The organism is Brevundimonas vesicularis (assembly GCF_014204545.1).
GTDB classification, from domain to species: domain Bacteria; phylum Pseudomonadota; class Alphaproteobacteria; order Caulobacterales; family Caulobacteraceae; genus Brevundimonas; species Brevundimonas vesicularis_B.
On the sequence record NZ_JACHLJ010000001.1, the window covers coordinates 390,671 to 446,483 of the forward strand.

Below are 55,813 nucleotides of genomic sequence, written 5' to 3' on the forward strand. Positions count from 1 at the left end.
CACGCCGCCGGACGGCTAGACGTCATCGCCTTGGGCGACGATCACGAGGTGGACACGCGCTGTCCTGAAGGCGGCGCCCGCGTGACGATCGGCGACACGACAAGCCACTTCCCGACCTTCATCGAGGCGACCGGGCAAGCGGCCCTGAGCGGCATCCAGTTTCCGTTCCTGTCCCTACTGGAGCAGGGGATCGTTCGAGATGAGGTCGCCAACGATGCGCCCGACGTGATCCGGGGGATTGCGGTCGATGACCTGTTCCGGCCGGTCGATGCGCCTCTGCCGATGGATCGTCTGTTCTGTCTCAGCCTGCCGTTCCTCATGGGGCGGCATCCCTTCGCGCAAGGGATCACCAGTTCGCACGAAATGGGCGGGATCGTCGGTCGGCGACTGGCGTTGATCCTGAATACCGCAAAGCCTGCGGTCGACCAAGCCGACACGGCGGCCTGACGCGAGGACGAATGAAGCTGTTTGCGATCTACATCGGCGGGGAGCACCCCGGCGCCAATATCGAGGTGCACGATATGCGCTTCCTTGTCGCCTCCACGATCGAAGCAACGAAAGACGCCTTGCTTGCGCAGTGGTGGGGACGCGAAGGGACCTTGCACATCGATTGCTGGTCGGAGATTTCGCAGGCAGACGGCTATGAGGTCAGTCTGTCGCCGACGCCCTATCAGGGCAAGGAAAAACTCTACTACGTCAACCTGGGCGGCTACGACGGCGTGGCGTTCGCCGAGCAGCACCGCAATGTCTTCGTCGTCGCCGACAGCCTGCCGGCGGCCAAGGCGCGGGCTATCAAACTGGCCAAGGGTTGGACGGACGCGCACCGAGACGAGATGTATGAGGCCGAACAGGCGTTTGCGTTGGACGACGTTGCGGGCGCCGAACGCCTGTACATCCACCTTAAGCCCAGCCTGATGAGCGGCGATCCTAACTTCACCTGCCGCTATATGCCGATCCGCTGATCAGGCCGTGGGGCGGTTCAGCATTGCCGCGCCGTAAAGCTTCGGCTCGAAGCCCTTGGTCCAGAAGACCTTGCCGAGCCCTTGGGCGCAGCGATCGTAGGTGTGGGCGCGGTCGGGACGGCGCAGCAGGACGGCTATTAGGGAAGCGGCGCCCCACACGCTGGTCTGGACTAAGCCGACCAGCATCCATTTGACGACGCCGGGCCAGTCGCGGCGGTCGGCTGCCATCTGCGTCGGGCTCTGGCCATAGGCGAAGGCGCGGGTCAGGGCGTAGTTCAGCGTGGCGCGGTGGGGCGGTGCGAACTCGTCCACCCAGGCGTCGGCGGCCCAGCCGAAGCGGCCGCCGTGCGCCGACAGGGCGGTGAACAGCCGGTCGTCCTCGCCGCCCGTCTCGTTCATGGCGACATCGAAAGGCGCGTCGCCGGGCAGGGCGGTCGCGCGCACCATCAGACTGTTGCCGCAGCCGTGGATGACGTCGGTCAGACCAGTCTCGCGCGGGCCCTCGCGGCCGAAGAACCGCTCCAGATAGGTGGTGGTCCAGCCGGTGTTTTCCGGCACCCGCCCGCGAATGGGGCCAAAGACGACATCGGCGCCGGTCTGGGCTTGGGCGCTCAGCAGGGCGGCAAGCCAGCCGGGAGAGGCGGCTTCGTCGTCGTCCAGAAAGGCGATTAGGGGCGCGTCGGTGGCGGACAGGCCGATGTTGCGCGCCGTCGCCACGCCGGGGATGGGGGCGTGGGCGTAGGTCAGGAGGACGGGCGCCTCGGCGCGCAGCCGTTCGATCAGGGCGGCGGCGGAACCTTGAGGGTCATTGTCGGCGACGACGATGGCGGCGACACGATCCAGCGATCCGGTCTGGCCGAAAACGGATCGCAGGGCGCGCTCCAGGCTGTCGGGGCGGCGCAGGGTCGGGATGATGACGGCGACATCGCGCATGGTCAGACGGCGTCCGCATAGACGGCGGCGCGGTAGAGCCTGAGCGCGAAGGCGCGCGCCTTGACCGGCAGGGCCGTCGTCAGGGCGGCCTGTTTCATCAGACGGCGCATCAGGGGCAGGGCGGGCAGGCGTTTCAGGGCGCGCGCGGCCTTATAGCTGGGATAGGTCTGGACGATGGCGGGATGCAGGGCGACGACGCGGGCGAAGTTGCCGGCGCCCTGATCGAACTTGCGCGCCAGATCCTCTACTGTATCCAGGCCCATATGGGTGGCCGGATTGTCGATGTGGACGACCGGAAAGCGGCGCGAGACACGCATGGCCCACTCCACGTCCTCCCAGCCCCAGCCGCTGAAACCGGGATCAAAGGATTCCGCGGCGAACACATCGCGGCGCACCAGCAGATTGGAGGTGTAGACGTATTTCGCAGGCGTCAGGGCGCGCTGGGACGCCGGGAGGCATTCCGAGGCGCCGGACAGCGCGCGGTGGACGGCGAACGGTGCGTCGGTCGGGGCCTGATCGAGCGAGAAGCCGCCAAAGGCCACGGCGGGCGCATCCTGGGCGATGAGGCGGACCCAGGTTTGTAGGAAAACGGGGGTGTCGGGCCGCATGTCGCTGTCGAGGAACAGATAGGTCTCGCCCCGGGCGGCGGTGGTCAGGCGGTTTCGTCCCCTGGCGCGACCCTCGTTGGCGACCAGGCTGATCAGGCGCACGGGCAGGCGCAATGTGTCGAGGGTCGCCTGAAGCCGCGCCGTCAGATCGGCGTCGGCGGTGCCGTCGTCCAGCAGAATCAGCTCGATGGCGCCTGCGAGCGCCGGGGCCTCAGTGTCCAGCTGGCGCACCAAACCTTGCGGATCGTCACGCAAAAAGGGGATCAGGACCGAAATCGTCGGCATCGCCTGAGACCAGGCGGCGTTGTCGTGGATCTGGGCGCTCATGCCGTCACGCTCCGGCGCGTGCGGATCAGGCGCAGCAGCACGTCACGCACGCCTGCGGCGTTCAGCGTCAGGGCGACGACGGCATAGACGAGGCCGCCCACGCTCGCGTCCATCATCAGCTCCAAGAAACCGCCAAGCGGCGGCAGCAACCAGACGACCCCGGCCATGACGGCGGACGCGATCCCGCAACGGATCAACGCGTCCCACGGCATCGGCAGGGCGATGGCGCGGCGGCTGAGCAGGATGCAGGCGATCAGGCCGATGGCGAAGCTGGCGGCGGTTGAGACCGCGGCGCCCGTCACGCCCATGCGGGGGATCAGCACCAGGTTCAGCGCAACGTTGCAAAGCGCCGGGATCGCCATCGTCACCAGCAGCAGTCCTGTCTTCTTGCCCAGCGTGAAGCCGAAGCCGAAATAATAGGCGATCATGCCCGACAGGAAGGACGAGGCCGCGATCCACGGCGTGACCAGGGCGGCGGCGGCGCGCAGATCCTGGCCGATCATCAGCTCTGCCAGCGGTCGCGCGACGAGTGACAGGCCGACGGCGGCGGGCAGGCCGATCAGGATCAGGGTCGAACCCTGTTCGATGGCGGTTTGACGCAGCGCCTCGCGCCCGCCGCGCTCCAACGCCATGACCATGGCCGGCGCCCCGGCCGCCCCGAGCCAGATGAAGATGACGTCCAGCGTCCGGTTCGCCAGGCTGTAGCTGGCGTGATAGGCGCCGACTGCCGCCGCATCCATGAAGGCGGCCAGCAGAAACCGATCCGTCGAGGCCAGCACCAGCGCCAGCGTCAGCGACGCCGCGATCGGATAGCCGTAGAGGGCATAGGCCTTCAGCCGCGTGCGATCCACGGTTCCGCCACCGGCCTGTCGCAACTCGCCCGGCAGGATGAAGGGCAGGGCGAAAAGGGGCGCGATGGCCAGGCCCAGCAGAGGCGATGCGGAGCCGGCGCCGGCCAGGGCGAACCCGGCCCCGACCAGGAACCCCAATACGGCGACCCCGATATCCACGGCGGCGGATTTCGATACCTCGCCCGCCGCGCGATACCGCTCCTGCGCCAGCTTGGCGAGGTTGCGCACCGGCGCGCCGGCCAGGCCGAAGGCGACGGCGATCTTGAACACAGGCGTCAGCGGCGCGAGCCACACGCTCAGGGCCGCGATCGGGGTGAAGACGGCGATGATCGTGAACGACGTGCGGTATAGGCTGGCGAAATGGGTCGCCATGCCCTCGGGCGTGCGCTCGGCCGCCCAGAAGCGCGCCATCGACGCCTCCAGCCAGGTGAAGGTCACGGTGTGGGCTAGCGTCGTCACCGAAAACGCCAGGGCGTAATGGCCGAAGTCGTCGGCGCTCAGCAGGCGCGTGAAGACGAAGATGGTCAGGAACCCAACCACTCCCTGGACGATCTGAGCCGGCAGATAGCCCCAGACCCCGCGCCAGAACATGCGCTTCTCGCTCAACGCACGGCCGCCCGGTCGCCCAGCAGGACGGGGATGGTGACGGCGATGACCCACAGGTCCAGCCAGAAGGACTGGCGCTCGATATATTCGATGTCCAGTTGAACGCGCTCGCGCACCTGCGCCTCGGTGTCCACCGGCCCGCGCGAGCCCTTGATGGCGGCCCAGCCGGTCATGCCCGGCTTAATACGGTGGCGATGGGCGTATTCGGCGACCAGCAGGGCGGACTCGGTCTCGCCGGTCTTCATGCCGATGGCGTGAGGGCGGGGGCCGACCAGGGACATCTCGCCGGACAGGACGTTGAAGATCTGGGGCAGTTCATCCAGGCTGGTGGCGCGAATGAAACGGCCCACGCGGGTTACGCGGTCGTCGTCGGCGCAGACCTGGCGGCTTGCGGTCGCATCGGCGGCGGCGTGGCGCATGGAGCGGAACTTCCACACGACAATGGTCTCGTGATTGAAGCCATGACGGCGCTGGCGGAAGAAGACGGGGCCGGGACTGTCCAGCTTCACCGCCAGAGCGACCAGGGCCATGATGGGCGCAGCGACGACCAGGGCTGCGGCGCCGATCACCAGATCCTGGATCCGCTTGTTGAAGGCGCGGCGGTCCGGGTTGGCAGGACCATCCAGAGGCGCGAGCGGCGCATTGGCCAGCCTGTTCAGCAGTCCATCGCGACCCAGTTCTGAATCAACCAGGACCGTCAGCGGATTGGGCAGCGCATTCAAGGTCTGCGTCAGGTCGCGCACGCGCTGGCCCGCATCTGGATCGATGGCCAGCACGATCCGGTCGACATAGGGCGTCAGGCGGTGGGTCAGCAGGGCCTTGGCGGTCCCCAGCACCGGCACGCCGGCGACGCTGTCGGGCGATCGGGCCAGCCGGTCGTCGAACACGCCCAGCACATTCATGTCACGCCGCTCAAGCGCCTGTTCGATCAGACGTCGCGCGTGTCGGGTCGCGCCGACGATGACGATGTTGGGCGACAGCACGCCCAGCCGACGCCACCGCGCAATGACGACCAGCCACAATCCGTGCAACAGCGCCAGGGCGGCCGTCGTCGTCAGCGCCCAGGGCGCAATGACGTCCAGCGCCGGGCGGTCTAGCAGCCAACCCAGCACGAGCGCCACGCTGGCCGAGACGACGCCCACGCCTGCAACGCCCGCCATGTGCAGAGGCCAAGGCGTGTCGCGCCCGAATCGATAAAGCTGAAGCGCGCGCATCAAAACGAGCACCAAAACGGCGCCGATGACCACAGGCGCGGCGTCGCCGACGGTGATCAAAGCCAAGCCCGTTGGCTGGATCGCCAGGACCGCGCTGAATGCTAGCCCACAGACCATCAGCACGTCGATCAGCCGGAAATAATGCGCCGACAGACGTACGGACGATCGCTCGCGCGCATTCAGCCAGATTTCCGGGCGGAACGGCCCGCGCGACGACCGGCTTTTCAGTGGCGTGTCGGCGGCGAGACTGGCGGGGCGGTCGAGCAACAGGCGATCCAGGAGCGATCGGGGGGCGAATGATGGCCGCGATACTGCCGCTTTGGCCTCTATGTCGCGTTAACGTGGACGCTTTCTCTCGAACCGGATTGCGCGACGCATCAGCCTCCGCTATCGACGCCCTCGCAGGAGACGTGGCCGAGTGGCTGAAGGCAACGGTTTGCTAAATCGTCGTACCCCGTAAGGGGTACCGAGGGTTCGAATCCCTCCGTCTCCGCCATTCCTCTCAGAATATGGGCCGATGGCAGCTACCCGCCGCGCAAAGGGTCAGTTGGCTTCGCGCGTCATGTCGCCGTTGAAAACGACCGCAATGGACGGCTAGCTGAACAGGCGCCACCAGGGCTTCCAGGGGGTCAGGTGGTGTTCGTGGTGGCGGCCGAAGTGGAAGCAGGTCAGCAACGACAGGATCGGGCCGAAGGGGCTGGTGCGGGCGTTGTGGTGGTCGGGGAAGGCGTCGTCGGTATGCCTGTGAGGCAGCCAGGTGCCGAATGTGAAAAGCTGTAGCGCCGAGAGCAGGGCGGGCGCGGCCCAGAAGACCAGAAGATTGGGCATGCGGGCGCCAAGGATCAGCACTGCGACGGCCACGAGCACCGTCAGAACGGCCAACTCGCGCCAGCCGAAATAGGTGCGGAAAAAGCCGTAGAACCAGGGCAGGAAGGCGCGCGGGGCGTCGGCGTGAAAGTCGGGGTCGTCCGCCGTGCCGGGCGCGGCATGATGAGCGTGGTGCGCCGTCTTCAACGGCGCAAAACGAAAACCGGCGTAGAGGCCCAGCGCCAGGCTGCCGATCGCCGTGTTCAGCCGAGGGCGTCCCGGAGCCAGAGAGCCGTGCATGGCGTCGTGGGCGACGATGAACAGGCCGACGGACAGCCAGGTCTGGACAGCGACGATTAGCGGAACGGTCAGGATGCTCCACATCGTCCAGCGATGAAAATAGACGCCGTAGATATGCAGGCTCAGCCAGGCCGTCGCGATCAGGCCAGCCAGCGTCAGACCGATCAGGGCCTGGTTCGGGACGACCCGTGACATTGGCGTGACGGCGGACATGGCGCGACACTTAGCGCATCGCGGCCCGGTAAGCATCCTGTTCGCTTGCCGCATGCGTCCGCGCGTGCCACCTGTCTGCAATGCAGGTCGACGCCTCTGACACTTCCGCGCCGGACCTTTTGCTGGTCGGCGGCGGCCTGGCCAATGGCCTGCTGGCGCTGCGGCTGTCACAGGTCCGTCCTGATCTGGACGTGCGGATCGTCGAGGCTGCGCAGACCCTGGGCGGGGTCCACACCTGGTCCTTCTTCGACAGCGACCTGACGCAAGCGCAGCGCGATTGGATCGCGCCCTTGATGGTGCATCGCTGGCCAGGATACAGCGTCCGTTTTCCTCAGTTCGAACGGGCGCTGTCGACCCCCTATTGCAGCGTCACGGCCGAACGGTTCGCGGCGGTGATCGAGGCGGCCTTGCCCGGAAAGATCATGCTGGGTGCGCCGGTCGCTTCGGTGTCGCCGACCGAAGCGGTACTGGCTGATGGACGGCGTCTGGGCGCCAAGGCGGTGATCGATGGGCGTGGGCCGACCGCGACGCCGGATCTGGCGCTGGGTTTCCAGAAGTTCGTCGGGCTGGAGGTGCGGCTGGCGGCGCCGCATGGCCTGACCACGCCCATCGTCATGGATGCCTGCGTCGATCAGGCCGGGGGCTATCGGTTTCTTTACACCCTGCCGTTCGATGATCGCACGCTGCTGATCGAGGACACGCGCTACACAGACGGCGATGCGCTGGATCGCGAGGCGTTCCGGCAGGGCGTGCTGGATTACGCCCGCGCGCAAGGCTGGGAGATCGAGACGGTATTGCGTGAGGAAGACGGCGTCCTGCCCGTCGCGCTCGACGGCGACATCGGCGCGCATTTGTCGCGGATGGGGCCGACGGCGCTCAGCGGCCTGCGAGCCGGGCTGTTTCACCCGACCACCGGCTATTCCCTGCCGGACGCCGTGCGCCTGGCCGACCGATTGGCGCGGGATTTCGAGCCGACGACGGTCGCCGAGGACATCCGCCGCCATGCGCATGACGTATGGGCCGGACGAGGTTTTTATCGGTTGCTGAACCGGATGCTATTCCGTGCGGCGCGGCCCGATGAGCGATACAAGGTGCTGGAGCGGTTCTATCGTCTGCCCCAGCCTTTGGTCGAACGCTTCTACGCTGCGGGATCCACACTCGCCGACAAGGCGCGGATTCTGAGCGGAAAACCCCCGGTGCCGATCGGCGCCGCACTGACCTGTCTGGTCGAAAAAGGACGTGCGTGATGCGGGCTGCTGTAATCGGATCGGGCTTCGGAGGCTTGTCGCTGGCCATACGGCTGCAGTCGGCGGGCATTCAGACCACGGTGTTCGAGGCCCGCGATCTGGAGGGCGGCCGGGCTTACGTCTTCAAGGACAAGGGCTATACCTTCGACGCCGGTCCCACCGTCATCACCGACCCGTCAGCGCTGGAGGAACTGTTTGAGGCCAGCGGGCGTAAGCTGTCGGACTATGTCGAACTGCTGCCGGTCGCGCCCTTCTATCGGCTGTGCTGGGAAGACGGCGACGTCTTCGACTACGTCAACGATCAGGACGAGCTGGACCGCCAGATCGTGGCGCGCAATCCGGCCGACAAGGAAGGTTATCGCAAGTTTCTGGCCTATTCGCAGGACCTGTTGAAGGAAGGCTATCTGAAGCTGGGCGCCGTGCCGTTCCTGGACTTCGCCAGCATGGTCAAGGCGGCGCCGGAGCTGATGCGGCTTCAGGCCTGGCGGTCGGTCTATGACAAGGTCGCCAGCTATATTCAGGACGAGCACCTGCGCCAGGCGTTCAGCTTCCACTCCCTGCTGGTCGGCGGCAATCCGTTCGCGACCTCGTCAATTTATGCCTTGATCCATGCGTTGGAGCGGCGCTGGGGCGTCTGGTTCCCCCGTGGCGGCACCGGCGCCCTGATCCAGGCCATGGTGCGTCTGCTCAAGGATCTTGGCGGGGAAGTCCGGCTGAACAGTCCGGTCGAGCGCATCACCATGGCGAACGGTCGCGCGACCGGCGTGGTCGTAAACGGCGAGACGCTGGCCTTCGACATGGTCGCCTCCAACGCCGACGTGGTTCACACCTATCAGCGCCTGTTGGGTCAGGAACCGCGCGGTCAGAAGGAGGGCGCCAAGCTGGCGTCGCGGCGTCACTCCATGTCGCTGTTCGTTATCTATTTCGGCCTTAAGCGGGTTCACCCGGAGGTGCGCCACCACACGGTGCTGTTCGGGCCGCGCTATCGCGAACTGATCGCCGAAATCTTCAAGGGGCCGGACCTGCCCGACGACTTCTCGCTGTATCTACATGCGCCCACGCGGACCGATCCATCACTGGCGCCGGAAGGCTGCGACGCCTTCTATGTTCTGGCGCCCGTGCCGCACCTCGCCTCGGCGGACATCGACTGGGAGGTCGAGGGACCGCGCTATCGCGACCGGATTTTGGCCTATCTGGAAGAACGCTACATCCCCGGCCTGACGGCGGACCTGGATACCTGCCGGATCTTCACGCCGGTCGATTTCCGCGACCAACTGAATGCCCACCAGGGTTCGGCCTTCTCGCTTGAGCCGATCCTGACCCAGAGCGCCTGGTTCCGGGTGCATAACCGCGACGATCAGATCCCCAACCTCTATTTCGTGGGCGCCGGCACCCATCCCGGCGCGGGCGTGCCGGGCGTGGTCGGATCGGCCAAGGCCACCGCCGTCCTGATGATCGAGGACGCGAGGCAGCCGGCATGACTGATGCCGTCCTGGATCACAGCCGCCAGTCGATGGAGCAGGGGTCCAAGAGCTTCGCCGCCGCCGCGCGCCTGTTCCCGGCGGCGATCAGGGACGACGCCTGGATGCTGTATTCCTGGTGCCGGCACTGCGACGACGAGATCGACGGCCAGGTGCTGGGCCACGGCGCGGTCGGCATCGATCCGGTGCTGGCCGGCGAGAAGCTGGACGAGCTGCGCCTGCGCACCGCCGCGGCCCTGGCCGGTGAGCCGCAGACGGACCCCGTCTTCACCGCCTTCCAGCGCGTCGCCATGCGCCACGGCATTCCGGCCGACGAGGCGATGGACCTGTTGCAGGGGTTCGAGATGGACGTGGTCGGCCGGCGTTACGACACGCTGGAGGACACGCTGGACTATGCCTATCACGTCGCCGGCGTCGTCGGGGTGATGATGGCGCGGATCATGGGGGTGGACGATGCGCCGACCTTGCGACGCGCTCAGGACCTGGGGCTGGCGTTCCAGCTGACGAACATCGCTCGCGACGTGGTCGAGGATGCGAAGGGCGGGCGCGTCTATCTGCCCGGCGCCTGGCTGGATGAGGCGGGCGTGCCGCGCGATCAGGTCGATCAGCCCCAGCACCGCGCCGCCGTGGCCAAGACGGCCCAGCGTCTGGTGGCGGCGGCCGAGCCCTTCTACGCCTCGGCGCGGTGGGGGTTGCGCGATCTGAACCCGCGCTCGGCCTGGGCCATCGCCACGGCGCGCGGCGTCTATCGTTCGATCGGCCGCCATGTGTCGCGCGCCGGCGTGACCGCCTGGGATGGGCGGACGTCCGTCGACAAGGCGGGCAAGCTGATGCTGCTGGGGCGGGGTGGTCTGATCGCCCTGTGGTGCAAGACGCTGGACGCCTGGCGCGAGCCGCCGCCGCGCCCGGCGTTGTGGACCCACGTCTGACGATCAGCGGGCGGCGCGCCGCCTCTCCAACATCAGGGCGATCGCAAGGCCGCCTGCGCCCAGGCCGGCCATGACCGCCCAGGCGGCGATGACGGTCGACGTGAATTCGCCGCGCCAGATCACGGCCTGATAGGCCTCGATCGCCCAGGCGTGGGGCGTGATCCAGCCGAGGTCGCGGAAGGCCTCGGGCATCAAAAAGCGCGGCGCCATCGATCCGCCCAGAGCGGCCAGAAGCAGGACGACGAAGGTCGTCAGCGGCTGGGCTTGCTCACGCGATCGACACGCCGCCGTCAGGGCCAGGGCCAGGCCAGCGGCGCAGAAACCGACCGCCAAGGCGGTGACCGCCGCCGCCGCCATCTGCCAGGGCTCCAAGTCGGGCAGCTTGACCCAGGCGGCGACGAAGACCGCCGCCGACTGCATCACGCCCACCCCCGTCAGCCAGGCCGCGCGTCCGGCCAGGATGGGCGCGAGGCCGCCGCGCGCCAGGGCCAGGCGTGATTGGAGGCCGGACCGCCGCTCGTCCAGCCCGCCCATGGCCCCGTGCATGGCGGCGAAGAAGACGAACATGACGCTGACCGCGCCCGCATAATAGGTCGCCTGCACATCACCCTGGGGACCGATCTGGAGGGTCTGAACGCGCGACGCGGGTCGTGCGACCTGACCCGACAGGGCGGCGGCCATCGGCTCCAGCCGCGCCTGAAGCGCCGACGCCGCCACGTCCCGGCCGGCGGCGGAAACGATCACCAGCTTTGGCGGTCCCTGCGGCGAGGGACGGATCAGTATGCCCGCGTCGGCGCGACCGTCGATGACGGCGCGATCGAAGGCCTCGCGATCATCGATGATGCGAAGACGCGCGCCCATGTCCGTCGACACCGCCTCGCGGATCGCCGCCGTCGCGGGCGTGCGCGACGCGTCGTGCAGCACCACGGTCGTGTCGATGTCGCCGCGCGCGCCCGCGCCGAAGATCGCCGCAAACAGCAGATAGACCAGGGGCGGCAACAGCAGGGTCAGGATCACCCCCGCGCGGTCGCGCCAGAACCCTCTCGCCCAGGCGCCCGCCACCGCCATCATGACGGAGCCTGCGACAGCTGTGCGACCAGATCGTCCAGGCCGGGGCGGCGCACGGCGACCTCGCCATCCTCGCCATCGACCACGGCGGCCAGCATCTGGGCGATGGCCAGCGCGTCTTCGCAGAGCCGCCGCCACTCCAGGCGATCCTCGGACGCGGTCAACCCCGCCTGGGCGAACCATTGGGCGGCAGGGTCCGACGCCGGTCGGGTCAGGCGAATGCTGAGCAGCCGGGCCGAGCCGAAGGCGCGATGAAGCAGGGCGTTCGGCGCGCCTTCCGTCAGCAGTCGTCCCTGCGCCAGGACACCGATCCGGTCGGCCGTATCGGCGACGAAGATGGCGTCGTGACTGATCAGCAGGCATCCGGCGCCGGCCTTTGCGGTTTCGCGCAGCGCGATGGACAGGACGCCGCGGGTCGTCGAATCCACCCCTTCCGTCGGTTCGTCGGCGATCAGCAGGCGCGGTTGTCCCACCAAGGCGGCGCTGAGGTTGGCGCGCCGTTTCCAGCCGCCGGACAGGGTGCGCACCGGCTGGTCCGCGCGTGGGCCGCAGCCGGTCAGGTCGAGCGCGCGGTTCACAGCGGCGCGGCGCTCGCGCTTCGGCACGCCGCATAGCCGCGCTGTGACATCGACGTTCTCGCGTGGCGACAGGGCTGGGAACAGGGCGCTGTCCTGCGGCGCCAGCCCGATGCGCCCGCGTGGTCCGCTGCCCTCACCTAAGACGACACGCCCGCGCCGAGCGGGCAGCAGACCCGAGGCGACACGCGCCACCGTGGACTTGCCCGCGCCGTTCGCCCCGAGCAGCGCATAGACCTCGCCCGCAGCGATGCTGAGGCTGAAGTCGCTCAGCACGGATCCGCCGTCGTAGCCCGCATCGATCCCGCTCAGCGACAGGGCCGGCGCGACGTCAGACCCCAAGTTCGGCCTGCTGGAAAAGGTCCAGGACATAGAGAGCCAGGGGGCTGTCATGGCCGACCGCCTCGACCGCCTTGGCCAAGGATTGTCGCACCGCAGCGCGTGTCCGGCATTCGCCCCACAGATCGACGAAGGTGGTGGTGTCGTCGTCCTGACCCACGTCCTTGCCGACGGCGTCCACGGTCGAACAGACATCCAGCAGATCGTCGCAAAGCTGGAAGGCGAAGCCGATCGCCGCGCCGAAGTCCGACAGCCGCGCCAGATCCTGCGCATCGCCGCCGCCGAGCAGACCGCCGCCGCGCACGGTGGCCACGAACAGAGCGCTGGTTTTCAGATCGTTGATCTGGCGCAAGGCGGTTTCGTCGCGATCCCTCGCGTCATCGCGCAGGTCGCGCATCTGGCCCTCGGACAGACCATCGAAGCCGATCGCCTGCGTCAAAAGGTCCAGGGACGCCAGTCGCGTTTCCGCCGGCGCCGGGGTCTGCAGCACCAGACGTGTCGCCTGGTTCAACAGGGCCACGGCCGCCAGAACAGCCGTATCCTCGCCGTGGCGTTGGTGCAGGGTCGGCTGGCCCCGACGTAGCGAGGCGTCGTCCATGCAAGGCAGATCGTCCAGAACCAATGACGCGGCATGAACCATTTCAAGCGCGCAGGCATAGTCCAGGGCGTCTTCCGGCTCGCCGCCGACATGCGCCGCCGCTAGCATGGCCAGCACCGGCCGGACGCGTTTTCCCTGTCCCAGCAAGGCCTCGCGGGCTGCTGTGGACAGCAGCCCGTCATGCGCCGGGGCAACCTCAGCCAGACGCGCCTGAACCTGCAGACGCAGATCGTCGGGGTCGCAAGATGCGCCCGCCAGAGGCGTCTGGCGCCGGATGCCGACGATGGCCATACAGATCTCCCACTGTCGCCGACGTCGCGTTGCGACCACGCGCCGAACCCTTATGATGCCATACGGCATCACGACCGCGTCGGATGCAACCCGCCAGGAGCCGTTTGCGATGTCCACCGACGCCGATGCCTTGATCCGGCGCAAGGACGAACACATCGATCACGTGCGGGCCGGACGAGGCGTCAGCCAGACGACATCGGGTCTGGACGCCGTCCGTTTCGTTCACGACGCCCTGCCGGATATCGATCACGACGCGATCAATCTGGCGACGTGCTTTCTGGGGCGACGGGTCGCCTTGCCCTTCCTGATCAGTTCAATGACCGGCGGGCCGTCGCGGGCCGAGGCGATCAATGCGCGGTTGGCCGAGGCCGCCCAGGCCCTGGGCGTCGTTCTGGCGGTCGGCTCGCAGCGTGTCGCGCTGGAGACCGACGGGGGCTTGGGTCTGGGGCTGGATCTGCGACGCCGGGCCCCCGATGCGATGATCCTGGCCAATCTGGGCGCCGTGCAGTTCGCCCTGGGCTATGGCGCCGACGAGGCGCGGCGGGCCATGGAGATGATCGGCGCCGACGCCCTGATCCTTCATCTAAACCCGTTGCAGGAAGGGGTTCAGCCCGAAGGCGATCGAGACTGGCGCGGCGTGGCGAAGGGTATCGAACGGGTCGCGGCGGCGTTCCCGGACCGCCTGATCGTCAAGGAGACGGGCGCCGGCCTGTCGGGCGGGGTGGCGCGTCGCTTGGCGGACATGGGCGTCGCCGCGCTGGACGTGGCCGGGGCGGGGGGCACCAACTGGGGCCTGATCGAGGGCGCGCGAGCGACGGGCGGTCGGGCGGAAGCGTTGGCCGCGCCCTTCGCCGGCTGGGGCGTACCGACGGCACGCAGCCTGGCAGACTGCGCCCAGGCAGCGCCGGAATTGGATCTGATCGGGTCGGGCGGCATCCGCGACGGGCTGGATGCGGCGCGCGCCATCCGGCTGGGCGCCTGTCTGGTCGGCCAAGCGGCCGGCGTGCTCGAGGCGGCGCTGACTTCGACTGAGGCCGTGGTGGATCACCTGGATCTGATGGCGGCTCAGTTGAGACTGGCCTGTTTCTGCACCGGGTCGGCGGACCTCGCCGCCCTGGCTCAGGCGCCGTTGCTGGAAGCGCCGCGTTTCTGAGACAGTTCGGCCTTCAGCGCCCGCGCCGAACGCACCCACAGAAAGCCGAACGATACGCAGCCCTCGCGTGTCCGCACCGCGTGATGCAGCCGGTGAGCCTGAATGCGCCGCGTCCAGAACCCCGAGCGCCCAGCGACCCCCGTCGGAAACCGGCGATGCACCAGCCCGTCGTGGAAGAAGAAATAGATCAGTCCATAGGCTGTCACGCCCATGCCGATCGGCAGCGCCCAAGGCCAGACGTGCAGACCCAAGGCGACGAAGACGATGGCCGGGGCGGCGAACACCCCCGCAAACAGGTCGTTCTTTTCCAGCACGTCGTCGTGCGGCTCATGATGGCTGCGGTGCCAGGTCCACAGCAGGCCGTGCATGACATAGCGATGCATCGCCCAGGCGAAGACCTCCATCCCCAGGAAGGTGGCGAGGAACAGCAGGATCATCGTCGGCCAAGACATGACTCCATCATAGGCGCTTTGGGGACCGCGCGTCACGACTTGACCCGGCGCGACGTTTCGCCGTCTGTGCGCCCATGTTGAAGGATCTGTTCGTCACCACCCTTGCGCTCAGCATGATCATCGGCGTGCGCTATCTGCTGGTCGGTGTCGTGACCCATGGCTTGCTGTGGGGCGGAGCGGGACGGGGGCGCCAGCTGAACCACCGGCCGCCTATCGCTAAACGCATCCGCGCCGAAGTCATCGCGTCCCTGATCGCCTGCCCGATCTACGCCTTGCCGGCCGCATTCGTCATTGAACTCTGGAAGCGCGGCGGAACAGCGATTTACGACGATCTTCATGCCTGGCCGCTGTGGTGGTTGCCCGCCAGCTTCATCGTCTACATGCTGGCCCACGACGCCTTCTACTATTGGGTCCACCGCGGGCTGCACCACCCGCGCATCTTCCCCTGGGCCCATGCCGAACATCATCGGTCGCGCGACCCCAGCGCCTTCGCCTCCTTCGCCTTTGATCCGGCCGAAGCGATCGCGACGGCCTGGTTCTTGCCGACCCTGACCTTCTTCTTCCCGATCCATTGGGGCGTAGCGCTGGCGCTGCTGACCCTGATGACCGCCACGGCCGTGTTGAACCACGCCGGACGCGAAGTTTGGCCCGCGTCCTGGCTGAAACGCGCCCCGCTGCGCTGGATGATCACCGCCACCCACCACGATGCGCACCACAAACGCTTCAACGGCAACTATGGCCTGTATTTCCAGATGTGGGACCGATGGGCAGGCAGCGAGATTTCTTCCGCTCGGAGGAGGAAGGCTGAGACGCCACCGCTTTGAACCAGGATTGTCGGGCGTTCTCAGCGGAAGTCGGCGGGCTTCAGGCCATGCCGCTGCAACTTGTCGTACAGTGTCTTTCTAGGAACCTGCATTTCGGCCAGCACTGCGGATATGTCCCCACGATGGGACTGAAGCGCGTCGCGTAGCAGTTCGCCTTCAAATCTGTTGACGCGGTCGGGAAGGCTTAAGCCTTCATCAGTCGGGCGGGTTGTGTCATCGAGCGACAAGGCGACGCGTTCGGCGAAATGCGCCAGTTCGCGAATATTGCCGGGCCAATCGGCCTCGACCAACATGCGTCTTACGCTGTCGCTTATAGAGGGCGTATCGACGCCGTGGCGGTCCGCAGCGCGACGCAGGAAGTGGGCGAACAGCAGGGGGATGTCTTCTCGCCGTTCGCGCAGAGGCGGCACGCGGAGTCGCACCACGTTCAGACGGTAATAAAGGTCTTCGCGAAAGGCCCCCGCGCGCGCGGCCTCACCTAGATCGATCTTTGATGAGGCCAGTACACGCAAATCTAAGGCGCGGGGCTCGTTGGCTCCGATCGGATGCACCTCGCGTTCTTCCAGGACACGCAGAATTTTGACCTGAACGGCCAGAGGCATGCTCTCGACCTCGTCCAAAAATAGCGAGCCGTTGTGCGCCCGTTCGACGTGCCCGACCCGTCGGCGCAAGGCTCCGGCGAAGGCGCCGAGTTCGTGTCCAAACAGTTCGCTCTCGATCAGCCCGTCGGGCAGGGCGCCGCAGTTGACGGCGACGAACGGCGCCAATCGTCGTCGGCCGCCGTTGTGCAGGGCGCGCGCAACGGCCTCCTTTCCTGTCCCGGTTTCGCCTTCGATCAGCACGTCCATCCGGGCGTCGGCGATCTGAGCGATGGTGGCGCGGAGGGCGGTGATGGCGCGAGACGATCCGGCCAGGGGCAGCTCCTGTCCGCTGTCCGACGCCATCGCCAGCAGGCGACGGTTTTCCAGGACCAGGCCGCGTTTTTCCAGCGCGCGGTTCAAGCTGTCCTGAAGGCGCTCAAATGGGAAAGGCTTGGCGACGAAGTCGTAGGCGCCGTCCTTCATCGCTGCGACGGCGTCGGTGATGTCGCCATGACCAGTGATCATGATGATCGGCAGGGCCGCGTCCAAAGCCTGCAGGCGGCTAAGCAACTGGCGGCCATCAAGGCCGGGCATCCGCAGGTCGGTGATCACTACGCCCGGGAAATCGGCGTCGATCGCTCTCAACGCGGGTTCGGCCCCTGGAAAAGCGCGGACATCATAACCGTCCAAGGTCAGGCGCTCGACCAAGGCATGGCGGAAATCGGCGTCGTCCTCGATCAGGGCGACCGCAGTGGGGCGGGCAAATTCCATCACGCGATCCTCAGCGTGGCGACGAAAGTGGCTCCGACGTCCTCGTCGACCAAGTCGAGTTCGCCGCCGAAACCGGCGATCAAATCTCGACAGATGACCAGACCCAAGCCGAGGCCATTTGCGCGTGTGGTGACAAAGGGGGTGAACAGTTGGGCGCGCACAGCGGGCGGGACGCCGGGACCATTGTCGGAAATGCTCAATCGAACACGGTCCCTATCCCGCGAGACCTTCAGCGTTAGTCGCGGCCGATCGCAGCCTTCAAGCGCTTCTGAGGCGTTCTTGACCAGATTGACGATCACCTGTTCCAGGCGGAAGCGGTCGGCGCGCACTGTGACGTCTGCGTCGCCTTCGCGGATCAATTCCACGCCGCCCTCGTCCAATCGGCCGCGCGTCAGCAGCAGGGCGCCGTGGATCGCGTCCTCCAGACGGACGATGCCAATTTTGGGATCTGACTTTCTGGAAAAGACCCTCAGGCCTTCGGTGATCGCGCCGATCCGCTGGGTCAGGTCGCTGATCCGCGCCAACGCGCCACGCGCCTTGGCGGGGTCGTCGCGGTCAAGCAGGACACCGGCGGTCTCTGCCTGGGTCTGGATGGCGGCGACGGGTTGGTTGATCTCATGCGCCACACTGGCGACGATCTGCCCCAGGGCGGCGAGTTTGCTGGCTTGAACCAGTTCGTCACGCAGTAGTTCGCGTGCGGTCTCGGCTCGGCGGCGTTCCTCGATCTGGCGATTAAGGGCGGCATTGGCGTCACGAAGCTCGTGGGTGCGTTCGTCGATCAGCCTTTCCAGCTCCAGCCGCGCCTCTTCTTCGGCACGGGCGCGGACAAGGGCCTGATGGCGACGACGCAGGAGCACGGCGATGACGCCTGCCAGCAGGGTGACGATCAGGGCCGCAAGCGCCCGCGCGGTTGCGACGGCCGTCCCAATGGATCCGCGATCCGGCGACAGCAGGTGCAGGGTCCAGCCAGGCGTTTCCGTTGGAATCGTCGCATGCATCCAGCGTTGCTCACGGCCATCGACCGGAGCCTGGATCAGACGCGGTCGGTCGTTGGAGGGCGTTGTGAAGGGGAGGGGGCGCAGGGCCTCGGGTTGAAGCGTCTGATCGGTCAGCGTCAGGCGCCGTCGACGTTCGTCCAACGCTTCGGTGGTGCGGAAACGCCATGCCGGCACGCTGGTGATCAGCACGACGCCGCCGGGATCGACAACATAGGCCGGCTCACCCGACGCGCGCCATTCGGCCTCCAGAGCGGCGAACTCTACCTTGACCACGACGACGCCCACGGCGGAGCCGCTCGACCCGTCAACGCGCCGCGCCAGATAGAGTCCGGGTCGGCCGGACACGGTGCCCAAGGCGAAGAACTCCGCCTGGCCCTGGCGCATGGCGTTGATGAAATAGGGGCGAAACCCGTAGTCGGCGCCGACGAAACTGGTCGGCAGACGCCAGTTGCTGGCGGCGCGTGTCCGGCCGCTGGCGTCGATGATGTAGATGGCGGCGGCCCGTGTCTGACGCGCCAAAGTCTCAAGTTTAAGGCTGACAGGATCGCCTTTCGCAGTCATCGAGGCGCTTAGCAGGGCGGCGATGTCGGGATCGCTCGCCAACGCCAGCGGCAGTGAGCGATGCTTCTCCAGTTCGCTGCGTAGCACGGCCGCGTGCAGGGCGGCCGCCGCCTCTGTCTGCCGAGCCAGTTCGATCTGAGCGTCACGCCGAGCGACCTCGCCCGCCCCGAAAGCCGCCAGGACGGCGATCGTGAACCAAGCCCCCGCCGTTAACGGCCAACGGGAGCGCCAAGGTTTTCGAGCCGAGTCTATGACAGGTGAATGCTGCACATTCCCAGTGTGCGGATAATCGCACGTAAGGGCCAGTCGCCTGGGTGAAAAACCGCACAAATATCTCAATCAACTCTCCCGCTTTTGTAGAAAGTGCCGGTTTATCATAGAGATGGCGGCATTAGATCAATCGCTTTCGCGGTGAGTGTTCTCGTTGGAAGCTCTATCGAACGGAGCGTGGCGAAGACCGCGCCCATCGAGGAGACTGCGGGATCACCCCCGCACATCAGGAGCCCTTCGTGATCTCAGTCCCGTCCGAGGCCGCGCCGGTCGTTCGCCGGCCGTTCTATCGCCACCTGTATTTCCAGGTGCTGATCGCCATCGCGCTCGGCGCCTTGATCGGTCACTTCTGGCCGACCTTCGGTGAGAGCCTGAAGCCGCTGGGCGACGGATTCATCAAACTGGTGAAGATGGTCATCGCGCCGGTGATCTTCCTGACCATTGTGACCGGCATCGCCGGCATGCGTGATCTTGGAAGTGTCGGTCGCGTCGCCGCCAAGGCCTTCGCATACTTCCTGGTCTTCTCGACCCTGGCTCTGATCGTTGGCCTGATCATCGCCAATCTGGTGCGTCCGGGCCATGGTCTGAACATCGACCCGGCGACGTTGAACGCCGGCGCTGTCGAACAGTATGCCGCCGCCGCGCACGAGAGCACGATTGTCGGCTTCCTGATGGGCGTCATCCCCGACACGCTGGTCAGCGCCTTCTCGACCGGAAACATTCTGCAGGTTCTGTTCGTGTCGATCCTGTTCGGCCTCGCCCTGGCGTTGGTAGGAGAGCGGGCCCAGCCGGTGGTCGACCTTTTCGAGACGCTTAGTCTTGCTGTGTTCAAGCTGGTCGCCATCGTGATGAAGGCCGCGCCCATCGGCGCCTTCGGAGCCTTCGCTTTCACGATCGGCGCTTATGGCATCGCATCGATCGCCAATCTGGCCGCCTTGATCGTGACCTTCTACGTCACTGCGATCATCTTCGTCGTGGGCGTGCTGGGTCTGGTGGGCGTCGCCAACGGCTTCAACATTCTCAAGCTGATCCGCTACCTCAAGGAAGAGCTTCTGCTGGTGCTGGGCACTTCCAGTTCAGAGGCGGCCTTGCCCAGCCTGATCTCCAAGATGGAACGTGCGGGCGCCGCCAAGTCGGTCGTCGGCCTGGTCGTGCCGACCGGCTATTCGTTCAATCTGGACGGCACCAACATCTATATGACGATGGCGGCTCTGTTTATCGCTCAGGCGCTGAACATCGAACTCACCATCTGGCAGCAGATCACGCTTCTGCTGGTCGCCATGCTTAGCTCAAAAGGCGCGGCGGGCATCACGGGCGCGGGCTTCATCACCTTGGCGGCGACCCTGTCGGTCGTGCCGGATGTGCCAGTCGCCGGCATGGCGCTGATCCTGGGCATCGACCGCTTCATGAGCGAATGCCGGGCCCTGACCAACTTCATCGGCAACGCCGTGGCCACCATCGTCGTGGCCCGCTGGGAAAACGCGCTGGATCGCGACGCCCTGACGGCCGCGCTGGACGGACATCCCTTGCCGGTGGCGGCGCTGCCCGACCCTGCGGCGGGGCCTGGAGACGATCTGGTTCTCGCCAAGGACTGACGGCGAGAACGACTTTTGAATGACGGGACCGCCGACATAACGACGGCCCGGGAGGAGGAAACATGAAGATGCAATCCAAGTTCGCACTGATGGCGGGCGCGGCCTCGGCTGTCCTGCTGATCTCGGCGGGAGCGGCTCTGGCTCAGGAGGCCACGCCTCAATCCACTCCAGCGCAGGAGGGCGAGGCGGCGCAGGTCGAGGACATCGTCGTCGTCGGCTCTCAAATCCGCGGCGCCTCCACCACGGCGGCTCTGCCGGTGACCGTCGTCACGCAGGAAGAAATCATCGCGACTGGGGCCGTCAGCGGTGATGATCTGCTGCGGTCCATTCCCCAGATGGGCGATGTGCTGTTCTCCAGCGCCAACAATCCTCAAACCTCAAACGCCGCGCGAGGCGACGTCAACTCGGTCAATCTGCGCTCGCTCGGGGTGGGTAACACCCTGGTGCTCTTGAACGGACGTCGGATCGTTCAGCACCCCACCAGCCAAGGGACGTCAGACACCGGCACGGTGCCTGTGCTCAGCTACAACTCCAACGCCATTCCGGTCTCTGGGTTGGAGCGGTTGGAGGTTCTGCTGGACGGCGCCGCCGCCATCTATGGCGCGGACGCTGTCGCGGGCGTCGTGAACACTGTGCTCCAGAAGGATTTCGACGGCTTGGAGATGAAGGCCCAGTACGGCGGCGCCGAGGGCACGCATCGCCGAGAGTTCACCTTCGGGATGTTCGCAGGCAAGGATTTCGAGCGGAGCAATCTGTCGGGCTTCCTCGACTACACCAACCGCACCGCCCAGCAGGCCAGCGACGAGCCCTATACCGCCTCTGACGACCGTCGCAGCCTGTTCGCCAACGTTCCGGGCTATGAGAATTCGACCGACACCGATGGGCGCTCCTCCTATACAGCCTGGGCCAACTTCCAGACGCCGTTCCAGGTCCGTCGAGGCACGACAGCACTGACGACCGGCGCCGGAGCCTTTCACAATCAGCCTTCCAGCTTCGGCTGCACCGCGCCGGTCGGCGGTGATGTGTGCTTGGCCAGCGGCAACATCAGCTACAGCGGCGCCGGCCGCGAGTTGCGCTATGATGGCGCCAAGGGCACGACCCAGTCGCCGGATATTGAACGGTTGAACCTGTTCGTGTCGGGTCATTACGATCTCGACAACGGCGTGACGGCCTTTGGCGAACTCGGCTATTACACAGCGTCGACCCAGAACATTCAGCCGCCGACCATTTTGCTGAACCCGCTCTGGATCCCAGCCAGCAACTACTGGAATCCGTTCGGCCCCGTCACCTTTGCCGACGGGACGCGTAATCCCAATCGTCTCGCTGGCCTGACAAACGTCCCGGCAAGCGGCACGGCCGTTAAGCTGGTTCGTTATCGCTTCAACGATCTGGGCGCCCAGGTGGTGGATGTCGACAACTGGCAGTCACGCTTCTTGGGCGGCCTGCGGGGCGAATGGCGCGGCTTCGATTGGGAAAGCGCGCTGCTGTATTCGGAAGCCGAGGCCACCGACAGCTCGAACGCCGTCAATCTGACCGCGCTTCAGGCCAATCTCGCCCTGTCGACGCCCGACGCCTACAATCCGTTCAGCGGCGGATGTGTGAACGACACCAGCTTCGGCGACTGCACACCCAGTTCTCAGGCCGCAATCGACGCCATCACGACCGACCTGACGCGGGTGTCCAAGACCACGCTGGCGCTGTGGGACTTCAAGGTCAGCCGTCCCGATGTCTTCACCCTGCCGGGCGGACCTATCGGTATGGCCTTGGGCGTCGAGGCGCGCCGTGAGACCCAGCGTGACGACCGCGACGCCGATCTGGACGGCACCAACATCTTCCGCGACAGCGTGTCGGGCGAGATCAGCCAGTCCAACATCGCCGCGGTCAGTTCAAACCCCGATACCTACGGCAAGCGCGAGGTCTATTCGGCCTATGTCGAGTTCGCGGTGCCTGTCGTTTCGCCGGAGATGAACATCCCGCTGGTTCGCAGCCTCGATTTCCAACTGGCCGGTCGATACGAGCACTATTCCGACTTCGGCGATGTGGCCAAGCCCAAGATCGCCATGGCCTGGGACCTGGTCGAAGGCGTGCGCGTCCGAGGCTCGTATTCCGAGGGTTTCCGCGCGCCGAACCTGGAACAGACCAACGCGGCGCAGTATGGGCGTCTGTCGACCAATAACGACTACATCCGCTGCGAGGCCGATCTGCGCCTGGGTCGGATCACCAACTTCAACCAATGTTCGCAACCCGCCAGCGCCTCGCTGCTGGTGTCGGGCAATCCCGAGCTTCAGCCCGAGGAAAGCACCAACCAGTCCATCGGCCTGGTGTTGCAGCCCTGGTTCATTCCCGAGCAGTTCGGCCGCTTCACCTTCACGCTCGACCGCTGGAAGATCGAGCAGGAGAAGATCGTCGGTCTGCTGGGCGCGCAGTCGAACGTCGTGCTGGACTATCTGAACATCCTGAACGGCACGCGGAACGACAACGTCAACCGTGCGGCGGTGACGGCCGACGATATCGCCTTCTTCCAGGGCAGCGGGATCACGCCTGTCGGACAGATCGTCTCGGTCGAAGATCAGTTCATCAATCTGCTGCCGCAGACGGTGGAGGGGCTAGACATCGGTCTTCAATGGCGGCTGCACGGCACGCCGTGGGGCAACTTCCGCGCCAGCGTGAATGCGGCGCATTTGATGAAGTTCGATCGTTCACCTGGCCCCTTGGTCGAGTCGCTGTTCGCGGCGCGTGAAGCCGGTCAGATCAATGCGAATACGCCGCTGCCGATCTCTCAGACCTTGCTGGCGCGCAACGGCCGGCCGGAATGGCGGGTGACGGGCTCGTTCACCTGGTCGCAGGGTCCTTGGCAGGTAGGCGCATTCACCCAATACAATAGCGACGTCACCGAGACCGGCTTCCTCAGCGCCCAGGGCGACCCCTGGCAGGTCGATAGCCAGATCACCGGCAATCTGTATGGTCAGTATGAGTTCGGCGACAACGCCGGCTTCGCGTCGGGCACAACGGTTCGCCTCGGCGCGCGCAACATCACTGACGAACAGCCGCCGCTGACTTCGTCGGGCTATCTGGGTGCGCTCTACAATCCCTACGGCCGCTACTGGTACGCCAACATCTCCAAGACGTTTTAAGAGGGGAGGGCGCGATGACCGACCGTCTCGTTGGATCTCTGGGGGCGCTGGTCGCCGCCTGGGCCGGCATCGCGCCGATGACGCGAGCGCAGGAAACGCAGACTGCCGTCCTGGCGGCTGTCGATCCTGCCCCCGCGCCAGCTGATTGCCCGGACTTCGTGCCGCAGCAGACGCGGTGCTGGTCGGGCAGGGCGGTCAAGGGCGGCTATTATTGGATCGCCGTCCCTCAGGACTGGAATGGATCCCTGATCGTTCACGCGCATGGCGGACCCCGCACCAGCGCACCAGAACCGAACGATCCGCTGGAGGACATGGAGCGTTTCTCCATGACGGTGAAGGAAGGCTTCGCCTGGGCGGGCTCGACCTATCGCCGTGGGGGCTATGGCGTGCGGATGGCGGCGGAAGACACGGATGATCTGCGCCAGATTTTCTGGAATGCCTTCGGCAGGCCACGTCGAACTCTGTTGCATGGCCAGTCCTGGGGCGGAAACGTCGCGGCCAAGACGGCTGAGCTCTACGCCCGCGATGCCGAGGGACAGGTGGTGTGGGACGGCGTCGTCCTGACCAATGGCGTAATCGGCGGCGGGACCCGCACCTACCGTTTTCGCGCCGATTTGAGAGCGGTCTATCAGTTCTACTGCAACAACCATCCACTTCCGAACGAGCCCCAGTATCCGCTGTGGCAGGGGCTGCCGCTAGACAGCGATCTGAACCGGGCGCAGCTGGCGGAGCGGGTCAAGACCTGCACTGGCGTGGGCCTGCCGCTTGCCGAGAGGTCGGCTGAGCAGAAGCGCAATCTTGCGGACATCCTGGCCGTGACGGGCGTGAATGAGGAACAGTTGGTTGCGCATCTGGCCTGGGCGACCTTCCTGTTCCGCGACATGGTTTTGCGCCGTCTTGACGGGCTGAACCCCTTCGACAACAGCCATACGGTTTATCAGGGTTCTCACGACGACGAGGCGTTGAACGCAGGCGTTCAGCGTTTCGCCGCTGATCCGATGGGTGTGGCGCGCTTGGCCTACGACGCCGATCTCAGCGGTCTGATCGTGGCGCCGACGCTGACGATTCACGCCAAGAATGATGCGACGGCCTTTGTCTCCAACGACGCGCTTTACCGGGAGACGGTCGCCGCGGCGGGACGATCGGACCTATTGGTCCAGACGTTCACGGACGAGTCGGAACATAGCCGCCTGTCGCCGCCAGAGTACGTCGGTCTTTTCCAGGCGCTGATGCGATGGCTGGACGAGGGCGTGAAGCCTACGCCCGCTGACGTGGCCATGCTGTGTCAGGTGGCGGCTCCACGCTATGAGGACGGCTGTCATTTCGACACCACGTTCGAGCCGTCGACGGACAGCCGCGCCAACTGAAGCTGCCGCTTCACTTCACAACGATCTGCCCCAAACGCAACACGGCCCGCAGGCGACTGCAGGCCGTGTCTTTCTGTGTGTGACCTGAAAGATCAGGCCGTCTTGGCGCGGTCCTTATCGGAGGAACTGCGGGCCAGTTCGCGGTTCAGCCACAGGGCCACAAGGGTGCAGATGGCGCCCGACAGCAGATAGGCGCCGGCGGCTATCAGGCCGAACTGGCTGGAGATCCACAGGGCCGCCAAGGGCGCAAAGCCCGCGCCGAACAACCAGGCCAGGTCCGAGGTCAGGGCCGAGGAGGTATAGCGGTTCGTCAGGCTGAAGCTGGAAGCCACCGGGCCAGAGGCCTGGCCGAACGACAGGCCGAGCAGGATGAAGCCGGAGATCATGAAGGTCAGCTCGCCGGCCGGGCCGCCGTTCAGCAGTTGCGGCGCAAAGCCCGAGAAGGCGGCGATGCCGGCGGCCGTGATCGCCAGCAAGGTGCGGCGGCCGTAGCGGTCGGCCAGAATGCCCGATGCGAGGATGGCCAGCAGACCGAAGACCGCGCCCACCATCTCGATCAGCAGGAAGCGGACCGGCGTTTCCTTGGTGAACAGGAACACCCACGACAGAGGGAAGACGGTGACCATGTGGAACATGGCGAAGCTGGCGAGCGGAGCAAAGGCGCCGATGGCGATCTTCGGGCCTTCGTCGCGCAGGGCCTGGGTGATCGGCGTAGGCTGAAGCTCGCGCGTTTCGAACAGCTTCTGGAAGGCTGGCGTCACCACGATGCGCAGACGTGCGAACAGGGCCACGACGTTGATGGCGAAGGCCACGAAGAACGGATAGCGCCAGCCCCAGTCCAGGAAGTCGGGCGCCGAGAGCGTGTTCAGGAAGAAGGCGAACAGGGCCGAGGCGACCAGTAGGCCGATGGGCGCGCCCAGTTGCGGGATCATCGCGTACCAACCGCGCTTCTTCTCGGGCGCGTTCAGCGCGAGAAGCGAGGCCAGACCGTCCCAGGTGCCGCCCAGGGCGACGCCCTGGCCGATACGTGTCAGGGCCAGCAGAACCGGCGCCCACATGCCAATGCTCTCATATCCGGGGATGAAGGCGACCGACACGGTGGAGGTGCCCAGCAGCAACAGGGCGGTCGTCAGCTTCGCGCCGCGTCCGAACTTGCGGTCGATGGCGATGAACAGGACGGTGCCCAACGGCCGGGCCAGGAAAGCCAGGGCGAAGACGGCGAAGGAGAGCAGGGTGCCGCCCACCGGGCCGGCATAGGGGAAGATCAACTGCGGGAAAACGACCACCGAAGCGATGGCGTAAACAAAGAAGTCGAAAAACTCGGAAGTTCGGCCGATAATGACGCCGATGGCGATCTCGCCGGCGTCAACCTTGCCATGATCCGTGTGAAGGGCGGCGGCGTCGCGTTCCAGCGACTCTGACGAAGGGGTCGTCGAGGCGGACATGGGCTTGGTCGCTCCGTGTGAGACTGAATTATCGGCCGTACGGCAGGTCGCCGCATTATGACCGGGCGGCCTTTGCGATGAAAGCGGCCTCATGAGGATAGGACATATTGCCCAATGTCGTTCCTGATTGAGCTTGAGTATCCCGCCGCCTACGAACGCCAACCGTCGCGGCGCCTCCCCCTCGCCCGACGCTTTTCGATTGGATCCGCCTTGCGCCGTCTGCGCCTACTTTTGCTCGCGCCCGTCGTGGCCCTGCTGTCGGCCTGCAACCTGGTCGTCCTGAACCCTGCCGGCGACGTCGCATCCCAGCAGGGCGATCTGCTGATGATCTCGACCCTGCTGATGCTGATCATCATCGTGCCGGTGATGGGTCTGATCGTCTTTTTCGCCTGGAAGTATCGCGCGTCGAACAAGGAGGCCGAGGCCGACTATCGTCCCGACTGGGACCACTCCACGTCGCTGGAGCTGGTCATCTGGGCCGCGCCGCTGATGATCATCATCTGCCTGGGCGCCCTGACCTGGGCGGGCACGCACCTGCTGGACCCCTATCGCCCGATCGACCGGATCAAGCCGGGTCAGTCCGTCGAGGAAAGCGTCGAGCCGTTGCAGGTCAATGTCGTCGCGCTCGACTGGAAGTGGATGTTCATCTACCCGCAGTACGGCGTCGCCACGGTCAATGAAATGGCCGCGCCAATCGACCGTCCGATCCGTTTCCACATCACCTCGTCTTCGGTGATGAACAGCTTCTACATCCCCGCCCTAGCCGGTCAGATCTACGCCATGCCGGGCATGGAGACGAAGCTGCACGCCGTCATCAACCGTCCGGGCGAATACGAAGGCTTCTCGGCCAACTATTCCGGCGACGGCTTCTCGCACATGCGCTTCGCCTTCCACGGTCTGGACCAGTCCGGGTTCGACCAATGGATCGCCGGCGTGCGCCAGGGCGGCCAGACGCTGGACCGCGACCGCTACCTGGAGCTCGAAAAGCCCAGCGAGAAGGCGCCCGTCATGCGCTTCGGCGCCGTGGACGGCGCGCTGTGGGACGCGATCCTCAACATGTGCGTCGAGCCGGGCAAGATGTGCATGGGCGAGATGATGGCCATCGACAAACAGGGCGGTCTGTCCATGGCGTCGGTGCGCAACACCATGCCGCTGGTCTATGACAAATACGCCGGTCGCGGAAAATCGCCCGCCTACTTCGGCTCCAACGACAGCTACGTCATGACGATCTGCACCCCGCTGCAGGCCGAGGCGGCCGCCGCCGACCGCATGCGCCGCGCCGAACTGGATACGGTCGCTGGACCGACCAGCCTGGAGCGCCTGACCGGGCAGGGGTTGTCGCCGGGCCAGACTCCGATGGCCTCGCTGACGACGCTGGCCCGCAATCCCTTCGCCACGGGGCCGGTTCCGACCGACGTCCGTTCCGCACCAAACGCCTGAGCGAACACAGTCGATGAACGCTGATCAACTCATTCCGCTAATCTTCGGGCGCCTCACGCTTGAGGCTCTGCCGCTGCACGAGCCGATTCTGGTCGTGACCATGTCGGTCGTGCTGCTGGGCGGCCTCGCCCTGTTCGGCGCCCTGACCTATTTCAAGCTGTGGGGCTATCTCTGGAAGGAGTGGTTCACCACCGTGGACCACAAGAAGATCGGGATCATGTACATGATCCTGGGTCTGATCATGTTCGTGCGCGGCTTCGCCGACGCCATCATGATGCGCCTGCAACAGGCGATGGCCTTCGGCGGGTCCGAGGGCTACCTGAACGCGCACCATTATGACCAGATCTTCACCGCCCACGGCGTGATCATGATCTTCTTCGTGGCCATGCCCCTGGTAACGGGCATCATGAACTATGTCGTGCCGCTGCAGATCGGCGCGCGCGACGTGTCCTTCCCCTTCCTCAACAACTTCAGCTTCTGGATGACCACGGCCGGCGCCATCATCGTCATGGCCTCGCTGTTCGTGGGCGAGTTCGCGCGCACCGGCTGGCTGGCCTATCCGCCTCTGTCGGGCATCGGCTACAGCCCCGGCGTCGGGGTCGACTACTACATATGGGCGCTGCAGATCGCGGGGGTCGGGACAACGCTGTCCGGCATCAACCTGATCGCGACGATCGTGAAGATGCGCGCGCCCGGCATGGGCATGATGAAGATGCCGGTCTTCACCTGGACCTCGCTGTGCACCAACGTGCTGATCGTGGCGTCCTTCCCGGTCCTGACCGCCGTCCTGGCCCTGCTGACGCTGGACCGTTACGTCGGCACCAACTTCTTCACGAACGACTTCGGCGGCAACCCGATGATGTACGTGAACCTGATCTGGATCTGGGGTCACCCCGAGGTCTACATCCTGATCCTGCCGCTGTTCGGCGTCTTCTCGGAGATCGCGTCGACCTTCTCGGGCAAGAAGCTGTTCGGCTACACCTCCATGGTCTACGCCACGGTCGTCATCACGATCCTGTCCTACCTGGTCTGGCTGCACCACTTCTTCACCATGGGCTCGGGCGCGTCGGTGAACAGCTTCTTCGGCATTACGACGATGATCATCTCGATCCCCACGGGTGCGAAGATCTTCAACTGGCTGTTCACGATGTACCGCGGGCGCATCCGCTTCGAGCTGCCGATGATGTGGCTGGTCGCCTTCATGCTGACCTTTGTGATCGGCGGGATGACAGGCGTGCTGCTGGCGGTGCCGCCGGCCGACTTCGTGCTGCACAACTCGCTGTTCCTGGTGGCCCACTTCCACAACGTCATCATCGGCGGCGTGCTGTTCGGCCTGTTCGCGGCGATCAACTTCTGGTGGCCCAAGGCCTTCGGCTTCAAGCTGGACAAGAAGTGGGGCCTGATCAGCTTCTGGTGCTGGGTGCCCGGTTTCTGGCTGGCCTTCCTGCCGCTGTACGTGTTGGGCCTGATGGGCGTGACGCGCCGGATGCGAGTGTTCGACGATCCCTCGCTGCAGATCTGGTTCGTGATCGCCGCCATCGGCGCCGGCGTGATCGCTTTGGGCATCGCGGCCATGTTCATCCAGTTCGCCGTGTCGATCATCAACCGCGACAAGCTGCGCGACACCACGGGCGACCCGTGGGGCGGCCGCACGCTGGAGTGGGCGACCTCGTCGCCGCCGCCGGCCTACAACTTCGCCGCCACGCCCTACGTCCATGACGCCGACGCCTGGTGGGACATGAAGAAGCAGGGCTATCAGCGTCCGCTGAGCGGCTACAAGGCGATCCACATGCCCTCGAACACCGGGGCGGGGATCATCATCTCGGGCCTGTGCCTGGTGATGGGTCTGGCCTTGATCTGGTACATCTGGTGGCTGGCCGCCATCAGCTTCATCGGGGTGTTGGCCGTCTCGATCGGTCATACCTTCAACTACAAGCGCGACTACTACATCCCCGAGGATGAGGTCCGCACGACAGAAGAGGCGCACACCCGCGCCCTGGCCGGAACGGAGGCCTGATCATGAGCGCGACTGCGACCGAGATCGACCGGACCGTCTTCCACCTGGAAGAGGAGCCGCACCACGAGGAAGGTTCCAGCACCATGCTGGGCTTCTGGCTCTATCTGATGAGCGACTGCCTCATCTTTGCGATGCTGTTCGCCGTGTTCGGCGTGCTGGGCGGCAACTACGCCGCCGGGCCGGGGCCCAAGGAGCTGTTCGACCTGGAGCTGGTGGCGATCAATACCGCCATGCTGCTGTTCTCGTCGATCACCTATGGCTTCGCCATGCTGGCGATGGATCGCAACAACCAGCGTCAGACGCTGGTCTGGCTGGCGATCACCGGCCTGTTCGGCCTGGCCTTCCTGGGGATCGAACTCTACGAGTTCGCGCACCTGATCCATGAGGGCGCGACGCCGCAACGCAGCGCCTTCCTGTCGGCCTTCTTCACCTTGGTCGGCACCCACGGCCTGCACGTCACATTCGGCATCATCTGGCTGGTGACGTTGATGGTTCAGGTCAGCATGAAGGGCCTGATCCCCGCCAACAAACGCCGCCTGATGTGCCTGTCGATGTTCTGGCACTTCCTGGACGTCATCTGGATCGGCGTCTTCACCTTCGTCTATCTGCTGGGCATGCTGCGATGAGCGCCGACAAGAACGACCACAGCCCTGAGTCTCACGAGACCGACCATCTGGGCCACGAGGGGCACAATCACGGCTCCTTCAAGAGCTACATGATCGGCTTCGTGCTGTCGGTGATCCTGACGGCCATCCCGTTCGCCCTGGTCATGACCGGCGTTCTGCCGACCCAGGCGACGGCCCTCATCGTCATGGGCTTCGCCGTGGTGCAGATCGTGGTTCACATGATCTACTTCCTGCACATGAACTCCAAGTCCGAGGGCGGCTGGATCATGCTGGCGCTGATCTTCACCATCATCGTGGTGGTCATCGCCCTGTCGGGTTCGCTGTGGGTCATGTACCACCTGAACACCAATATGATGCCCATGACGCACGACATGGCGCAGATGGGCGGCTGAGGTCGAGATCACGGACCCGTCCTCAGCCCCGGCCGGCGGCAAGGCCAGACGTTCGCGATCCTTCCGCATGGCGGTCGTGGTCGCGGGCTTGGCGTTGTTCGTCGGCTTTCTAGCGCTGGGCGGGTGGCAGGTTCAGCGTCTGGTCTGGAAGACCAATCTGATCGCCCAGGTCGATGCGCGCGTTCACGCGACCGCCGTTCCAGCGCCTGGCCCGACCCAATGGGCTGCGGTGACGCGCGAAAAGGATCAGTACCGCCGCGTCACGATTCACGGTCGATTCCTGCACGACAAGGAAACCCTTGTTCAGGCGGTGACCGACTCCGGTGGCGGCTTCTGGGTCGTGACGCCTCTGGTCGACGACCGGGGCTTCACCGTCCTGATCAACCGAGGCTTCGTGCCCGCAGGCCGACGCGATCCGGCCGTCCGCGCCGATGGTCAGGTCGAGGGGCCACAGACGGTGACGGGACTGCTCCGGATCACCGAGCCCAAGGGCGGCTTCCTGCGCGCCAATGATCCCGCCGGTGATCGTTGGCGGTCGCGCGACGTCGCGGCGATCGCTGCACGGCGGGGCCTGACGAGCGTCGCGCCCTATTTCATTGACGCGGACGCCAGTCCGAACCCGGGCGGATTGCCGCGCGGAGGACTGACGGTGATCCGGTTCGCCAACAGCCATCTGGTCTATGCACTGACCTGGTTCGGCATGGCGCTGCTGACTTCGGTCGGTCTGTGGCTGTTCCTGCGCGACGGCAGGCGCAACAGGTCGTGACGACGACAACTTTGCAAAGACTGCTGGGCCTGGGGCTCAGAGGCGGGGTCGCGACACACGGCGGGGCCAACCGCCGCAACATGCTGCTGCTGATCCAGCTGCGCTGGCTGGCGGTCGCCGGGCAGGTGGCGACGATCCTGCTGGTCCAATATGTGATGCGGATCCCCCTGCCGGTGCTGTGGCTGCTGGCGGCGCCGGCGGGTCTGGTGCTGGTCAATCTGGTCAGCGCGCCTTTGACCGTGCGCCGGCAGGAGGTCGAGGATCAGGCGCTAATGATCGCCCTCCTGGCGGATGTGGCGGCGCTGACCTGGCTGCTGTTCCTGACCGGGGGCGCGGCCAATCCGTTTGTGGCGCTGTATCTGCTGCAAGTTGTCTTGGGGGCGGTGCTGCTGGCGCCGGTCTATGCCTGGGCGCTGATCGCCATCACCAGCCTGTGCTTTGCCGGCCTGGGCCTGCATTCCCGGCCGCTGAACCTGCCGCCGGCGCGCGAGGATTCGCTGCTTAGCCTCTATCTTCAGGGCAGTCTGATCTGTTTCGTTCTGATGGCCGTGCTGCTAGTGCTGTTCGTCACCCGGATCAGCCAGAACCTGCGTGAGCGCGACGCCTCCATGGCCGCCCTACGCCAGCAGACGGCCGAGCATGATCATATCGTCCGCATGGGCCTGCTGGCGTCGGGCGCGGCGCATGAGCTGGGGACGCCGCTGGCTTCGTTGTCGGTGATCCTCAGCGATTGGAAGCGGATGCCGGCCCTGACCCAAGACGCCGACCTGGCCCAGGACATGACGGTGATGCGGGCCGAGGTCGAACGCTGCAAGGCCATCGTCACCGGCATCCTGATGTCGGCCGGCGAGGCGAGGGGACAGGCGCCTGAGCGCACAACACTGCGGGCCTTCGTCGCCGATGTGGTGGCCAGTTGGAACGGCGACGGCGTGGCGGTGCAGATCCGCGACGAACTGGCCCAGAACCCGTCGATCATCGCCGACCCAGCCCTGCGTCAGGTGCTGGGCGTGCTGTTCGACAATGCGGTCGAGGCCGGAGCGAGCCGCATCACCGTGAGCACAACGCGCACGGACGAGCATTTCGGCATCGCGGTCCGCGACGACGGACCCGGCTTTCCGCCGGCGATCCTTCAGGCCTGGGGCAAGCCCTACAACTCGACCAAGCCCAGGCCCGGCGCGGGTCTCGGCCTCTTTCTGCTCATGAATGTGATCCGGTCGCTGGGCGGACGGGTAGAAGCCTCCAATCCCCCGGCGGGCGGCGCAGAAGTGCGTCTGACCCTGCCGCTTTCGGCCTTGGCTCCGACGGACGAGATCACGCATGACCGATGACGCCAGATTGCTGCTGATCGTCGAGGACGACGAGTCGTTCTCGACCACCCTGCGACGCTCGTTCGAACGGCGTGGCTATACGGTCGTCAGCGCCGCCAGTCCCGATCAGATGACCGAGGTGCTGAAGACGCATCGCCCCGGCTATGCGGTCGTCGATCTGAAGCTGGGCGGGCATTCCGGCCTGACCTGCGTCGAGGCTCTTCACGCCTTCGACCCCGAGATGAACATCGTCGTCCTGACCGGCTTCGCCAGCATCGCCACGGCGGTCGAGGCGATCAAGCTGGGCGCCCGGCACTATCTGGCCAAGCCCGCCAGCACCGATGACATCGAAGCCGCCTTCGGCCGAGCCGACGGCGACGCCGAGACGCCGCTGGGCACGCGCCCCACCTCGATCAAGACGCTGGAATGGGAGCGGATCCACGAGACGCTGGTGGAGACCGACTTCAACATCTCGGAGGCGGCGCGGCGGCTGGGCATGCACCGCCGCACCCTGGCGCGAAAGCTGGAAAAGCGCCGCGTCACCTAGTCCAGTTCGGCCGCGATCCGGTCGGCCAGCGCCCGCAAGGTCGCCGTATCCGCCATCGGCGCATGGCCGTGACCCTTCATCTCGCGATCGGCCCAGCGCGGCACGATGTGGAAATGGAGATGGAAGACCGTCTGTCCGCCCGCCTCGCCATTGAACTGCAGGATCGACAGGCCTTCGGGCTTCAGCGCTTTCTCGACCGCCTTGGCCGTGCGTTGCAGGGCGGCGGTCACGCGGGCCAGCACCTCGGGCTCGATCTCCAGCAGATTACGGGCCTGGGACTGTTTGGCGATGATCAGGACGTGGCCTTCCGACTGGGGAAAGACGTCCATGAAGGCAAGGACGTGGTCGTCCTCCCACACCTTAACCGACGGAATGTCGCCGCGCAGGATCTTGGCGAAGATGTTGTTGGTGTCATAGGCGCCGTGCAGGCTCATGGGCGGTCTCCGTGCGGTTCTGACCTTCGATAGCAGCGCCGTCACTGAAGGGGGAGCCTTCGTCCACCTCGTGCATTATGGTCACGCTTGAACGTAACGAAGCCCGTCATGATCCGTTTCATCATCCAGGCGCTGGTCACGATGGCGGGCCTGTGGCTGTCCGCCCAGATCGTGCCGGGCGTTGATTTCACCAGCACCGGGTCGCTGATCGCGGCGGCTATCATTCTGGGCCTGGTCAACGCCTTCGTCCGGCCGATCTTGGTCGTGCTGACCTTCCCGATCACCGTCGTGACGCTGGGCCTGTTCCGGCTGGTCGTGAACGCCGCCATGATCGGGCTGACCTCCGTCTTCCTGGACGGCTTCCGGGTCGACGGCCTATGGGCCGGCATCGGCGCGGCCATCGTCACCGGCATCGTCAGCTGGATCGCCGGCGCCTTCATCGGCGGCGGTGAAGAGCCGCGGGGTTGAGCCTTACCCCACCTTCACCCGCGTCGCCGCCTCGGGCAGGTCCTCGCCGAAGGCGCGCTGGTAGAACTCGGCGATGGTCGGGCGTTCCAGCTCGTCGCACTTGTTCAAGAAGGTCAGGCGGAAGCTGAGGCCCAGGTCGTCGTTGAAGATCTGGGCGTTCTGGGCCCAGGTGATGACGGTGCGGGGCGACATGACGGTTGAGATGTCGCCGTTCATGAAGGCGTTGCGGGTCATGTCGGCGACGCGGACCATGGCGGCGATGCGGCGGCGGCCCTCGGCGTCCTTCCACTCGGGCACCTTGGCGGCGACAATCTCGGCTTCCACGTCGTGATCGAGGTAGTTGAGCGTGGTGACGATGTTCCAGCGGTCCAGCTGGGCCTGATTGATCTGTTGCGCGCCGTGATACAGGCCCGTCGTGTCGCCTAGGCCGATGGTGTTGGTCGTGGCGAACAGACGGAAATAGCGGTGCGGGCGGATGACGCGGTTCTGGTCCAGCAGGGTGAGGCGACCCTGGGCCTCCAGCACGCGCTGGATCACGAACATCACGTCGGGCCGGCCGGCGTCGTATTCGTCGAAGACCAAGGCGATAGGGCGTTGCAGCGACCAGGGCAGGATGCCCTCGCGGAACTCGGTGATCTGCTTGCCGTCCTTCAGGACGATGGCGTCCTTGCCGATCAGGTCGATCCGGCTGACGTGGCTGTCCAGGTTCACCCGCACCAGCGGCCAATTCAGTCGGGCGGCGACCTGTTCGATGTGGGTCGACTTGCCGGTGCCGTGATAGCCCTGGACCATGACGCGGCGGTCGAAGGCGAAGCCGGCGCAGATGGCGATGGTCGTCTGCGGATCGAAGCGATAGGCCTCATCGATCTCGGGCACATGGCTGTCGCGCTCGTCGAAGGCGGGCACGGTCATGTCGCTGTCCACGCCGAAGGCTTCGCGCAGGGTCACGCGGCGATGTGGTTCGAGCGTCAGCAGGGGATCGGGGGAGGCGTCGAGCGGGGAGGTCATGCCTGTGCGATTAGCGCACGTTTCGGATCACTTAAACCCCGCTCGTCCCCGCGAAAGCGGGGATCCAGTTCTTTTGGTCGGCAGTGCGTTGGACGATGACCTGTTGAAGACGGCAGCGATCATCGCCCAAAGCACTGGGTCCCCGCTTTCGCGGGGATGAGCGGAAGTCGTTTACTTGGCTTCCAGCCGAACATCGACGTTGTTGCGGGTGGCGTTGGAGTAGGGGCAGACCTGGTGCGCCTTCTCGATCAGGTCGTCGATAACGGCCTGGTCCAGGCCGTGGTCGGTGACGGTCAGGTCGACATCCAGGTTGAAGCCGTCACCCTTGGTGTTCTTGCCGAAGCCGACGCCAGCGGTGACCTTGGTGTCAGGGCTGACGGGCGTGCCGGCCTTGCCGCTGACCAGACGAAGCGCGCCGAGGTAGCAGGCGGCGTATCCGGTGGCGAATAGCTGCTCCGGATTGGTGCCGTCGCCGCCCTTGCCGCCCATCTCGTTCGGTGTGGACAGTTTGACGTCGATCTTGCCGTCATCGGTGGCCGAACGGCCATCTTCGCGGCCTCCGCCCGATGCCGTTGATTGGGCGCGATACAGAACTTCCATGGCAGGCTCCTTGGGTTGGGATGCTTGAGATGGGAGCTTAACGGCGGACGGGAAGGGGGCGTTGCATCGCGGCTCTAGCCATCGACCGGCGACGCGGGCTAAAGCACCCTTTCGGGGCGCGTCGTCGGAGTACGCAGTGAAGATTGCCGAACGCTGGTTCGTGTGGGCGGGCATGGTTCTGCTGGGCGGCATCGCCCTGGCGGGGTTGGTCGTCGCCGTCTATGCGGCGTGGCTGTTCCACGACCTTCCCGATGCGTCGGAGCTGGCTGACTATCGCCCGCCGACCGCGACGCGCGTCTATGCCGGCGACGGCACCCTGATCGGCGAGTTTTCGGACGAGCGCCGAATCTATGTCTCCTACGACCAGATCCCCCAGCCGGTCATCCACGCCTTCCTGGCGGCCGAAGATCGCAATTTCTTCCAGCATGGCGGCATCGACGTGGGCGGCATCGGCCGCGCGTCGCTGAAGAACGTTTTCAACCTGGCGTCGGGACGCCGACTAGAAGGCGGCTCGACGATCACCCAGCAGGTGGCCAAGAACGTCCTGCTGACCAACGAATCCAGCCTGAACCGCAAGCTGAAGGAAGCCATCCTGGCCAATCGCCTGGAGGCGACCTTGTCCAAGGAACAGATCCTCGAGCTGTATCTGAACGAGATCTTCTTGGGCTATCGCTCGTTCGGCATCGCGTCGGCGGCCTACAACTATTTCGGCAAGTCGCTGGCGCAGCTGACGCCCGACGAAGCCGCCTTCCTGGCGTCCCTGCCCAAGGGGCCGAACAACTATCACCCCAAGCGTCACCCAGGGGCGGCCAAGGGCCGTCGTGATTGGGTGCTGGGCGAGATGGAGCAGAGCGGCTGGCTGACGCCTGAACAGCTGGTCGAGGCGCGCGCCAAGCCTCTGGTCACGCGAGATGCGCCGCAACGGTCGGATTACAAGGACGCAGACTTCTTCGTTGAAGAAGCGCGCCGCCAAGCCGCCGCCAACCCCCAGTTCGGCGAGCAACTGCGCGCCGGCGGCTTCTATATGCGCACGACCCTGGACCCGACGCTGCAGACGGCGGCGCGTCGGGCCCTGATGCAGGGACTCGAAAACTACGACCGTCGTCACGGCTGGCGCGGCGGGTGGGGCACGACCGACTTCGCCGACGGCTGGCAGGCGGTCGCGCTGAAGGAACAGGCGCCGCCCGAGCGCCGCAGCTGGCAGGCCGCGGCCATTGAAAGCGTCAGCGGCAATACGGTGCGCATCCGCACGGCCCGCGACGACAAGTCCGGCACGCTGCTGGCGTCTGACGCCGCATGGGCCAACGCCAATCGCCAGCTGAAACGCGGCGAACTGATCTTCGTGGAGCCGCAGGGCGGCCAGTTCGCCCTGAAACAGGTGCCGCGCGTCAACGGGGCGCTGGTCGCCATCGAGCCGCAGTCCGGCCGCGTGCTGGCGATGGTCGGCGGCTATTCCTATGCCCTGTCCAGCTTCAACAGGGCGACCCAGGCCCGGCGCCAACCCGGCTCGGCGTTCAAACCGTTCGTCTATGCGACGGCGCTGGAGGGCGACTTCACCCCGGCGTCGATCGTGTTGGATGCGCCGATAAGCTTCGCCGGCGGTCCCAACGGCACGCGCTGGACGCCAGAGAACTACAGCCGCCAATACTATGGCCCTCAGACGCTGCGGCGCGGGCTGGAGTTGTCGCGCAACGTCATGACGGTGCGGCTGGCCCAGTCGGTGGGCATGAAGAAGATCGTCGATCAGTCGGCCAAAATGGGTCTGCCGGGCATGACGCCGAACCTGTCGGTGTCGCTGGGCGCCGGCGAGGTCACGCCGCTTGAGATCACGGCCGCCTATTCCGCCTTCGCTAACGGAGGCCGGCGAGTGACGCCCTATTTGATCGACTATGTTCAGGACCGCGACGGCGAGACCATCTTCCGCGCCGACAACCGCGGCTGCCGCGAATGCGGACGGGGCTTCTCGGGCCAGGAATCGCCACGCCTGCAGCAGCGCGGAACCCAGGTCATCGACCCGATCACCGCCTATCAAATGAGCTCCATGCTGGAAGGTGTCGTTCAGCGCGGCACCGCCGCCAGCGCGCGTGGCCTCGGCCCCTGGGTCGCGGGCAAGACGGGCACGACCAACGAATACCGCTCGGCCTGGTTCGTGGGCTTCACCACCGACATCGTGGTCGGCGTCTTCATCGGCTTTGACGACAACCGCTCTCTGGGATCCGGAGAAGCCGGCGCGTCGGCCGCCGTGCCGGTCTTCACGGAGTTCATGCAGACGGCGTTGAAGGAACGGCCGGCTCGCCCGTTTGTGCGGCCCAAGAACGCCATCTTCCGCACCGTCAACGGCATCGAGGAGGCCTTCCGCCCCGGCACCGAGCGCCAGGCTCCGCCGCCGCGCCCGACCGGCCCGGCCCAGCCCGTCGGACCGCAGAACTACTATGAGGTGATCCGCCGCGAGCAGGAGGCCGCAAGCGGCGCGCCCGCCTCGACGCCGGCACCCACCGCGCCGCCGCCGCCCAAGAAGGCGCCGGCCGAGGACTTGAGCGGATTGTACTGAGGCTCTAGGTAGGCCTTTCGAACGGCGCGTCCTCGTGGCGCGCCGTTTTCCATTAATCCTGCCCTGTCGCGTGGCCTGCGGGCCTCGCGACTTGAGGGCGTTGTGTCGCGGAGATTGCGATGAGACCGGATGTCGAGGCCATGAAGGCCGACATCGAGCAGAGCGTCGCTCTGCTCAGGAGGCGTCTTTGACTGGGATGTCGCTCTAAGAAAGCTCGACGAGCTGAACGCGCGGGTCGAAGATCCGACGCTGTGGGACAAGCCCGACGAGGCTCAGGCCGTCAGCCGTGAACGCTCGCAGCTGGAAGGCAAGATCAACACCGTCAAGGCGATGGAGCAGGACCTCGAAGACGGGGTGATGCTGGCCGAGATGGCGGACGAGGAAGGCGACGAGGGCGCGCTGGAAGACGCCCGCGCGTCGCTGCGCGGCATCAAGGAACGCGCCGCCCGCGCCGAGCTGGAGGCCCTGCTGTCCGGCGAGGCCGACGGAAATGACGCCTATCTGGAAGTGAACTCCGGCGCCGGCGGCACCGAGTCAAACGACTGGGCCGGCATGCTGCTGCGCATGTATTCGCGCTGGGCGAAGGCGCACGGCTACGAGGTCACGATCGAGGCGCACGAAGAGGGCGAGCAGGCGGGGGTCAAGTCGGCCACCATCCTGATCGAAGGGCCCAACGCCTATGGCTGGCTGAAGTCGGAATCGGGCGTGCACCGCCTGGTCCGCATCAGCCCCTATGACGCGGCGGCCAAGCGCCACACCAGCTTCGCCTCCATCGGGGTGTCGCCGGTCGTGGACGACGCGATCGAGATCGACATCAACCCCTCGGACGTGCGCACCGACACCTATCGCGCCTCGGGCGCTGGCGGTCAGCACATCAACAAGACCGACTCGGCCGTGCGCCTAACGCACACCCCGACCAACACCGTTGTGGCCTGCCAGGCCGGCCGGTCGCAGCACCAGAACCGCGAGATGGCCTGGAAGATGCTGCGCGCGCGCCTGTACGAGCTGGAACTGCAGAAGCGTGAGGCGGCGGCTCAGGCGCTGGCCGACGCCAAGACGGACATCGGGTGGGGTCACCAGATCCGCTCCTATGTCCTGCAGCCCTATCAGATGGTGAAGGACCTGCGGACCGAAGTTGAGACCTCGGACACCCAAGGCGTGCTGGACGGCGACCTGGACGCCTTCATGGGCGCGGCCCTGGCCCAGCGGGTCGGCGAGACCCGCGGATCGAGCGTGGACTGACGGAAAAGGGCGGCTCCAACGAGCCGCCCTTTTTGTTTTGGGCTTCCGGCTTTGCGGCCGTTCGCATTCGACGCGGTCAGGCGGCGGTCTTGTCCGCCTTGTCGGCCTTCGGCGCGGGGGCTTCCAGCATGGCGGCGCCGGGGGTGTCGCGCTTGGCCTGGTTGCAGCGGCCCTGGAACCAGGCGCCCTGGTCGATGGCGAGCTGTTCCTGGGTGATGTCGCCCTCGACACGGGCAGTGGCGTGAAGCTTGACCTGCTTCGCAACGATGGCGCCCGAGACGCGGCCGCGCACGTCAAGGACGTCGGCATGGACCGTGCCCTCGACCGAGCCGCCTTCGCCGATCACGACGCGCGAGACGCGGACGTCGCCCTTCAGCGAGCCGTCGACCTGAAGCTCGCCGGCGCCGGAGATGTTGCCTTCGTATTTCACGCCGGCCGACAGGGTCGACAGATTGCTGGACCGGGCCGCCGGACGGGCCGGTTCGGGCGCGCGCGGCGCAGGCGTCGTGGCAGGCAAGGAAGGTGTGCTCGCAGCCGTCGGCGTGGGCTTGGTTGGTTCGGGCGCCGGGGGGATGCCCAGGCCGTTCGATCCGCTGTCGTAGGATTTGCTCTTGGTGAACATGGTGCGCTCCGCATCTGCCAGCCAAGGCCGGCCAAGCCCCTATTAGCCCCGACGCCCACTAGGCCGTGCAGGAGGGGCCAAGGTCAAGCATCGCTTCCGAACGGCGCTCGCTGATCACAGGGCCCTGGCGGCCTCCAGCACGGCGGCAGCGTGGTCGGAGACCTTCACATTGCGCCAGGCCTTGGCGACGCGGCCCTCGGCATCGATCAGGAAGGTGGCCCGCTCGATGCCCATATACTCGCGGCCGTAGAGCTTCTTCTGCACCCAGACGCCCCAGGCCTCGCAGGCGGCGCCGTCCTCGTCGGAGGCGAGGGTGACGGCAAGATCGTATTTGGCCTTGAACCTGTCGTGCTTCTTCACCGTGTCCTTGGACACGCCGATAACCGGAACGCCCAGCGCGGCGAATTCAGAGGCCAGGGCGGTGAAGTCCTGGGCCTCACGCGTGCAGCCAGTCGTGTCGTCCTTGGGGTAGAAATAGACGACGGCAGGCTTGCCCTTCAGGGCGGAGAGGGTGACGCGGCCGCCGCCGTCCGTGGGCAGGTCGAGGGCGGGCGCGGGCTGGCCTTCATTGATCATTCGGTGTCTCACTCATTCCGCTCATCCCCGCGAAGGCGGGGACCCAGTCCTTTGCGTCCTTCAGGCCGCCAAGGCGAAAGTCATCGTACAAATCGAGCCAGTTCGGATTTTCCTTTTCGATCATCCGAAGCTTCCAGTCTCGATTCCATTTCTTGATCTGCCGTTCCCGGCGGAATGCGGCCTCACGCGTTTCGTGAACTTCGAACCAGACCAGCAGATCCACGTCATACTTTGCCGTGAAGCCGGCGAACGTCTTGTGTCTGTGCTGCGCGACACGCTGGATCAGATCATCGGTCGAACCTGTATAGAGCGTTCCATTTCGGCGGCTTGCGACGATGTAAGGTGAAGAACGCCATGCTTTGACATCGTCTGGGTCCCCGCTTTCGCGGGGATGAGCGGAAGTAGGAAATCTGGCGGGATTGAGAGAGTTAGACAGGCCTCACCAGAACGATCTTTTTCTTGCCGGCCGCCAGTTTGATGACGCCGTCCTTGAGGTCGGCTTCGGTCAGCAACTGGGCGCCGTCGGACACCGCGGCGTCGTTGAGGCGCAGACCGCCGCCCTGAGCCAGGCGACGGGCCTCGCCGTTGGAGGCCGTCAGGCCGGCCTTGGTCACGACAGCCGCGATCATCGCGCCGTAGACCTCAGCCGACGGAAGTTCGACGGTCGGCAGGTCGGCGGACAACTGGCCTTTTTCGAAGGCGCTCTCGGCGGCGGCGCGGGCGGTTGCGGCGGCCTCGGCGCCGTGCAGCATGGTCGTTGCGGCGTCGGCAAGGGCCTTCTTGGCGTCGTTGATGGCCGCGCCTTCCAACGCTTCGTATTCCGCGATCTGCTCCAGGCTCAGGTCCGTGAACAGGCGCATGAAGCGGCCGACGTCGGCGTCCTCGGCGTTACGCCAGAACTGCCAGTAGTCGTAGGGGCTGAGTTGTTCGGCGTTCAGCCAGATGGCGCCCTGAGCGGTCTTGCCCATCTTGCCGCCGGATGCCGTGGTCAGCAGCGGCGTGGTCAGGCCGAAGGCGGCCTTCTGATCCACGCGGCGCACCAGATCCACGCCCGAAGTGATGTTGCCCCACTGATCCGAGCCGCCCATTTGCAGGGTGACCTTGTGGCTGCGGTTGAGCTCCAGGAAGTCCACCGACTGCATCAGCATGTAGTTGAACTCAAGGAAGGTCATGGGCTGCTCACGCTCCAGCCGCAGCTTGACCGAGTCGAAGCTCAGCATCCGGTTGACGGTGAAATGGGTCCCGAAGTCGCGCAGGAACTGGATGTAGCCGTAGGTCGAAAGCCAGTCGTCGTTATTGACCATGACCGCATCGGTCGGGCCGTCGCCGAAGGTCAGGAATTTGGCGAAGACCGTCTTGATGGAGTCGATGTTCGACTGGATCGTCTCTTCGGTCAGCTGGGGGCGCGACGTGTCCTTGCCGGTCGGGTCGCCGACCTTGGTGGTGCCGCCGCCCATCAGGACGATGGGCTTGCCGCCCGCCTGCTGAAGCCGGCGTAGCATCATGATCTGGATCAGGCTGCCGACGTGCAATGACGGCGCAGTGGCGTCGAAGCCGATATAGCCCGGCACCACGCCCGCAGCGGCCGCCTCGTCCAATTCGACGGGGTGGGTGATCTGATGGATGTAGCCGCGCGCCTGGAGCGTGCGCAGGAAGTCGGATTTGAAGGCGTGTTCGGTCATGGTGTGGCTGGGTTAGCAGGGATGACGAGGGTCGTCTTCCCCTAGTCGAGGCGGCGTTCGCTGTTCAGACGGTGCGGATGAAAAACACCGTCTAAAGTGTCTAATTCGTCTAATCGCGGTCGGCGCGAAATTGCACTGCACCCGGAAAACACGTGCAAAATGCAAGATGGTGCAATTTATGCGTAGCGGCTTTGGGCATGGCCCGCCCATTGTAGCGCCGTTTTGAGGCGCGACAGGCTGGACGACGTTGGTTCACTGTAAGGCGTTGTAAAGCCATCTGATACCTTCGGCAGATGCGATGGCTGGCGGATTGCGCCGACGGGGCCGCGTGAGAATTGTGTTGTTCAGGATCACGGCGGCGGCTTTGACCCACGACCGGGCTGCGCATACGAAGCCTCTATGCGCCTGCCTCTGATCCCGCACCCGACATCCAGCCCTGAGGGACTGACGCTGGAGGTCGAGGCGAGGCGAGCGGGGCGGGTGCTGAGCCTGGAGTATGTGCTGGCCGGACCGGTGGAGAGGGTGTGGCGGCCGGAGGCGGCGGCGCGGGTGCGGACGGACGGGCTGTGGCAGGCGACCTGTTTCGAGGCGTTCGTGCGGACGGCGGGCGGCTATGTCGAATACAATCTGTCGCCGTCGGGGGCGTGGGCGGCCTATCGGTTCGACAGCTATCGCGAGGGGATGCGGGATCTGGAGATGCTCGCGCCCTTCATCGTGACGCGGTCGGCGCCCGGACAGTTCGTGCTGACGGCGGACGTGACCTTGCCTGAGGATGCGGGCGATGCCGTGGGGTTGGCGGCGGTGATCCGGGGCGTGGACGGGGCGATCGGCTATTGGGCGCTGGCGCATCCTTCGGATAAGCCGGACTTTCATCATCCCGACTCGTTCGCGCTGGACCTGACATGAACTTCGGCCTCGACCGCCTTTTGTCCGACGACGCCCTGAGGGCGCAGCTGAAGGGGCGGCGCGTGGCCTTGCTGGCGCATCCGGCGTCGGTGACGAAGGATTTGACCTACGCGGTGGACGCTTTGGCCGCCTGGCCCGAGATCAGTCTGACCGCCGCCTTTGGCCCGCAGCACGGGATGAAGGGCGATCTGCAGGACAATATGATGGAAAGCCCGGATTATCGTGATCCGGTGCACGGCTTTCCCGTCTTCAGCCTGTACGGCGAGGTGCGGCGGCCGCGCGATGAATGGATGGCCGAATTCGACGTGCTGCTGGTCGATCTGCAGGACCTGGGCTGCCGCATCTACACCTATGTGACGACCCTTCTGTACGTGCTGGAGGCGGCGGCGAAGCACGGCAAGTCGGTCTGGGTGCTGGACCGGCCCAATCCGGCGGGGCGGCCGGTCGAGGGGATGACGCTGAAGCCCGGCTGGGAAAGCTTCGTCGGGGCCGGGCCGATGCCGATGCGCCACGGCATGACGATGGGCGAACTGGGCCTGTGGTTCATCGACCAGTTCAAGCTGACTGTGGATTACAAGGTGGTGGAGATGCAGGGCTGGGCGCCCGAGGCGGGGCCGGGCTTCGGCTGGCCGCAGCTGGACCGGTCGTGGGTCAATCCCAGCCCGAACGCGCCGAACCTGTCGATGGCGCGCGCCTATGCGGGCACGGTGATGCTGGAAGGCGCGACCCTGTCGGAAGGGCGGGGGACGACACGGCCGCTGGAGCTGTTCGGGGCGCCCGATATCGATGCGCGGGCGGTCATCGCGGAAATGCAAGCCTTGGCGCCGGACTGGCTGGGCGGCTGCATCTTGCGCGACATGTGGTTCGAGCCGACCTTCCATAAGCACGTCGGAAAGCTGTGCAGCGGGGTGCAGATCCACGTCGATCACCCTGGCTATGACCATGCCGCCTTCAAGCCGTGGCGGGTTCAGGCCCTGGGCTTCAAGGCGATCCGGCGGTTGTATCCAGACTACGACCTGTGGCGGGATTTTCCGTACGAGTATGCCTTCGGCAAACTGCCTATCGACGTGATCAACGGCGGGTCGGGCCTGCGGGAATGGGTGGACGACGCAGCGGCGACGCCCGGCGATCTGGATGCCGCAACGCAGCCGGACGAGGGGGCGTGGGAGGAGGCCCGGAGACCGTTCCTGCTGTATTGAAGCCCGCCCAAACTTCGCCATGAACGCGGCATCACCTCGCGGTTGGATTGTGGAGGGGCGTCATGATTGGAATGATCCTAGCGGCCGCGCTGTTGTCGCAGCAGGCGCCTGCCGGCCTGAGCGCCGAGGCGAGAGCGCTTGTTGCGCCAGTCGCTGAGGCGATCGCAGCCGAGAAGGCGCGGCAGGCCGCCTTGCCGCCGCCAACGACAGATCGTGAGCGGCTCGAACGTATGGGCGCGCTGGATCAGGTCGGCAGGCGCGCGTTTACGGTGCTGGATTTCAGCGCCCTGCCTGCCGACGAGCGGCAATCCGCTGAGACCTTGGCGTGGGCGGACATCAACGCGGTGGACAAGGCCTTGCTGGACGAGCTTTTGACCATGGTTCCGGCTGAAGGGTGGTTCAGGAAATCGGTGTATGGAGAAAGGGCTGCGGGAGCCGCCTTCCTGATCATTCAGCATTCCGATCTGGAAAACTGGCGACGGTTCGTTCCCGTGCTGGAGCCGCTGGTCGCGCAGGGCGAGGTCGAGGGTCAGAGCTATGGCCTGATGTACGACCGGCTGGCGATCAACGAAGGCCGCCCGCAGCGTTACGGCACGCAGATGACCTGCAAGGAGGGGCGCTGGGTGGTCGACACGCTGGAGGATCCCGAGCGCGTCGAGCAATGGCGCCGTGAGATGAAGTTTCCATGGACGCTGGCGGAATATGAGGCGCGCTTCAGGGACTATCCGCCTTGCACCCAACAATAGGCGGCATAACCAAAATCTATTGCGCATCTGCAAATAAGTGATTGGGCTTATTTGGTGCGGTGCGGTAGGGAGGGGGCCTCCCAACCACCTTGCATTGGATTTTGCGCATGGCCCTCATCAACACGACCATCAAACCCTTTACGGCCGAAGCCTATAAGGGCGGCAAATTCCTGACGGTCACGGACGCCGACGTCGCGGGCAAGTGGGCGATCTTCTTCTTCTATCCGGCAGACTTCACCTTCGTGTGCCCGACCGAGCTGGAAGACCTGGCCGACCACTATGCCGAGTTCCAGAAGCTGGGCGTCGAGATCTATTCGGTGTCGACCGACACCCACTTCTCGCACAAGGCCTGGCACGACTCGTCGCCGGCGATCGGCAAGATCGAATACACGATGCTGGGCGACCCGTCGGGTCTGGTGACCAACAACTTCGACGCCATGCGTCCGGGCGTGGGCCTGGCCGACCGCGCGACCTTCCTGGTCGATCCGGACGGCGTGATCCAGTTCACCGAGACGACGTCGGAAGGCATCGGCCGCAACGCCGCCGAACTGCTGCGCAAGGTCAAGGCCGCCCAGTATGTGCGTTCGCACCCCGGTGAAGTCTGCCCGGCCAAGTGGGAAGAAGGCGAAGCCACCCTGGCGCCGTCGCTCGACCTCGTCGGCAAGATCTAAGACCCCAAGTTGGGCCGGCGGCGTTTCGATGTCGCCGGCCGGGACGCCTGATCCTGTCGGGCGTTCGCAGAGGCCGCGGGGTGCGTAGCGTTTCCAGCCCCGCGGCCTTTTTGCGTCCTGTCCTCGCCCGAAGCGGCTTGAAGGCGGCGCTCAACCTATTGAATTTCGAGGAGCATCCGATGCTAGACGCCAATCTGAAATCCCAGCTCGAAGCCTACCTCAAGAACATCGTCCATCCCGTCGAACTGGTCGCCTCGCTGGGCGCGGGGCCCAAGTCGATCGAGCTGAAGACCCTGCTGGAGGAGATCGTCTCGGTCTCGCACGGCAAGGTGGAGATGGGCCGCGACTATGACGACGAGCGCCAGCCCAGCTTCCTGATCCGGCGCAAGGGCACGGACATCGGCGTGCGGTTCGCGGGCATTCCGCTGGGCCACGAGTTCACCTCGCTGGTGCTGGCCCTGCTGCACGTCGGCGGCCATCCGTCCAAGGCGGCGCAGGAGGTGATCCAGCAGGTCAGGGACCTGGACGGCGACTATGTGTTCGAGACCTATTTCTCGCTGTCGTGCCAGAACTGCCCGGACGTGGTGCAGGCGCTCAACCTGATGAGCGTGATCAATCCGCGCATCAAACACGTCGCCATCGAGGGCGGCCTGTTCAAGGACGAGGTCGAGGAACGCAAGATCATGGCCGTGCCGACGGTCTTCCTGAACGGCGAACTGTTCGGTCAGGGCCGGATGGAGCTGGAGCAGATCGTCGCCAAGCTGGATTCCGGCGCCGAGGCCCGTGCGGCCGAGCGTCTGAAGTCCAAGGATCCGTTCGAGGTTCTGGTGGTCGGCGGCGGGCCGGCCGGGGCGGCGGCCGCCATCTATACGGCGCGTAAGGGCATTCGCACAGGCGTCGTCGCCGAACGCTTCGGCGGACAGGTGCTGGACACAATGGCGATCGAGAACTTCGTTTCGGTCCCCTACACCGAGGGGCCCAAGCTGGCGGCCCATCTGGAGCAACACGTCCGCGAGTATGAAGTGGACCTGATGAACCTGCAGAAGGCGGCCAAGCTGATCCCGGCCAAGGTTGCGGGCGGCTTGCATGAGGTGGTGCTGGAGAACGGCGCCAGCCTGAAATCACGGACCGTCATCCTGTCGACCGGCGCGCGCTGGCGCCAGATGAACGTGCCTGGCGAGGATCAGTACAAGAACAAGGGCGTGGCCTATTGCCCGCACTGCGACGGGCCGTTGTTCAAGGGCAAGCGGGTGGCGGTGATCGGCGGCGGCAACTCCGGCGTCGAGGCGGCGATCGACCTGGCGGGCATCGTGGCCCATGTGACCCTGATCGAATACGACAGCGAGCTGCGGGCCGATGCGGTGCTGCAGCGCAAGCTGGCGAGCCTGCCGAACGTGCGGATCGTGACCTCGGCCCTGACGACCCAGGTGCAGGGCGACGGCGAGAAGGTGACGGGCCTGTCCTACAAGGACCGCAACTCCGACGCCCATCACGACGTCGATCTGGAAGGCATCTTCGTGCAGATCGGTCTGGTCCCGAACACCGAATGGCTGCACGGCGCGGTGGGCCTGACCCCGCGCGGCGAGATCGAGGTGGACCACCGCGGCGAGACCTCGCAGCCGGGCATCTTCGCCGCGGGCGACGCGACGACCGTGCCCTACAAGCAGATCGTCATCGCCATGGGCGAGGGGTCAAAGGCGGGTCTGTCGGCCTTCGACTACATGATCCGCACCGAGCCGGCGAAAGAAGCGGTGGTCGAACCGGCGTGATCGCTTAACGGTGAGGGCAACCGGGCCAGCAGCAGGGGCGGCGTTTGCCGTCGCTTAAGCTCGCCCGGCCCCAATCCAGCCGTTTGCGCCGGGTTTCCGACTTCTTGGCGGACTCGATCCAGCAGATCCATTCGTTGCGGGCCAGGGGTGTGATGTCGCGCCAGGTCGCCAAGGCTTCGGGCGCGGCGACCAGCGATGCGCGCAGGTCGTGCGACAAGTCGTGAACCACGCCGCCGGGGATGTCGGTCGCATCGGCCAGGCCCATTTGTCGCAGCGACACGTCTGATCCGCAACGGCGATCTAGAACCGTCGTGCAAGACCGACGCCGAACTCCACATCCGGACTGTCGTCGTTCAGGCCGAAGTTGAGGCCGAAATCCAGCTGGGCGTCGGGCAGGGACGGGGGCGACCAGACGGCGGTCAGGTCGAAGGTCGACGGCGTGGTCGGGGCGACGGCATCATCGTCGCGGCTGATCCAGAGTTCGGCGCCAACGTCCCATTGGCCGAAGCCGCGTCCCACGCCGGCGACCATCGTATAGGCGCCATGGCGGCCGTCGCGCTGCGCGTCCGAGACCCAATCGATCTCGGGCGACAGGCTCAGGGTCCAGTCGTCGTTCAGCGGGATGGAGACCGGCACGATGACGCCGCCCTCGAAACCGTCGGCGCGAATGTGCGCGCACCTGTCGGCGCGGTGATGAAGCCGGAAATCGCGACGGACAGGCCCGAGCCATCGGGGTTCTTCAGCGAATGGCGCAGGCCGAGACTGAGATCGCCGATGCCCTCAGCCACATCACGGTCGCCGGTCGCGCGGTCGAGGGTTCGTTCGTGGTTCCAGGTCGTGAGCCCAAGCTGAAGCTCAGTCAGGCCCGTCAGCCCATAGCGCACGGACAGATCGCCGGCGTCCCAGGTGTCGGTCCGTGTGCTGTCGTCCGTCTGACGCGCGCCGTCGAACAGGCCGAGCTCGACCTGCCAGCGGCCCTTGGCGAGGATGCAGGCAGGCGTGCCCTTGCCGGGGCGATCGGCGCAGAAATCGCGCTCTGGCGCGGGAGTCGACTGAGCCGCCACGGCCGTGGGCAAGGCCAGGGAGGCGATCAAGGCGATCAGAAGGGGCGGACGCATGGCGAATCTCGCAGCGATGTCTCGCCCGATCATGCCGCCCGCGCCTTAATCAGCCGTGATGGTGGACCGAATGTCAGGCCGGCTTTTCTTCCAGACGCTTGTCCAGATAGGCGCCGACGCGGGTTTCGACCGCGCTCATATGGTCCTGCCAGAAGTGGCTGGCGCCCTCTTCCAGTTCGTAGTCGATGATGATGCCCTTTTGGGTGCGCAGCTTGTTGACCACGCGCTCAACCTCGACCGGCGGGACGATAGTGTCGGCCGTGCCGTGCAGGAACAGGCCGGACGCCGGGCAGGGCGCCAGGAAGCTGAAGTCGTACATGTTCGACGGCGGCGAGACCGAGATGAAGCCGTCCGTCTCGGGGCGACGCATCAGAAGCTGCATGCCGATGTAGGCGCCGAACTGATAGCCGGCGACCCAGGTCTGGCTGGCGCCGGGATTATTGGCCTGGAGCCAGTCGAGGGCAGTAGCGGCGTCGGCCAGCTCGCCGATGCCCGAATCAAACTCGCCCTGCGACTTGCCGACGCCGCGCGAGTTGTAGCGCAGGGTCGCAAAGCCACGCTGCTGGAACAACTGGTGCAGGGTGACCGCCACCGGGTTGTTCATATGCCCGCCCGCCTTGGGGTGCGGGTGCAGGATCAGCGCGATCGGTGCGTTCGGGCGCTTGCCCGGGGAATAGCGGCCTTCGATGCGACCGGAGGCGCCGGGCAGGATGACTTCAGGCATAGGGGCTCTGGAATCCGTTCAACTGTCATTTCGCGAGTGCGTAATACTTGACCGCAGAGGTGGGACTTTCTAAGTCCCTCCGCAAGCGCGCCGCCTTTGCGAAGGCGCGGGTTCTAGCACAGGAGCCCCGAAAAGCGCGCAATTTTTGAAGGTGCGAAATGCGTCTGTCGACCAAGGGACGATACGCCGTGATGGCGATGGCCGATCTGGCGAAGAACGGATGCGGCGAGAGCGGCGAAATCCGGGCGGTTTCGCTGGCCGAGATCGCCGCGCGCCAGGAGATTTCGCTGAGCTATCTGGAGCAGTTGTTCGCCCGTCTGAGGAAGAGCGAACTGGTCAAGAGCGTGCGCGGACCAGGTGGCGGATACCGTTTGGCCAAGGCGGCGCACGAGACGGTGGTCGCCGAGATCGTGCTGGCGGTGGATGAACCGATCCGGGCGACGCGATGCGTGGCGCATGGCTCGCCCAAGGGCTGCATGCTGGCCGGCGAACGCTGCATCACCCACAATCTTTGGGAAGACCTGGGCGACGAAATCCATCGCTATCTGGCCGGCGTGTCGCTGGAGGATGTGGTGATGAACCGCACGGGCCAGCGCCGGCGCAATGTCGAGGCCTCTGCCGTGGGGGTCGCGGCATGAGCGGCGTCTATCTGGACTACAACGCCTCGGGCCTGGTGCGGCCGGAGGTGTTGGAGATCATGGCCAGGGCCCTGGCCGACAACGGCAATCCGTCGGCGGTCCATGCCGCCGGCCGGCGGGCGCGGGCGCGGGTCGAAACCGCGCGGGCGCAGGTCGCGGACCTGGTCGGGGCCGATCCGACGGCGGTGGTGTTCAACTCGGGCGGCACCGAGGCTAATGCCCAAGGCATCGCCAGCGCCTTGGCGGCGGGATACGAGCGATTGGTCGTGTCGGCGACCGAGCATCCGTGCGTGGCCGAGACGGCGGCGAATGCGGGCGCGTCGGTCGAGGTCCTGCCGGTTGATGCCGACGGGGTGGTCGATCTGGAGTGGCTGGCGGAGGCGCTGAGCCGTCCGGGCCGGGCCGTGGTCGCCATCCATCATGCGAACAACGAAAGCGGCGTCATCCAGCCGATCGCCGAGGCGGCGGCTCTGGTGCGGGCGGCGGGCGGCTGGCTGCATGTCGACGCAATCCAGTCGGCGGGCAAGATCGCGGTCGATATGCGCGCGCTGGACGCGGACACCCTGACCCTGTCGGCGCACAAGCTGGGCGGGGCGCAGGGCGTGGGCGCCCTGATCTTCAAGGAAGGTCTGTCGGGCGTGCGGATTTTGCACGGCGCGGGGCAGGAGCGGGGCCTGCGCGCCGGGACCGAGAATGTCCCGGGCATCGCCGGGTTCGGCGTCGCGGCCGATTGCGCCGCGCGGGATCTGGAGACGATGGCCTCGCATGTCGCTTGGCGCGATGCAGCCGAAGCCAAGGTCAAGGCCGCGGGCGCGACCATCATCGGCGGCGGCGCAGCGCGGCTGCCCAACACCCTGTTTATGGCTGTCGAGGGCTGGGACAGTCCGCAGCAACTGATCACCCTGGATATGACGGGCGTGATGGTGTCGGCCGGCTCGGCCTGTTCGTCGGGCAAGGTGAAGCCGTCCAAGACCATCAGCGCCATGGGCCTGAATGCGCTGGCGACCGGGGGCGTGCGCGTCTCCGGCGGATGGGGCACGGTCGAGAGCGACTGGGCAAGGTTCGCCGACGCCTGGGTCGCCGCCTATAACAAGCACAAGACGCGCGCCGCCGAGCGCGTGAGAGAGGTCGCCTGATGGCCGCCGTCAAGGAAACCATCGACGCCGTCGCCGCGCTGGAGAAGTACGAGCACGGCTTCACGTCCGACATCGAGACGGAATATGCGCCCAAGGGATTGAGCGCTGAGATCGTGCGCTTCATTTCCGAAAAGAAGGGCGAGCCGGAATGGATGCTGGAATGGCGTCTGGCCGCCTATGAGCGCTGGCTGGCGATGGAGGAGCCGACCTGGGCGGCGGTCCGTTACGAGCCGGTCGACTATCAGGACCTGTTCTACTATGCGGCGCCCAAGAAGAAGGACGGGCCCAAGTCGCTGGACGAGGTCGATCCCGAGATCCTGGAGATCTACAAGAAGCTGGGCATCCCGCTGAAGGAGCAGGAAGTGCTGGCCGGGGTGCAGGGCGCGCCCAAGGTCGCCGTGGACGCCGTGTTCGACAGCGTGTCGGTGGTCACGACCTTCAAGGAGGAACTGGCCAAGGTCGGCGTGATTTTCATGCCGATTTCCGAGGCTTTGCGCGAATATCCTGATCTGGTGCGGCAATATCTGGGGTCGGTGGTGCCGGTCTCGGACAACTATTTCGCAGCGCTGAACAGCGCGGTCTTTTCGGACGGCTCGTTCGTCTACATCCCGCCGGGCGTCAAATGCCCGATGGAGCTGTCGACCTATTTCCGCATCAACGCCAGCCAGACGGGCCAGTTCGAACGGACCCTGATCATCGCCGACAAGGGAGCTTACGTCTCCTACCTTGAGGGCTGCACCGCGCCGATGCGCGACGAGAACCAGCTGCATGCGGCCGTGGTCGAGATCGTGGCGCTGGACGACGCCGAGGTGAAATATTCGACCGTCCAGAACTGGTATCCGGGCGACGCCGAGGGCAAGGGCGGCATCTACAACTTCGTGACCAAGCGCGCCGACTGCCGGGGTGATCGGTCCAAGGTATCGTGGACGCAGGTCGAGACCGGCTCGGCCGTGACCTGGAAATATCCGTCCTGCATCCTGAAGGGCGAGGAGTCGTCCGGCGAATTCTATTCTATCGCCATCACCAACGGGCATCAGCAGGCCGACACCGGCACCAAGATGATCCACCTGGGCAAGAACTCGAAGTCGCGGATCATCGCCAAGGCGGTGTCGGCGGGCCGGTCGGATTCGACCTATCGCGGCCTGGTCTCGGTGCATCCGAAGGCGACGGGCGTGCGCAACTTCACCCAGTGCGACAGCCTGCTGATCGGCAAGGAGTGCGGCTCGCACACCATCCCCTATATCGAGGCCCGCAACGGCTCGGCCCAGCTGGAGCACGAGGCGACGACGACGCGGTTGAGCGACGACCAGCTGTTCTACGCCCAGCAGCGCGGGCTGTCGCAGGAGGAGGCGGTGGCCCTGCTGGTCAACGGCTTCGTCCGCGACGTGATGCAGAAGCTGCCGATGGAGTTTGCCGTCGAGGCGCAGAAGCTGGTGGCGATCTCGCTTGAGGGGAGCGTGGGGTGACCAGCTTCCACCAGCGCTTTTTCAATCGTCGGCTAACCGGCTTTTACCCCAAGGGACCGAAGGCGCGTCGTTTTGGTCTTATCTGCGTCGGCGTTTCCCTTGCTCTTGGCGCAACCGGCCTCGCCTTACTTTTCAATGGGCAGAAGACCTTCGGCCAGATCGTCCTCGGCGCATTGGCCATTTTGATCATCGCTTACAACGGCTTTGTGTCCACTCGTTCGGACCTGTGAGAACTATGCTTTCCATCAACAACCTCCACGTTTCCGTCGGTGAGAAGCCGATCCTCAAGGGACTGACGCTCGACGTTCCCGCCGGCGAGGTGCACGCCATCATGGGGCCGAACGGAGCCGGCAAGTCCACGCTCGGCTACGCCCTGTCGGGACGGCCGGGCTATGAGGCGACGGAGGGGTCTGTCGAATGGGCGGGCGAGGACCTGCTGGCGCTGGATCCGGCCGAACGGGCGGCTAAGGGTGTCTTCCTGTCGTTCCAATATCCGATCGAGATCCCCGGCGTGCCCGCCCTGACCTTTGTGCGGACGGCGCTGAATGCGCAAAAGCGCGCACGGGGCGAGGAGGAGGTGGCGGCGCCGGCCTTCCTGAAGCTGGTTCGGGAGGCGTCCAAGGCGCTGAAGATGGACTTCGACATGTTGAAGCGGCCGTTGAACGTCGGCTTCTCCGGCGGCGAGAAGAAGCGGATGGAGATCCTGCAGATGGCTCTGCTGGAGCCGTCGCTGCTGATCCTGGACGAGACGGATTCAGGGCTGGACATCGACGCCCTGCGCATCGTGTCGGAAGGGGTGAACGCGCTGCGTCGTCCCGACCGCGCCATGCTGGTCATCACCCACTATCAGCGCCTGCTCGACTATATCAAACCGGACCGGGTGCACGTGCTGGCCGGCGGTCGGATCGTGGCCTCGGGTGGGCCGGAGCTGGCGCTGGAGCTGGAGGCGGAAGGGTACGACAAGTATCTGCCGCAGGCTGCATGAGCGTGGCCTTCGCCATCGACCTGACCGACGCCGACACCTATCCGTCGCGACGCACGGAGACGTGGAAATACAGCGACCTGAAGCGCCATCTTCGCGCCGCGCCCGAGCCGTCAGGCACGGCTGAGGTCGGGCCGCCGGGACCGTTTTATGATCTGGGCGGCGAGGCGATCGTCTTCGCCAACGGGCGCGCCGTGGGCGTGACCGACTTCATCGCCTCGGGCGAGCGGACCCTGCGGCTGCGCTATGTGTCGGACGCCGTCGGCACGGGCCATACGGCCAGCGCGCGGGTTTCGGCGCGCGCGGGCGCCAAGCTGCTGCTGTTGGAAACGCACGAGGGCGCGGGCTCGGCCTATGTGGCGCACAATACGCTGGAGCTGGACGTGGCGGCCGGCGCCGAGGTGACCCGCGTTGTTCTGGTCGAGGAGCCGGAAGACGCCATCTCCATCGCCGAGGCCCATGTGAAGGTCGAGGCGGGCGGCGTCTATCGCCAGACCATCGTCACGACCGGCGCCAAATTGCAGCGGATCGAGACGCGCATCACCCACTACGCCCAGGGTGCGCAGGTTCAGGCCGACGGCCTTTATCTGCTGAACGGAGCGCGCCATGCGGATCTGACCAGCGTGGTGCGTCATGTGGAACACGACGGCGCGACTTCGCAGCTGATCAAGGGCGTGGCTCGCGACACGGCGCGGGGCGTCTTCCAGGGCAAGATCGTGGTCGAGCGCGGCGCCGACGGAACCGATGCGCGCATGGGCCACCATGCGCTGATCGCGTCCGAGCGGGCCGAGATCGACGCCAAGCCGGAGTTGATCATCTATGCCGACGACGTGCAGTGCGCGCACGGCAACACCGTGGGGACGCTGGACGAGAGCGCCCTGTTCTACATGCAGCAGCGCGGCATCCCGGCCGACGAAGCCCGCGCCCTGCTGACCCAGGCCTTCCTGATCGAGGTCATCGACCGGATCGAGCATGAGGGCGCGAGAGAGGTGGCACGGGAATGGCTGACGGCGCGGTTGTGAATAATCCTCCCCCAAGCCTAGCGCAGGGGGAGGCGGACCGCCCGAAGGGTGGTGGAGGGGGCTCGCCCCAGACACCGGCCTCGCGGTTAGCCCCCTCCACCGCTTCGCGGTCCCCCTCCCCCGATGGGGGAGGATTTGATCCCTATGCCGTGCGGGCGCAGTTCCCGATCCTGTCGCGACAGGTGAACGGCAAGCCGCTGGTCTATCTGGACAACGCGGCCTCGGCCCAGAAGCCGCGCGCGGTGATCGACGCCTTGGTCGCGACGATGGAGGGCGGTTACGCCAACGTCCACCGCGGCCTGCACACTCTGTCGAACGAGGCGACCGAGGCCTTCGAAAAAGCGCGCGAGATCGTCGCGCGCTTCCTGAACGCCGAGAACGCCGAACAGGTGGTCTGGACCAAGGGCGGGACCGAGGCGATTAATCTGGTGGCCAACGGGCTGGGGCTGTCGATCCAGCCGGGCGACGAGATCATCGTCTCGGAGATGGAGCATCACTCCAACATCGTGCCGTGGCATCTGCTTCGCGAACGGCGCGGGGCGGTGATCAAGTGGATTCCGATCAAGGACGACGGGTCGCTGGACATGGCGGCCTATGCCGACCTGCTGGGGCCCAGGACGCGGATGGTCGCGGTCACCCATATGTCGAACGTGCTGGG

Annotated in this window: 55 protein-coding genes and 1 tRNA gene (2 of these 56 cut by a window edge); 33 read left to right on the forward strand and 23 right to left on the reverse strand. The window is 65.8% G+C overall.

Annotated elements, in window-relative coordinates:
* Both HNP47_RS01915 and HNP47_RS01920 read left to right on the forward strand, forming a co-directional pair.
* Positions 1-447, forward strand: the 3' portion of a protein-coding gene (locus tag HNP47_RS01915) for an FAD/NAD(P)-binding protein (protein ID WP_184277917.1). Its footprint begins 1,218 nt before the window's first position; 447 of the gene's 1,665 nt are visible here — the last part of the coding sequence; the start codon falls outside the window, past its left edge; its stop codon occupies positions 445-447.
* 11 nt (positions 448-458) lie between these two features.
* Positions 459-962, forward strand: a complete 504-nt coding sequence (locus tag HNP47_RS01920) for a DUF1543 domain-containing protein (protein ID WP_184277919.1) — start codon at positions 459-461, stop codon at positions 960-962.
* Here the strand turns inward: HNP47_RS01920 and HNP47_RS01925 are convergent, their stop codons facing one another.
* Genes HNP47_RS01925 through HNP47_RS01940 form a run of 4 tightly spaced genes read right to left on the reverse strand, consistent with a single transcriptional unit; the run spans position 963 to position 5,768 of the window.
* On the reverse strand, positions 963-1,895 hold the full coding sequence (locus HNP47_RS01925; RefSeq protein WP_184277921.1) for a glycosyltransferase family 2 protein: 933 nt from the start codon (positions 1,893-1,895) through the stop codon (positions 963-965).
* A 2-nt stretch (positions 1,896-1,897) separates the two neighbouring features.
* Positions 1,898-2,830: a glycosyltransferase family A protein gene (locus HNP47_RS01930; RefSeq protein WP_184277923.1), complete on the reverse strand. Its 933-nt coding sequence runs from the start codon at positions 2,828-2,830 to the stop codon at positions 1,898-1,900.
* A complete protein-coding gene (locus HNP47_RS01935; protein ID WP_311770001.1) occupies positions 2,827-4,287 on the reverse strand; it encodes a lipopolysaccharide biosynthesis protein in 1,461 nt (486 codons plus the stop codon). The genes HNP47_RS01930 and HNP47_RS01935 overlap by 4 nt, the downstream gene beginning before the upstream one ends.
* Positions 4,284-5,768: an exopolysaccharide biosynthesis polyprenyl glycosylphosphotransferase gene (locus tag HNP47_RS01940; protein ID WP_184277931.1), complete on the reverse strand. Its 1,485-nt coding sequence runs from the start codon at positions 5,766-5,768 to the stop codon at positions 4,284-4,286. Before HNP47_RS01940 ends, HNP47_RS01935 begins: the two co-directional genes overlap by 4 nt.
* 137 nt (positions 5,769-5,905) lie before the next feature.
* Here HNP47_RS01940 and HNP47_RS01945 point away from each other — a divergent pair.
* A tRNA-Ser gene (locus HNP47_RS01945) sits at positions 5,906-5,997 on the forward strand.
* Positions 5,998-6,095: 98 nt separating this feature from the next.
* Here HNP47_RS01945 and HNP47_RS01950 read toward each other — a convergent pair.
* On the reverse strand, positions 6,096-6,821 hold the full coding sequence (locus HNP47_RS01950) for a fatty acid desaturase (RefSeq protein WP_260394565.1): 726 nt from the start codon (positions 6,819-6,821) through the stop codon (positions 6,096-6,098).
* An 80-nt stretch (positions 6,822-6,901) separates the two neighbouring features.
* On the opposite strand from HNP47_RS01950, the gene crtY reads away from it, so the two are divergent.
* Genes crtY through HNP47_RS01965 form a run of 3 tightly spaced genes read left to right on the forward strand, consistent with a single transcriptional unit; the run spans position 6,902 to position 10,478 of the window.
* Entirely contained in the window at positions 6,902-8,068 is a 1,167-nt protein-coding gene (gene crtY, locus HNP47_RS01955) for a lycopene beta-cyclase CrtY (RefSeq protein ID WP_184277933.1), read from the forward strand.
* Positions 8,068-9,549, forward strand: a complete 1,482-nt coding sequence (locus HNP47_RS01960; protein WP_184277935.1) for a phytoene desaturase — start codon at positions 8,068-8,070, stop codon at positions 9,547-9,549. The genes crtY and HNP47_RS01960 overlap by 1 nt, the downstream gene beginning before the upstream one ends.
* Entirely contained in the window at positions 9,546-10,478 is a 933-nt protein-coding gene (locus tag HNP47_RS01965; RefSeq protein ID WP_045811647.1) for a phytoene/squalene synthase family protein, read from the forward strand. Before HNP47_RS01960 ends, HNP47_RS01965 begins: the two co-directional genes overlap by 4 nt.
* A gap of 3 nt (positions 10,479-10,481) precedes the next feature.
* Here the strand turns inward: HNP47_RS01965 and HNP47_RS01970 are convergent, their stop codons facing one another.
* Genes HNP47_RS01970 through HNP47_RS01980 form a run of 3 tightly spaced genes read right to left on the reverse strand, consistent with a single transcriptional unit; the run spans position 10,482 to position 13,349 of the window.
* The gene (locus HNP47_RS01970; protein ID WP_184277937.1) at positions 10,482-11,549 is read right to left on the reverse strand and encodes an ABC transporter permease; all 1,068 of its coding nucleotides are present in this window, start codon (positions 11,547-11,549) and stop codon (positions 10,482-10,484) included.
* Positions 11,546-12,463 carry an ABC transporter ATP-binding protein gene (locus HNP47_RS01975; protein WP_184277939.1) on the reverse strand — a complete coding sequence of 306 codons (918 nt, stop codon included), beginning with the start codon at positions 12,461-12,463 and terminating at the stop codon, positions 11,546-11,548. Before HNP47_RS01975 ends, HNP47_RS01970 begins: the two co-directional genes overlap by 4 nt.
* Positions 12,453-13,349: a polyprenyl synthetase family protein gene (locus tag HNP47_RS01980; RefSeq protein ID WP_184277941.1), complete on the reverse strand. Its 897-nt coding sequence runs from the start codon at positions 13,347-13,349 to the stop codon at positions 12,453-12,455. Before HNP47_RS01980 ends, HNP47_RS01975 begins: the two co-directional genes overlap by 11 nt.
* A gap of 109 nt (positions 13,350-13,458) precedes the next feature.
* Between HNP47_RS01980 and fni the strand changes: the two genes are divergently transcribed.
* Positions 13,459-14,502 carry a type 2 isopentenyl-diphosphate Delta-isomerase gene (fni, locus tag HNP47_RS01985; protein WP_184277943.1) on the forward strand — a complete coding sequence of 348 codons (1,044 nt, stop codon included), beginning with the start codon at positions 13,459-13,461 and terminating at the stop codon, positions 14,500-14,502.
* On the opposite strand, the gene HNP47_RS01990 is transcribed toward fni, so the two are convergent.
* A complete protein-coding gene (locus HNP47_RS01990; RefSeq protein ID WP_184277953.1) occupies positions 14,469-14,954 on the reverse strand; it encodes a sterol desaturase family protein in 486 nt (161 codons plus the stop codon). The genes fni and HNP47_RS01990 overlap by 34 nt on opposite strands.
* 74 nt (positions 14,955-15,028) lie before the next feature.
* Between HNP47_RS01990 and HNP47_RS01995 the strand changes: the two genes are divergently transcribed.
* Entirely contained in the window at positions 15,029-15,778 is a 750-nt protein-coding gene (locus HNP47_RS01995; protein WP_184277955.1) for a sterol desaturase family protein, read from the forward strand.
* A 20-nt stretch (positions 15,779-15,798) separates the two neighbouring features.
* Here HNP47_RS01995 and HNP47_RS02000 read toward each other — a convergent pair whose 3' ends face one another.
* Together HNP47_RS02000 and HNP47_RS02005 are read right to left on the reverse strand one after the other, a co-directional pair.
* On the reverse strand, positions 15,799-17,130 hold the full coding sequence (locus HNP47_RS02000) for a sigma-54 dependent transcriptional regulator (RefSeq protein ID WP_184277957.1): 1,332 nt from the start codon (positions 17,128-17,130) through the stop codon (positions 15,799-15,801).
* Positions 17,130-18,959 (reverse strand): ATP-binding protein, encoded by a 1,830-nt coding sequence (locus tag HNP47_RS02005; RefSeq protein ID WP_409360138.1) that lies wholly within the window; start codon positions 18,957-18,959, stop codon positions 17,130-17,132. Before HNP47_RS02005 ends, HNP47_RS02000 begins: the two co-directional genes overlap by 1 nt.
* Before the next feature lie 242 nt (positions 18,960-19,201).
* Here HNP47_RS02005 and HNP47_RS02010 point away from each other — a divergent pair, with 242 nt between their 5' ends.
* The 3 genes from HNP47_RS02010 (at position 19,202) to HNP47_RS02020 (ending at position 25,055) form a co-directional block, all read left to right on the forward strand.
* Positions 19,202-20,554 (forward strand): dicarboxylate/amino acid:cation symporter, encoded by a 1,353-nt coding sequence (locus HNP47_RS02010; protein WP_394353520.1) that lies wholly within the window; start codon positions 19,202-19,204, stop codon positions 20,552-20,554.
* A 62-nt stretch (positions 20,555-20,616) separates the two neighbouring features.
* Positions 20,617-23,688, forward strand: coding sequence for a TonB-dependent receptor domain-containing protein (locus tag HNP47_RS02015; RefSeq protein WP_184277961.1), 3,072 nt, complete (start codon positions 20,617-20,619; stop codon positions 23,686-23,688).
* Between the two features lie 14 nt (positions 23,689-23,702).
* Entirely contained in the window at positions 23,703-25,055 is a 1,353-nt protein-coding gene (locus tag HNP47_RS02020) for a hypothetical protein (RefSeq protein ID WP_184277963.1), read from the forward strand.
* A 92-nt stretch (positions 25,056-25,147) separates the two neighbouring features.
* Here HNP47_RS02020 and HNP47_RS02025 read toward each other — a convergent pair whose 3' ends face one another.
* Positions 25,148-26,500, reverse strand: coding sequence for an MFS transporter (locus HNP47_RS02025; protein WP_184277965.1), 1,353 nt, complete (start codon positions 26,498-26,500; stop codon positions 25,148-25,150).
* 210 nt (positions 26,501-26,710) lie between these two features.
* Here HNP47_RS02025 and cyoA point away from each other — a divergent pair, with 210 nt between their 5' ends.
* From cyoA to HNP47_RS02060, 7 genes are all read left to right on the forward strand, one after another.
* A complete protein-coding gene (gene cyoA / locus HNP47_RS02030; RefSeq protein WP_184277967.1) occupies positions 26,711-27,940 on the forward strand; it encodes a ubiquinol oxidase subunit II in 1,230 nt (409 codons plus the stop codon).
* A 13-nt stretch (positions 27,941-27,953) separates the two neighbouring features.
* On the forward strand, positions 27,954-29,957 hold the full coding sequence (cyoB, locus tag HNP47_RS02035; RefSeq protein ID WP_184277969.1) for a cytochrome o ubiquinol oxidase subunit I: 2,004 nt from the start codon (positions 27,954-27,956) through the stop codon (positions 29,955-29,957).
* 2 nt (positions 29,958-29,959) lie between these two features.
* On the forward strand, positions 29,960-30,583 hold the full coding sequence (gene cyoC / locus HNP47_RS02040; RefSeq protein ID WP_039248366.1) for a cytochrome o ubiquinol oxidase subunit III: 624 nt from the start codon (positions 29,960-29,962) through the stop codon (positions 30,581-30,583).
* Positions 30,580-30,975 (forward strand): cytochrome o ubiquinol oxidase subunit IV, encoded by a 396-nt coding sequence (cyoD, locus tag HNP47_RS02045; protein ID WP_039248364.1) that lies wholly within the window; start codon positions 30,580-30,582, stop codon positions 30,973-30,975. The genes cyoC and cyoD overlap by 4 nt, the downstream gene beginning before the upstream one ends.
* Before the next feature lie 67 nt (positions 30,976-31,042).
* The gene (locus HNP47_RS02050; protein ID WP_184277971.1) at positions 31,043-31,741 is read left to right on the forward strand and encodes an SURF1 family protein; all 699 of its coding nucleotides are present in this window, start codon (positions 31,043-31,045) and stop codon (positions 31,739-31,741) included.
* The gene (locus HNP47_RS02055; RefSeq protein ID WP_311770003.1) at positions 31,738-33,069 is read left to right on the forward strand and encodes an ATP-binding protein; all 1,332 of its coding nucleotides are present in this window, start codon (positions 31,738-31,740) and stop codon (positions 33,067-33,069) included. The genes HNP47_RS02050 and HNP47_RS02055 overlap by 4 nt, the downstream gene beginning before the upstream one ends.
* Positions 33,059-33,595: a response regulator transcription factor gene (locus HNP47_RS02060; RefSeq protein WP_091746448.1), complete on the forward strand. Its 537-nt coding sequence runs from the start codon at positions 33,059-33,061 to the stop codon at positions 33,593-33,595. The genes HNP47_RS02055 and HNP47_RS02060 overlap by 11 nt, the downstream gene beginning before the upstream one ends.
* Here the strand turns inward: HNP47_RS02060 and HNP47_RS02065 are convergent.
* On the reverse strand, positions 33,592-34,029 hold the full coding sequence (locus tag HNP47_RS02065) for an HIT family protein (RefSeq protein WP_039247356.1): 438 nt from the start codon (positions 34,027-34,029) through the stop codon (positions 33,592-33,594). The genes HNP47_RS02060 and HNP47_RS02065 overlap by 4 nt on opposite strands.
* Before the next feature lie 108 nt (positions 34,030-34,137).
* On the opposite strand from HNP47_RS02065, the gene HNP47_RS02070 reads away from it, so the two are divergent.
* Positions 34,138-34,497 (forward strand): phage holin family protein, encoded by a 360-nt coding sequence (locus HNP47_RS02070; protein WP_184277973.1) that lies wholly within the window; start codon positions 34,138-34,140, stop codon positions 34,495-34,497.
* A 3-nt stretch (positions 34,498-34,500) separates the two neighbouring features.
* On the opposite strand, the gene cobS is transcribed toward HNP47_RS02070, so the two are convergent.
* Positions 34,501-35,505, reverse strand: a complete 1,005-nt coding sequence (gene cobS / locus HNP47_RS02075) for a cobaltochelatase subunit CobS (protein ID WP_184277975.1) — start codon at positions 35,503-35,505, stop codon at positions 34,501-34,503.
* Positions 35,506-35,676: 171 nt separating this feature from the next.
* Positions 35,677-36,105 (reverse strand): organic hydroperoxide resistance protein, encoded by a 429-nt coding sequence (locus HNP47_RS02080; RefSeq protein ID WP_184277977.1) that lies wholly within the window; start codon positions 36,103-36,105, stop codon positions 35,677-35,679.
* 136 nt (positions 36,106-36,241) lie between these two features.
* Here HNP47_RS02080 and HNP47_RS02085 point away from each other — a divergent pair, with 136 nt between their 5' ends.
* Entirely contained in the window at positions 36,242-38,656 is a 2,415-nt protein-coding gene (locus tag HNP47_RS02085) for a penicillin-binding protein 1A (RefSeq protein ID WP_184277979.1), read from the forward strand.
* 119 nt (positions 38,657-38,775) lie between these two features.
* A protein-coding gene (gene prfB, locus HNP47_RS02090; protein ID WP_099052186.1) for a peptide chain release factor 2 occupies positions 38,776-39,898 on the forward strand; the annotation gives its coding sequence in 2 pieces (ribosomal slippage) (positions 38,776-38,844 and positions 38,846-39,898; 1,122 coding nt in all).
* A gap of 76 nt (positions 39,899-39,974) precedes the next feature.
* On the opposite strand, the gene HNP47_RS02095 is transcribed toward prfB, so the two are convergent.
* The 4 genes from HNP47_RS02095 to tyrS form a co-directional block, all read right to left on the reverse strand.
* A complete protein-coding gene (locus tag HNP47_RS02095) occupies positions 39,975-40,520 on the reverse strand; it encodes a polymer-forming cytoskeletal protein (RefSeq protein WP_184277981.1) in 546 nt (181 codons plus the stop codon).
* A gap of 114 nt (positions 40,521-40,634) precedes the next feature.
* Complete coding sequence (locus tag HNP47_RS02100) at positions 40,635-41,096, reverse strand: peroxiredoxin (RefSeq protein ID WP_184277983.1); 462 nt, start codon at positions 41,094-41,096, stop codon at positions 40,635-40,637.
* The gene (locus tag HNP47_RS02105) at positions 41,086-41,532 is read right to left on the reverse strand and encodes a GIY-YIG nuclease family protein (protein WP_184279073.1); all 447 of its coding nucleotides are present in this window, start codon (positions 41,530-41,532) and stop codon (positions 41,086-41,088) included. Before HNP47_RS02105 ends, HNP47_RS02100 begins: the two co-directional genes overlap by 11 nt.
* A complete protein-coding gene (tyrS, locus tag HNP47_RS02110) occupies positions 41,525-42,778 on the reverse strand; it encodes a tyrosine--tRNA ligase (RefSeq protein WP_184277985.1) in 1,254 nt (417 codons plus the stop codon). The genes HNP47_RS02105 and tyrS overlap by 8 nt, the downstream gene beginning before the upstream one ends.
* 399 nt (positions 42,779-43,177) lie before the next feature.
* On the opposite strand from tyrS, the gene HNP47_RS02115 reads away from it, so the two are divergent.
* From HNP47_RS02115 to ahpF, 5 genes are all read left to right on the forward strand, one after another.
* A complete protein-coding gene (locus HNP47_RS02115) occupies positions 43,178-43,684 on the forward strand; it encodes a DOMON-like domain-containing protein (RefSeq protein ID WP_184277987.1) in 507 nt (168 codons plus the stop codon).
* Positions 43,681-44,883, forward strand: a complete 1,203-nt coding sequence (locus tag HNP47_RS02120; protein ID WP_184277989.1) for an exo-beta-N-acetylmuramidase NamZ domain-containing protein — start codon at positions 43,681-43,683, stop codon at positions 44,881-44,883. Before HNP47_RS02115 ends, HNP47_RS02120 begins: the two co-directional genes overlap by 4 nt.
* A 62-nt stretch (positions 44,884-44,945) precedes the next feature.
* Positions 44,946-45,629: a DUF6624 domain-containing protein gene (locus HNP47_RS02125; RefSeq protein WP_184277991.1), complete on the forward strand. Its 684-nt coding sequence runs from the start codon at positions 44,946-44,948 to the stop codon at positions 45,627-45,629.
* 107 nt (positions 45,630-45,736) lie between these two features.
* A complete protein-coding gene (ahpC, locus tag HNP47_RS02130) occupies positions 45,737-46,300 on the forward strand; it encodes an alkyl hydroperoxide reductase subunit C (protein WP_017504020.1) in 564 nt (187 codons plus the stop codon).
* 179 nt (positions 46,301-46,479) lie between these two features.
* Positions 46,480-48,069 carry an alkyl hydroperoxide reductase subunit F gene (gene ahpF, locus HNP47_RS02135; protein ID WP_184277993.1) on the forward strand — a complete coding sequence of 530 codons (1,590 nt, stop codon included), beginning with the start codon at positions 46,480-46,482 and terminating at the stop codon, positions 48,067-48,069.
* Between the two features lie 4 nt (positions 48,070-48,073).
* On the opposite strand, the gene HNP47_RS02140 is transcribed toward ahpF, so the two are convergent.
* The 4 genes from HNP47_RS02140 to HNP47_RS02155 all read right to left on the reverse strand — a co-directional run bounded on the left by HNP47_RS02140 (position 48,074) and on the right by HNP47_RS02155 (position 49,911).
* Positions 48,074-48,349 (reverse strand): YdeI/OmpD-associated family protein, encoded by a 276-nt coding sequence (locus tag HNP47_RS02140; RefSeq protein WP_311770004.1) that lies wholly within the window; start codon positions 48,347-48,349, stop codon positions 48,074-48,076.
* Between the two features lie 20 nt (positions 48,350-48,369).
* On the reverse strand, positions 48,370-48,705 hold the full coding sequence (locus tag HNP47_RS02145; RefSeq protein ID WP_184277995.1) for a transporter: 336 nt from the start codon (positions 48,703-48,705) through the stop codon (positions 48,370-48,372).
* Positions 48,684-49,187 (reverse strand): transporter, encoded by a 504-nt coding sequence (locus HNP47_RS02150; RefSeq protein WP_184277998.1) that lies wholly within the window; start codon positions 49,185-49,187, stop codon positions 48,684-48,686. Before HNP47_RS02150 ends, HNP47_RS02145 begins: the two co-directional genes overlap by 22 nt.
* Positions 49,188-49,260: 73 nt before the next feature.
* Positions 49,261-49,911 carry an alpha/beta hydrolase gene (locus tag HNP47_RS02155; protein ID WP_017504016.1) on the reverse strand — a complete coding sequence of 217 codons (651 nt, stop codon included), beginning with the start codon at positions 49,909-49,911 and terminating at the stop codon, positions 49,261-49,263.
* Positions 49,912-50,069: 158 nt separating this feature from the next.
* Between HNP47_RS02155 and HNP47_RS02160 the strand changes: the two genes are divergently transcribed.
* The 7 genes from HNP47_RS02160 to HNP47_RS02190 all read left to right on the forward strand — a co-directional run.
* Positions 50,070-50,549, forward strand: coding sequence for an Rrf2 family transcriptional regulator (locus HNP47_RS02160; protein ID WP_184278000.1), 480 nt, complete (start codon positions 50,070-50,072; stop codon positions 50,547-50,549).
* Positions 50,546-51,685 (forward strand): cysteine desulfurase family protein, encoded by a 1,140-nt coding sequence (locus HNP47_RS02165; RefSeq protein ID WP_184278002.1) that lies wholly within the window; start codon positions 50,546-50,548, stop codon positions 51,683-51,685. Before HNP47_RS02160 ends, HNP47_RS02165 begins: the two co-directional genes overlap by 4 nt.
* Positions 51,685-53,151 (forward strand): Fe-S cluster assembly protein SufB, encoded by a 1,467-nt coding sequence (gene sufB / locus HNP47_RS02170; protein WP_153922750.1) that lies wholly within the window; start codon positions 51,685-51,687, stop codon positions 53,149-53,151. Before HNP47_RS02165 ends, sufB begins: the two co-directional genes overlap by 1 nt.
* A complete protein-coding gene (locus HNP47_RS02175) occupies positions 53,148-53,381 on the forward strand; it encodes a hypothetical protein (RefSeq protein ID WP_184278004.1) in 234 nt (77 codons plus the stop codon). Before sufB ends, HNP47_RS02175 begins: the two co-directional genes overlap by 4 nt.
* 5 nt (positions 53,382-53,386) lie before the next feature.
* A complete protein-coding gene (gene sufC, locus HNP47_RS02180; protein ID WP_184278006.1) occupies positions 53,387-54,136 on the forward strand; it encodes a Fe-S cluster assembly ATPase SufC in 750 nt (249 codons plus the stop codon).
* Positions 54,133-55,155, forward strand: a complete 1,023-nt coding sequence (gene sufD / locus HNP47_RS02185; RefSeq protein ID WP_184278008.1) for a Fe-S cluster assembly protein SufD — start codon at positions 54,133-54,135, stop codon at positions 55,153-55,155. The genes sufC and sufD overlap by 4 nt, the downstream gene beginning before the upstream one ends.
* Positions 55,156-55,304: 149 nt before the next feature.
* Positions 55,305-55,813: the start of an aminotransferase class V-fold PLP-dependent enzyme gene (locus HNP47_RS02190; RefSeq protein WP_184278010.1), read on the forward strand. Its footprint extends 688 nt past the window's final position; the window shows 509 of its 1,197 coding nt (coding positions 1-509); its start codon is at positions 55,305-55,307; its stop codon lies off the right edge, out of view.

Coding starts and splice junctions, on each gene's coding strand:
- HNP47_RS01925 (WP_184277921.1), bottom strand. CDS start 1,895: ATGCGCGATGTCGCCGTCATCATCCCGACCCTGCGCCGCCCCGACAGC.
- HNP47_RS01930 (WP_184277923.1), bottom strand. CDS start 2,830: ATGAGCGCCCAGATCCACGACAACGCCGCCTGGTCTCAGGCGATGCCG.
- sufD (WP_184278008.1), top strand. CDS start 54,133: ATGAGCGTGGCCTTCGCCATCGACCTGACCGACGCCGACACCTATCCG.
- HNP47_RS01950 (WP_260394565.1), bottom strand. CDS start 6,821: ATGTCCGCCGTCACGCCAATGTCACGGGTCGTCCCGAACCAGGCCCTG.
- HNP47_RS01970 (WP_184277937.1), bottom strand. CDS start 11,549: ATGATGGCGGTGGCGGGCGCCTGGGCGAGAGGGTTCTGGCGCGACCGC.
- ahpF (WP_184277993.1), top strand. CDS start 46,480: ATGCTAGACGCCAATCTGAAATCCCAGCTCGAAGCCTACCTCAAGAAC.
- HNP47_RS01995 (WP_184277955.1), top strand. CDS start 15,029: ATGTTGAAGGATCTGTTCGTCACCACCCTTGCGCTCAGCATGATCATC.
- sufC (WP_184278006.1), top strand. CDS start 53,387: ATGCTTTCCATCAACAACCTCCACGTTTCCGTCGGTGAGAAGCCGATC.
- cyoD (WP_039248364.1), top strand. CDS start 30,580: ATGAGCGCCGACAAGAACGACCACAGCCCTGAGTCTCACGAGACCGAC.
- HNP47_RS02125 (WP_184277991.1), top strand. CDS start 44,946: ATGATTGGAATGATCCTAGCGGCCGCGCTGTTGTCGCAGCAGGCGCCT.
- crtY (WP_184277933.1), top strand. CDS start 6,902: ATGCAGGTCGACGCCTCTGACACTTCCGCGCCGGACCTTTTGCTGGTC.
- HNP47_RS02150 (WP_184277998.1), bottom strand. CDS start 49,187: ATGCGTCCGCCCCTTCTGATCGCCTTGATCGCCTCCCTGGCCTTGCCC.
- cobS (WP_184277975.1), bottom strand. CDS start 35,505: ATGACCTCCCCGCTCGACGCCTCCCCCGATCCCCTGCTGACGCTCGAA.
- HNP47_RS01920 (WP_184277919.1), top strand. CDS start 459: ATGAAGCTGTTTGCGATCTACATCGGCGGGGAGCACCCCGGCGCCAAT.
- HNP47_RS01960 (WP_184277935.1), top strand. CDS start 8,068: ATGCGGGCTGCTGTAATCGGATCGGGCTTCGGAGGCTTGTCGCTGGCC.
- HNP47_RS02065 (WP_039247356.1), bottom strand. CDS start 34,029: ATGAGCCTGCACGGCGCCTATGACACCAACAACATCTTCGCCAAGATC.
- HNP47_RS02095 (WP_184277981.1), bottom strand. CDS start 40,520: ATGTTCACCAAGAGCAAATCCTACGACAGCGGATCGAACGGCCTGGGC.
- HNP47_RS02080 (WP_184277977.1), bottom strand. CDS start 36,105: ATGGAAGTTCTGTATCGCGCCCAATCAACGGCATCGGGCGGAGGCCGC.
- sufB (WP_153922750.1), top strand. CDS start 51,685: ATGGCCGCCGTCAAGGAAACCATCGACGCCGTCGCCGCGCTGGAGAAG.
- cyoC (WP_039248366.1), top strand. CDS start 29,960: ATGAGCGCGACTGCGACCGAGATCGACCGGACCGTCTTCCACCTGGAA.
- HNP47_RS02160 (WP_184278000.1), top strand. CDS start 50,070: ATGCGTCTGTCGACCAAGGGACGATACGCCGTGATGGCGATGGCCGAT.
- HNP47_RS02060 (WP_091746448.1), top strand. CDS start 33,059: ATGACCGATGACGCCAGATTGCTGCTGATCGTCGAGGACGACGAGTCG.
- HNP47_RS02070 (WP_184277973.1), top strand. CDS start 34,138: ATGATCCGTTTCATCATCCAGGCGCTGGTCACGATGGCGGGCCTGTGG.
- HNP47_RS02165 (WP_184278002.1), top strand. CDS start 50,546: ATGAGCGGCGTCTATCTGGACTACAACGCCTCGGGCCTGGTGCGGCCG.
- HNP47_RS02000 (WP_184277957.1), bottom strand. CDS start 17,130: ATGGAATTTGCCCGCCCCACTGCGGTCGCCCTGATCGAGGACGACGCC.
- HNP47_RS02020 (WP_184277963.1), top strand. CDS start 23,703: ATGACCGACCGTCTCGTTGGATCTCTGGGGGCGCTGGTCGCCGCCTGG.
- tyrS (WP_184277985.1), bottom strand. CDS start 42,778: ATGACCGAACACGCCTTCAAATCCGACTTCCTGCGCACGCTCCAGGCG.
- HNP47_RS01990 (WP_184277953.1), bottom strand. CDS start 14,954: ATGTCTTGGCCGACGATGATCCTGCTGTTCCTCGCCACCTTCCTGGGG.
- HNP47_RS02025 (WP_184277965.1), bottom strand. CDS start 26,500: ATGTCCGCCTCGACGACCCCTTCGTCAGAGTCGCTGGAACGCGACGCC.
- HNP47_RS02120 (WP_184277989.1), top strand. CDS start 43,681: ATGAACTTCGGCCTCGACCGCCTTTTGTCCGACGACGCCCTGAGGGCG.
- HNP47_RS01965 (WP_045811647.1), top strand. CDS start 9,546: ATGACTGATGCCGTCCTGGATCACAGCCGCCAGTCGATGGAGCAGGGG.
- HNP47_RS02015 (WP_184277961.1), top strand. CDS start 20,617: ATGAAGATGCAATCCAAGTTCGCACTGATGGCGGGCGCGGCCTCGGCT.
- HNP47_RS02115 (WP_184277987.1), top strand. CDS start 43,178: ATGCGCCTGCCTCTGATCCCGCACCCGACATCCAGCCCTGAGGGACTG.
- HNP47_RS01980 (WP_184277941.1), bottom strand. CDS start 13,349: ATGGCCATCGTCGGCATCCGGCGCCAGACGCCTCTGGCGGGCGCATCT.
- HNP47_RS02155 (WP_017504016.1), bottom strand. CDS start 49,911: ATGCCTGAAGTCATCCTGCCCGGCGCCTCCGGTCGCATCGAAGGCCGC.
- HNP47_RS02100 (WP_184277983.1), bottom strand. CDS start 41,096: ATGATCAATGAAGGCCAGCCCGCGCCCGCCCTCGACCTGCCCACGGAC.
- cyoB (WP_184277969.1), top strand. CDS start 27,954: ATGAACGCTGATCAACTCATTCCGCTAATCTTCGGGCGCCTCACGCTT.
- HNP47_RS02050 (WP_184277971.1), top strand. CDS start 31,043: ATGGCGGTCGTGGTCGCGGGCTTGGCGTTGTTCGTCGGCTTTCTAGCG.
- ahpC (WP_017504020.1), top strand. CDS start 45,737: ATGGCCCTCATCAACACGACCATCAAACCCTTTACGGCCGAAGCCTAT.
- fni (WP_184277943.1), top strand. CDS start 13,459: ATGTCCACCGACGCCGATGCCTTGATCCGGCGCAAGGACGAACACATC.